The sequence below is a fragment of the Flavobacterium rhamnosi genome, assembly GCF_048286515.1.
Lineage (GTDB): Bacteria > Bacteroidota > Bacteroidia > Flavobacteriales > Flavobacteriaceae > Flavobacterium.
The window spans coordinates 288,357-342,863 of the sequence record NZ_JBLVPS010000002.1; the positions used below are offsets into that span (position 1 = coordinate 288,357).

The following is a 54,507-nucleotide window of genomic DNA, read 5'->3' on the forward strand; positions in this document are numbered from 1 at the left end:
ACAGCTCTTCATAATTTTGAGTATAAGAATGAAAATCAAATTCCTTTGCTCTTTGCTTACACAATTCTTCATTTCTGTCACATACTTTTACCAGCTCTAATTTGGAGCTTTTTAAAGCTGCCGACATGGTACTACGACCCTCTCCGAGACCGAGAATAGCTATTTTTAACATTTCTTCAGGTTTATTTTTAGTTTATCTTTTTCAAAAACACCCAGATTTCACCAGGTTCTGTTCCATCAATTCCAGTTTGATATTTCTTCATTAATGCATTCCAATCGTTTACACGAGGATTATTTTCTACTGTTTTAGGATTCAGTTCAGCTAAACTTGCTCCTTTTGGAATGCTGATAATCAACATTAATTGTCTTCCATTTCTAAAAACCTGCAATTGTTGAAAAGCTGCGTTGCAGAATCCTTGCGCGACTTCCGGCCATTTCTGAAACTGTGTCTGATGATAATCCACATATTCCTGTTGCAGCTTAGGATCTTCTACTAGGTTTGCCGTTAAAACGATATGCTCCCATTCTGCAGCAGGTTTTGAATCTTTACATTTTTCAAAATTGCTAAAATTATAAAGGGGCTTATCGTATGTTTTAATTTGAGCCGCCGGATACACCAGCGTCAATTCCTTTTTTAAACTTTCTATATAATTCAATTTAGCATAGAGGACCAGATGGTTTTCCCATTTATACACTTCAGGGGCTATTACGCCATTGGTTTTCGCAATCGATATAATTTTTTCAACAGAAAAATCAGTGCCGATTAATTCGATAGCTGCAAAATGAGGAACTTCCTGCAAAGGCCACGTTGCATCGATAACAGCCTCTTTAATTAAGTACGAATATGGATTTCTAATACCTGCATTTTTCGCAACGGCGTCCCCTACAAATGCATTGTTATTGGTCCAAACATTACCTGGACCATTGGCATTTTGCAAGAACTTTTCGGCTGGCACCCAATTATTTTTTACCGTAAAAGAAGAAGAGCCTTCATCGGTATATAAATAAAACCAATGATATGGATCATGAGCATAAGGGCTAAAATAAATACGATCAATATAGTTGTCTGCAATTATACTTTTTGGCTGTGCCGAAAGGGTATAAATCGCGGCAACATCATATAAATGTTTTCCATAATGATGCACTTTATTTGCAATTACTTTATTATTGCTCATTGCATTTAAAGATTTTGTCCAACCCCAGCCTAAACCTATTCCGGTATAAGAAACATCAGAAATTTCATTGTGCTCGATAGTGATGTTTTTTACAAATCCAGCACTAATACCCAGCGTACCCCAATCTTCATTGGTAACATCTGTAATTAAATTATCCGCAATTAATTCATCCGAACAAACTTCTCTGCTGTCTTTTGGATTATAGGGCAAATGTGTTTCAAAAGCTTCATCAGAGAAAACGCCCATATTAATTGCGCTTCCACCAATATCCCTAAACAAATTACCCTGTATGGTGTTGTGATTTGTCCCCCGATGAAAATCCAATCCTGTGGAAGATAAATGCTCAAAATTACAGGCTTCAAATTTTGTATTGTGTGCATAATTGACTTCTACAGCCGCTCTTGGCCTGCCAATCCAGGCTTGATTTTCTAAACCTGCCTTGTCTGGTGTTCCGGGGATTTTTAAGGAGTAGGCATCCAGCATATACATCCCTGCCTGTAAAGGGACGTGCCCGGTTTGGGACGGGCGAACCCAATTGCTGTATTCAAAGGAAATTCCTCTAAAGGAGATATGATGCACCGGATAATCAATGGTTCCTTTAATCTCAACAAGGTTCTCTAAAACAGGCACTATCACTTTTACTGAATTTATAGTTTCTCCAGCTTTTGGATAATAGTATATTTTTGCGTTTTTTCTATCCAGATACCACTCACCAGGTTCATTCAGTAATGAAATTGCATTATTCAAAAAGAATGGAGAATTACCAGTTTTGTCAGAAATCCAAGGTGCTGGCCATGGGTGTTCACTTTGTATACGGCTTTCCGGCTGCTCAAAAGAAACCTTGGCGCTATCCTTATGCACTTCTATGTTTTTAATGCGCAGATTGGCTATTGCCCACCATTGCTGAATAAACATTTCCATTCCCGGTTCAAACTTAATGGATTTGTCTTTAAATGGAATCCAGCAGGTTTGCGTTTTTTTATCCCAGGATAAAATCCGATCCATCTTTACAGCAGGGGTGCTTTTTGCTCTTACCGCTTTTTTACCATTTACCCATAACTGTCTAAAATTAATGATTGCACCGGCTTTCTCAGGTGCATCAGCCACCCAGACAGTACCCTTTTTTAACCCGTTTATACTGTTTGATTTCTTCCAATTTACAACTTGCACTCCTCCGCTTACTATTGGTTTTGCGTTTAACTGTGCTTCAATAATAGTTGGACTTTCTGCGGTTCCGGAATCTTCCGGCCGTATAAATACAGGCTCGTTTAAATAAAAAGTTTCGTCCGTTAAAATAATATGTATACCGCCGCTCACTAAAGGATCATGCAATCGGCGCATTTCTCTCGCTTTTCTTAAAGCCATTTGCAGTGTAGCCAATGGACTGGATTTAGTACCCACATTAGCATCATTACCCCGTGGAGAAACCCAAATTTCGGTGGCACTAGCTGAAAATATCATGCTTACTATAAAAAAAAATGAAAATATTCTGCGCAATTGTTTTCGATTCATTTTTGTACTTTAAAACATTAATTGTTTAATTGACAAATATAATTTTTTCTATACACTAAGCATCAATATATTTGTATTTTTTTTGAGTACTAAAAAAATAATACTCAATTGCTGAGAATATCGCACATAAATAACAAAATAATCGCATAAAGTTAAAATTAGCAGTAGTAAAATTATTCCGTTTTTTCAAACTACATTTATTTCAATCCATAGAATAATTCAAAACAAAGCATTGTGACTCGTACGAAAAAGAGGCTGTCCGAAAAATTAATTTTCAGACAACCTCTTTTTAGTCTACTTTTTTCCAGGAATTCTTAGGACTTAATCAGTGGCTCATAGTATCTTTCTAAAAAGTCTTTGACTTGTTTTAACCCTATATTTTGCAAGAAAGCAGCATGGTCCGAATGGTTGTTATAACTCGTCTGCCTTAGTATTTCAAATTTTTCAGTAGCATTATTTTCTAAGCCATAATACATCATATGCGCTTATAAAGTTCTTTTCGTAAATCTCCATTTCGCTTTCCGTCACCAGATTGAATACTTTATTTTCGTTCAGATCGGAAAACAGACTACTTTCGAATAAGGTATCAAATTCAGAGAAATTTACAATAACATAAACGACATCATTGTTACTTGATTTTTTATACACTAACAAATGCGTATTCTCATACTCGATAAATTCCAAATCATTAGTATCCGCAAAAGCAGGCGTTTGTTTGCGAATTTTTATTAAGATTCTTAATTGCCTGTAGACCTGGGCGTGTGCTGCAGGAGAATCTTCCATGTTTTCAATACAATTCCAATTCATTTTAGAACGGTGCAGCCAACGGTCATCATGCTTCTTACTTTCATCATTTAGATAGTCATAATTGTTTGGCATGGCAACCTCATCTCCACTGTAAATCATTGGTAACCCCCCTAAAGACAATATAATGGCATGCTGTAAATTGATCAGTTTAATACTTAGTTTAATCTCCCTTTCATTGTTTCCCTTCAATGCTTTTTCTAATCCTGACAATGCCGCCATAGATCCGCAGAGTCGGGCATTCCCTGTGTCATGCTCAATCATAAAGCGCCGTCCAAGTGCAAAACTGCCATTAAAACCGTCGCAATAGTGTTTCAAAATATACAAGCGGTGCTGCAAGCTGTCCAATCCCAATTCGGTCACTAACCTGTCATCAAATCCAAATCCAATATCATCATGACAACGCGCATAATTTATCCATGTGGTGTTTCTTGGTTTCTTAAGAACAGCGTTCATTGATTTTTTAAGCAAATTGGTGTTGCGCGTCGCCAAAGCTTCCCAACTCAATGCCATAAAATTGGCATTGTACGCCAAATCACATTCGTCTCCCTGAGACAATCCTTCACCAAAATATTTTATAATTTCTTCAGGAGCTACAATCGCTTCTGCAATATAGGCCACACCCGGAGCTACAATTTGTCCACATAATTTAAAGAGCTGCAGCAAAAGATGAACTTCCGGAAGATTTTGATTAAACTTCCCTATCTCCTTCCACATGAAAGCCACTGCATCTAAACGAAAAATATCTATTCCTTTATTGGACCAGAATAACAGGGTGTCTATCATTTCAACTAACACCATTGGATTTTTATAATTCAAATCCCATTGATAGCCATAAAATAAAGTCATCACCCACTGATCGCTCTCGGGCAGGTACGTGAAATTTCCGGGTGATGTATCCGGAAAAATTTCGGCCATTGTCCGTTCATAAGCATTCGGCAAAGTCCTGTCTGGGAAAAAATAGAAATAATCTTTGTATTTAGGATTTCCTTTACGTGCTTCAACTGCCCATTGATGCTGATCAGCACAATGATTGAGGACAAAATCCATAATTAAATTCAGGTCATTTTTTTGAAACTCTTCTACCAAAGCTTCAAAATCCTCCATTGTGCCAAATTTAGGATTCACTTCGCGATAATTGCGGACTGCATACCCGCCATCATTTTCAAATTCCGGCACATCCAAAAAAGGCATCAAATGCACTGTATTAATTCCCAAATCTTTGAAGTAAGGAATTTTTTCCTTCAGCCCATTAAAATCAGTGTTAAAGAGATCAACATACAACATCATCCCAACAATTTTCTCGCTGGAATACCAATTGGGATTAGAAACCCGTGTTAAATCCCGCTTCTTTTGCAAACTGGAACGCTTGTCAAAATTTTTGATCAAAGAATGCAGCAACAATTTAAATGCTTCCTCCTTGTAGAGACTATTGGAATATAATTTTTCAAATAAATCACTGATAATTGGATAATTTGCTCCTAACCTTATATGGAAATTCTTGTCCTTAATTTCTACATCTTCCAAGAAAATATTCAATTTTGATAACTTTTCAGCCTGTTGCATACTTTTATAAATTTTCACCCATTTATAATTACTTATCCTAAAAATAACAGCAAGTGTAACTTTAAGGATAAACGGTTTAAATATAATAAAAAAATGTATGCCAAAAATAAAAATAAGAGCCTGAAATTATTACAAAAATAACATGACCAGCACAAAGTTTTTTAAGCACAAAGGCCACCCTATTTTTTTTAGACTGCCTTTGTGCTTTTGTTTTCCCTTGTGACAAAAATGAATCTGTAATTCCTTTAGCACCTATTCCTTCAAAAAAAAATTACTTTTCGAAAAATTATCGAATTTAAGAATCCCTTATTTTTGAATTACTTTCAAATCTTTAAAATATCCTATCGTTCCTATGTCAACCCAAAGCCCAATACTGCCCTTTTTAGATGTCCCCAGCATTTTAGCAACGATAAATGATGGGGATTTTTGATTATTGATGTATAAAACGGCCTTTCCTCCCTGCAACTCAATACGCACATCAATCCATTCGTTTAGGCCTATATCGGCATAGGTCTCATACAAACCGTCTGCTTCTTTTCTCAATCGGCTAAAGGTATAACCTGGATAGGAGAAATATTGAACGGTATGGTTGCGCCTCAATTGATCATCGGCTCTTCCATTACTTGGGCGAAGATAAATGGCATCGAAATTCCTATTTTCCTGGTCTATCCTATAAGCCACTCCTATGAATCCCCGGGCAGCAGGAAAGGGAGAATCTTCCATGATTCGGCTTAACATTTTAACTTCAATCGTCCCGTTCTCCATAGCAGCATTCGTTAGTTTAACGTATGTAGGGCCGTCTACTGAGGCGTCAATATTTTTCTCGTCGAAAGGGAAAGTATTTAAGTCACGCTCTACTTTTAATACCTGGGCACCGTCCATAGTGACGATTTCTGCTTTGCTGTTTATGGCTTCAAATTCCCTTTCGTCCCAGGTAAATTTCTGTGCAAATACTCCAGTCATATAAAGAACAAGGACGCTGGATAAAATTACTTTTTTCATGTGGAGATGATTTATTTTTGGTTTAAGAACGGAACGATACTTGCCCAAACAGCAGCAAAGTTTTCCATGAAAACGACATGACCAGTATTCGGTATAATACTCAGCTGGCTTTTGGGTATCATGTTGTATGCATTTATGACTGTTGGCAAAGGTGCGTTGCGGTCAACTTCACCGGACATTACAAGAACCGGACATTTAATTGTAAAGAACAATTCTTTACTGGCAGTCATGGTATTATAAAAGTTGGCCATGTTGATCCAAAACTCTTCAAGTCTTTCGGGCTCTGGCATTAGTGCCAGTTTTTGTTTCCAAAATTCACTATTCAAATCTACCGTCTCTTTAGTGAAGGCAACTAGCTTACGTAAACCGGGTATTTGCTCGCCTGCACCAATTGCAATCATTTTTTTAACCCGCTTAGGATACATACTTGCCACCTTATAACCCGCATAGGCCCCATCGCTAAACCCAAGAATGGTAACACTATCTTTCGTGACTGCATTAACCACAGCCATCACATCATTGGCTTTTAATTCATAAGTAATAGGTGCAGTTCCAATTTCTGATTTCCCATGTCCACGAGTAGCAATTGCGATTACCTGATAAGAGGGCTTCAGATTATCAATAAATTCAGTCATTTCATCAATAGAACCCATTAATCCGCCGTGAAGCAGGAATATGGGCTGTCCACTGCCATATACTTCATAATAAATTTTGGCATCCTTTGCTTGTACATAGTGCCCGGCCTGCGGATTATTTCCATAAGGAATGTGATACGCCGGCACATCTTTATTTTGCATAAAATGACGCAACGGCTTTTGACCCCACGCACTACAACAAAAAACTACATTAACTAGAAATGCTACTGCTACTTTTTTCATCGACATTTTTTTAGTTTGCTTTATAAAACAATCCTGCACCATAGGAGGTCCCTAATGTTCCCGGCTTCAATTGTAAATAATAACGGCTAGTTTGATCTTCTTCAATAGCTAAACTTTTATTTTTTTTAATCTTAAAATCCGAATTATACTTCAATTTCTTTCGGTCTGCTGGGATTCCAAAATCTTGTGGACCACCTCCTTTATTAACTAATTCATTGTACCCAACTAACATTGAATTCTGAATTGTGTATGAATACTTGGCCTCTTTTTCCAAAACCCACAATACATTGACACCACTAAGTACATTGTTATAGAATTTAAAATCCTCCGTTGTGGACCAAGTCCATACCGCAGCCCCATAAATATTTAAAAACAAATTATGATGCAATGCACATTCTTCTGCTGGTGAATTCCACATAACAACTGCGTCTTTAACACCATAAAAAACACAATGATCAACCTCTAATTCTTCACCACTAGCTAAAACCCCTAAGTGATTTGGCAGGGCAAATTTGTTGCCTAAAAATAAACATTGTGTTATTCGCATATCACTTAAATTCTTACCTTCCCAAACTATGGGGTAATTCCTAACCAAAACCCCTTTCGAAGGGTTCTCGTGCACTGGTTGCCCTAATATGCGTAAGCCCTGAATTGTTACATGGCTCGTTTCAATCAAAATACCATAGTTAGAACCACCTGTGACTTCCTTTTTATCATTCGTTTCTATGTTAAAAGGCATTGTTGAAATAATGATAGGCATTTCACTCGGATTCCAAACTGTACTGTCAGGTAAAATTTCAGCGCGAATGATTAAACGATCTTTTTTTGAAAATTTCCAATTAGCGGGATTAAAAGCCGCCGTTTCAGACAATCCATAAGTTCCCGCTGAAAGGTAGACTTGAATTGCCCCTTCTCCAACCATTTTATTTACACGCTTAGCTGCTTCTGGTAATGATTTAATAGGACTATCCCTGGTTCCATCAGAGTCATCTTTCCCTAAATTTGGATTCACATATAAATTCGTAATGATCTCCTTTTTCTCAGTAGTATTTGTTTGAGCTACTACATTTACAAAGGCTAGCAAATAAATGGCTATCCAGATACTTTTGTTAATTTTCATATAAATATAGGTATTAAAATAATTTTTCAGCCGGAGGCGTAGCACCCACCAATCTCAAATAAACTGTTGTTTGAGCCCTATGATGGGTTTGATGTTCAAAACACTTGTCTAACACTTGCGCTCTGTTCATATCAAATTTTCCGAACAATTTAATAGGCTCTGAAAGTTTTGCATTGGGATATTTTTTAATGGCATTGATAGCAAAATCATAGGCAGCCATTACTTTGCCGGTAACACTTGCTTTATTCTCATCGCCGGATTTTTCTAAATCCCCAAAACCTACCGCCGGTTTCTCATCGGTAGCAGAACCCACAAAACCATAAATAGCGTCGCTTAAATGCAAAACCTGACCTGAGAAAGAACGCATTTCTTTTGTTGGTTTAAAAGAATAGCCAGTTTCAGGCATTGCATCCAAATACTCTCTAGTATAGGCTTTAGCTCTTTCCCAGTCTTTAACAATAACATCTGATGCTGTTTGCGCGTTCGAATTAGCTGCAGCTAAAATTAATGTCAGTAGTACTAAAATGTTTTTCATGTTTCTTGGCTTTATAATTTTTTACAAATTTACAACCATTAGTGTATATTTGTAACCAACAAATTAAATACCGGTAACCAACAGGTAACTACAAATTGTATGAGATATATTGAAAACCCTTATGATTGTCCTGTAACAAGAGCAATGTCAATTTTTGGCGGAAAATGGAAGCCTATAATATTAAATTGTATTGGTGAAAGTTCTTTGCGGTTTGGGAAACTAAATCAATTAATGCCCGCCATTTCAAACAAGGTACTCTCAAATGAATTAAAAGAATTAGAGACGCTGGGATTAATCGATAGAAAAGAGTTTAAAGAAAGCCCCCAAAGAGTAGAATATACATTATCCGATTTGGGAAAAAGCTTGATGCCTGTTTTACATGAAATTGCAAACTGGGGCAATTCAAATCAGGCAAAAAAGATTGTTACAGAAATGGTTAAGTAGAAAATCCAATCTATATGGGTTAAACAAATTCTTTACAATTTCAATTCCTGAAAAATCAGGAATCCCTAATTTATAGGAATAAAAAAGAGACTTGTCTGAAAAGTAATTTTCGGACAAGCCTCTTTTTTTTATATAATCGTGTCGTATTTTTAAGTAAAAAAGTGATACTGCAGCCCCGTCTTTAAGCACAATTCGGAGCCGACTTAGCACGTCATGCAATGTAAATCACCAACCCTGATGCAAGCCATTTCGTACGACTTCATTATATTTCTCCTGATCAAAACTATATAAATTTGGTGCTTTATGGGCGACATTACTTTTCTTTTCATCCAGTTTTGTCAGTATCCCAATTGCCGTTATTTTGCGGAGAAAATTTCTGCGATCCAGCTTTCTGCCCAATATGGTTTCGTATAGTTTCTGCAATTCAGGAATGGTAAATTTTTCGGGAAGTAAATTATATCCAACAGGCATCAGATTCAATTCCATGCGCAAAGTCTCTAATGCTTTATCTAAAATTTCCTTGTGATCTAAAATCAAATCCGGCACTGCATGATGGTCAATCCATTCCACCGTTTCATTTTTACCTTCGGGTTGTGGCACCGTTTTTAAAAAATCCACCAATGCATAATACCCTACAGTTACGAAGCGATTCGTATACCATTTTCCTTCTTCCAAACCTATCCCGTAAAAATTTAAAACGCGATTACTAAAATGTTTTCCATTTCTGTTGACAGCGCCAAAAGTAGAAAACTGCCTCAGAAAAATTCCTTTTAATCCTGTTCGACCATTTAATATAGTACCCGCGGCCTGATCTATATCTTCATCAACAGGCACAAAACCTCCAGGCAAAGACCATGCATCACTATACTTGGTTTTTATCAGTAATACTTTTAGCTGATTGTCATGAAATCCGAAAATCACACAGTCTATTGACAAACCTGGCTGATAATCTTCCCTGTTATCTAAAATATTTCTTAACATGTGCTCTAATTTCTAGGGTTAATTTTATGCCGTTTTAAGCGCTGCAATTTAGTTATTTTTTTAAAGAAAAAAGAAATGCTCCATTTTCAAAACTCGTCTTCAACCGCCTCTAAATAAAAAGGAAGCGATTTAAGAGAACAAACGTATTCAATAATACGCCACATTCTCACAAAAATTAACTAAAAAAAACCATTTCCAAAAAATATATAAAAATTTAATGCGAAATGCGTTGTGAATCAAAAAAATATGTACATTGCGTCAAAATAACACACATGCTTTTAAAGCAATAAATAATTACCAAAAAACCACCAAATTAAAGATTATGAAAAAATTTTTTTTACTACTTATTGGGCTTACGCTATCCGCTCAATCGTATGCCCAAAGCGTAGATTACAGAGCAAAAGCTAAAAGCTTAGTTGCAAAAATGACACTTGAAGAAAAAGCTTCTTTGTGTTCAGGAGAAACGGCATGGTCAACAAAAGCAATCACAAGACTCGGGATTCCTTCCATTTTTATGACCGACGGGCCACATGGTTTACGTAAAGCGGAAGGTTTTGATTTCACGAACAGTGTTCCTGCAACTTGCTTCCCAACTGCATCTGCTCTTGCCTCTTCCTGGAACCCTGCACTCGCTCAAAAAATGGGTGAAGCATTAGGAATTGAGTCTCAGGCCAATGATGTTCAAATACTGCTGGGACCCGGAGTAAATATGAAACGTTCCCCTCTTGGAGGAAGAAATTTTGAATATTTCTCTGAAGACCCAATTCTTGCCGGAACTATTGCGACCAGCTTTATTAATGGTGTCCAAAGTCAGGGAGTGGGAACTTCAATGAAACACTTTGCTGCGAACAGTCAGGAAGCAGAACGAATGTCCAATAGTTCAAATGTAGACGAACGTACCTTGAATGAAATCTATTTTCCTGCTTTCGAAATGGCGGTAAAAGAGGCTCAACCATGGACCGTGATGTGTTCTTATAATAAAGTAAACGGAGTATATGCTTCTGAAAATCCTTATTTATTAAATGAAATTCTAAAAGATAAATGGGGCTTCAAAGGATTTGTTGTTTCTGATTGGGGCGCGGTAAACGAAAGAGCTTTAGGAGTAGCTGCCGGATTGCATTTAGAAATGCCTGCAAGTGGTGGTTTCAATGATAAAAAAATTGTCGATGCAGTAAAAAAAGGAACTTTATCTGAGGCTAGATTAGATGAAATTGCAACTGATATCGTTGCCGTTACGCTAAAAGCGAAAGACAGTCATAAAAAAGGAATTGTTGTTGACAAAGTAAAACACAATACTCTTGCGAGAGAAGTAAGTGCCGAATGTATTGTTTTATTGAAAAATGACAATGCACTATTACCGCTTAAATCGACTTTGAAAAAAATAGCAATAGTTGGTGATTTTGCAAAAACACCCCGCTATCAGGGTGCAGGAAGTTCACAGGTTCGTCCTACACAAATAGTAAATGCACTTGATGAATTACAAAAAATGGCAAAAGGAACGCAATTTTCGTTTGCAACTGGTTACAATTCAGCTGGTGAAACAGATGAAGCAAAAATTGCTGAAGCGGTACAAAATGCTAAAAATGCAGAATTGGTAATTGTCTTTGCAGGTTTACCAGATTCTTATGAATCTGAAGGATTTGACAGAAAAAACATGGACCTGCCGGATGGCCATAACAAATTAATCGAAGAGGTTGCCAAAGTAACTAAAAATGTAGTGGTCGTATTAATGAATGGAGCTGCTGTTTCAATGCCTTGGAAAAAAGACGTTTCTGCAATTGTAGAAGCGTATCTTGGAGGACAAGCCGGTGGTGGTGCTATTGCTGATGTGTTGACTGGAAAAGTAAATCCTTCCGGAAAATTATCTGAAACTTTTCCAATGCGTTTAGAAGATACTCCAACTGCAATGGATTTTCCTTCAAAAGACGGAAATGCAAATTATGGTGAAGGTATTTTTATTGGATACCGTTATTATGACAAAAAGAAAATTGAACCAAACTTTCCTTTTGGATATGGTTTAAGTTATACCACTTTTGCCTATTCTGATATAAAGACAAACAAGACAGCTGCTAAAGATACCGATGACATCACGATTTCTTTGAAAGTGAAAAACACAGGTAAAGTGGCCGGTAAAGAAGTAGTGGAATTGTATGTACACGAACAGCAAACTGAAGTGTCAAGACCAGAAAACGAATTGAAACATTTTGAAAAAATAGCTTTATTGCCAGGAGAAGAAAAAACAGTTACTTTCCATTTAACTTCACGTGATTTTGCTTATTTCAATTCAAAATCTCATGATTGGGCAATAAAATCAGGGAAATTTGATATCCGTGTGGGAGGCTCTTCTCGTGATTTACCTTTGCAACAAACTATTGACATTGAGTCTACAAAAATGGCTCAAATTGTTCTTACAAGGGAATCATTATTCAAAGAGTTCAAGAATGCACCTAACAGTGCCGTACTATATGCTCAACTTGTTCAAAGTTTTACGGGAGAAAATAAAAAAGCAGAGACTGAAGACGAGAAAAAAGCAGCTTCATTTTTAGAAGCAATGTTAGCAGATATGCCAATAAATAAATTTCTTTTGTTATCCGGAGGTAAATTTACAGACGAAAATCTGGAAGCTATATTGAAAGAAGCAAATAAGAAGTAGAAGATTGTTAGTTGTTAATTGTTAATTAAAAAAGTATTGAAAACAGAATTTAAAAGAGGTTATCTCGTAAGACAAACCTCTTTTTTAAACTCCCTCTTTATCAAATTTATTGTCCTAATATAATACCATAACTACAAGTTTTTTTAGGAGAATTGATTTAGAGTCAATACTTTTTTATTTATATTTATATCAATTTCAACATCCTGCAACATCTAATAAATTAAAAAAATACCGTATCAAATATATTAATTTTCAGCTATAAAGGGCAATCGTTTATTAAAATATAAAAGGTATTTCTATATATTAACACAAATAGCAAATGCTTTAAAACAAAAGATGAAATTTAAATTACCGAATTCCTTAGGAAGGACAACGGTTTTACAAACAAAAGCATCATTTTTTTATTCTTACTTTTTTAAAAGACCTTTCCAAATAAAAGGCGCCTTTTCCTAATAATTATTAGTTGACCAATTCGAAAGTATCTTTCAAACGAATATCGGCAGAAGAGGACCCAATCATTATATCAAAATCTCCCGGCTCAGCAATCCATTGCAAGGCTGCATTATAAAAGGACAATTTTTCTTTGTTAATAGTGAACTGAATCGTTTTGGTTTCCCCCGCATTCAGTTGTATCTTTTGAAAATCTTGTAGTTCAATAATTGGCCGCACTACGGACCCAACCTTGTCTCTTAAATACAATTGAACTACTTCTTCACCTACCACTTTTCCTGAATTGGTTACGGCTAAAGAAACGGAAATACTTTCAGTACTTTTAATTTTATTTTTTGACAGCTTCAAATTTGAATAGGCAAAAGAAGTATAACTCAATCCATATCCAAAAGGAAATTTAGGGCTATTCTTCAAGTCTGTATAGGCCGAAACATAATTGGTTTCTGACTCATTTTTAGCCGGTCGTCCCGTATTAAAATGATTGTAATAAATTGGAATCTGTCCTTCTTCTCTTGGAAAAGACATGGGCAATTTCCCCGAAGGATTGTAATCGCCAAACAAAACATCAGCAATGGCATTTCCTGCTTCGCTTCCCAACCACCATGTATACAGAATTGCAGGTACATTATCGGCGGTCCAATTAAAAATAAGCGGTCGTCCCGCATTAATCAAAACCACAACCGGTTTTCCGGTAGCCTGAATCGCTTTTATCAATTCTTCCTGAACTCCCGGCAAACGCAGCGTACTCCTGCTTTTGGCCTCGCCACTCATATCCCTTCTTTCACCAATGCTTAAAATTACAACATCCGATTGATTGGCAACCGCAATTGCTTCGGCAAAACCATCTTTGTTATCCCCTTCAATTTCACATCCTTTGGCATACAGCAGCGTAGCAGTATTCCCTACCTTATTCTGTAAACCTTCCCACTGTGAAATAACATGTTTATCATAATCCACTTCTGGCAATTCAACTGACCAAAAGCCCATATTCTGCTTGCGCTCTTTAACCAAAGGACCTATAAAAGCAATCGTTTTTGTTTGTTTGGAAATCGGCAAAATAGTTTTCTCATTCTTTAATAAAACGATACTTTTTGCCGCAATTTCTCGTGCCGCTTTTCTGTGTTCAGGATTGTTCAATGCCGTTTGTTCTCTTTCCGCATTGGAGTATTTGTAAGGATCATCAAACAATCCCAATTCAAATTTTTTGCGTAAAATTCTTTTTACTGCATCATCAATCAACGCGACTGAAACCTTTTTCTCTTTTACTAATTGTGCTAAATTATAACGGTATGCATTGCTTTCCATATCCATATCACTGCCGGCAGTTATGGCAGCTAATGCGGCTTCTTTACTGTCTTTTACATATCCATGGTTGATCATTTCACCTATTGAACCCCAATCCGAAACTACGAAACCCTGAAAATTCCATTTCCCTTTCAGGATATCTCTTTGCAAATATTTATTCCCGGTTGCCGGAATTCCGTTAAGGTCATTGAACGAATTCATAAAGGTTGCTGCACCCGCATCCAAAGCGGCTTTAAAAGGAGGCAAATAGGTTTCCCAAAGCATTCTTTCACTCATATCAACCGAATTATAGTCCCGTCCTCCAACAGCAGCTCCATAAGCAGCGAAATGTTTTACGCACGCCATTACGGAATTGATATCCCCCAATTTCCCCTGAAAACCTTTCACCCTGGCGTAAGCAATTTTTGAACCTAAATAAGTATCTTCTCCTGCTCCTTCCATCACCCGCCCCCAGCGTGGGTCACGAGCAATATCTACCATTGGGGCAAAGGTCCAATGAATTCCACTTGCAGACGCTTCTGTTGCAGCAATCCTGGCAGCGAGCTCCATAGCATCTAAATCCCAACTTGCGGCTTCTGCCAGCGGAAGTGGAAAAGTAGTTTTGTATCCATGAATGACATCCTGGCCAAACAGCAAAGGAATTTTCAGTCTGGATTGCATCGCCAATTCCTGGTATTGTCTTGTGTGCTGCGTTCCCAAAACATTCAACATAGAACCAATCAAACCCGCTTTAATCTCGGCTTGCTTATTCGGATTTATAGTAACAGGTCCGGTGGCAGCATTGTCCCCCGTATATTGATTGAGTTGTCCAATTTTCTCTTCGAGTGTCATTTGCTTCAGCAAAGCACTTACTTTTTGGTCAATTGTTTTTTGTTGGGAAAACCCCAGACAGTATGCCAATAAAAGAATTGTAGTTCCTATTTTTTTCATTTCAAATTTCTTGTTGTTTCACCTGCTATTTAGCAGTATGAACCGCGTTTCTATTTTCTGCTTTTTATTTTTTCGCCTTTTTGAACTCCAAAAAGTTCAAATTGAAATTTCCCTTTTCAAAACGTACTCTGACCTTATTAATTCCTTGTTTTAAAACCACATTTTTTAAAGTCACCGTTTTCCATTTATTCATTCCACCTGAAGATTCAATCCGTATTGTTTCCGAAATTTTTCCGTTTTCATCTTCTAAATAGAGTCTCCCGCCAGCAGCTGCACTTGCATAACTAATCGCAACATCAAAAGTAGTTTGGGTTTCTACAGCAACTGTGTATTGCAGCCATTCACCATCTTCAATAAAGGCAACATAAAAACCATTGGTACTTTTGTCAGTAGCCGCCTGAATGTCAACGCCATCATTTCGCAACATTCCGCCTTTGTTCCATTTGGTGAATTTAGTCCCATCATAATTAGCAACGTCTGTATCAAAATAAGCAAATCCGTTTTGTCCCAGATCATAGTCTGTTGCAACTATTTTCCCGGGAAGGGAGTGGTTTTTGTATTTTTTAGTTTCGGTTGTCTGCACTTGTCTGAACATCGCATCAATCACATCGTATCGGATTGTCAGTTTTTCCATTTTGAAGTTTTCAGAAATTTCAAATAACGCTTTTTTTGCAAAGGCTACTGTTGGTTTAGTCCCTCCTTTTTTCCAATAGTGCAATAATTGCTCGTATGCTGCTGTTGTCGTAACCGAGGTAACTCCTGCTAAATTTTCAATTTTCTTCATTGGCCAGAAAGCCCAACCAATATTGTTTGATTCCATTAAAGAGATCGCTTCCTTAAACCATACATTGGAGTTTTCTCCACTTTCGCCCAACCAAATCGGAACATTATACTGGGTCCTGTAATCCAACATTTTTTGGATTGAAGCAACGTCATTCTGATTCCAGTATTTATGAAAACTCAAGGCCATATTTTCATCCCAAAGCGGAAACATTCCATTGTAATTATTCCCCCAGCAATTTCCTTCTATGAAAATTAAGTGATTCTTATCGATTTCACGAATGGTATTGGTAACGCGTACCTGCAACGCTCTTAAAGGCGCATTCGAAGTTTCATCACAACCATTTTGATTGGTTCCTGTAAAATTCCAATTGGGCTCGTTGATGATATCATAGGCTCCAATCCAGGGATTGTCTTTATAACGCAACGCTAACTTTTCCCAAAGCGCAACCATCTTATCCTGATTTTCTGTACTTTCCCAAAGGGATGGTTTGGTGGCATCATAATCGGATATATTGGCATCTTTTCCCTGGCCTCCGGGCGCTGCATGCAGATCTAAAATCAAATAAATTTTATTGGCTGCACACCATTCCAGTAAATCATCAGTCATTTTGAAACCTTCTTCCAGCCAGGTATTCTGACCAGAAACTGCTTCTTGTTCAAGAGGCAATGTATATAAATTGTAATGCATGGGCAACCGAATGGAGTTGAATCCCCAAGCCGCCAATGAATCGATATCTCTTTTTGTTATTCCGTTGGCCTTGTACCCATCGTAAAATTCTTCGGTGTTTTCTACGCCAATTAAATCCGCTATCTTTTGCTTAATGGCATGTTGGGAACCTGCAAATTCACTTGTTTGCAGCATATAACCTTCCTGAACCATCCATCCGCCTAATCCCAAACCACGCAAAACAATATTTTTCCCATTTCCATCGACAATTTCCTGTCCATTCCTATGTAAAAAACCTTGTCCGAAAGCGGAAACCGAAAAAGAAATAAAGACTATTAAAACTATTTTTCTCATACTTATATTTTTAAAACAACCCCTTATAATTTAATAAACTAAAGACTGAATCCCATGAGCCGGAATTACAACAACCGTTTTCTCTGAAGCAATAATTAAATTATAGGTAACTTCTTTGTCCGAATGGTTCATCACCACAGTAACCATTTTCCCATTTGTATTCAGAAACGAAGTGCTTAACAAACTGCTTCTGCTTACTGCTGTACTTACTCTTTTGGCATCAGGACGAATAAATTTCGAGAAATGACCAATATAATAATAGCTTGGTGTATAGATTAATTCTCCTGAATTGGTATCTGCATGAATTGGCGCGAAACAAAAATTTCCTACGTGATTCGGGCCACCGTTTTGGTCCAAGAGAATATTCCAATCGGTCCAACCCACAGTACCATTATTAAAATCATTAATCATAGAAGTTCCATAGCGTTCGCCGTTTGCCCAGAATTGGTATTTTTTAGCATCAAATTTTTCGATACATCCTTCAGTAAACAGTAAGTTTTTAGAGGGATAAGCCTCGTGTACTTTTCGAACATTATCAAACATTTGTGTTCCGCCTGCCCAGGTTTCGTACCAATGGAATCCCATTCCCCAAGCATATTTTGAAGCCTCCGGATCTGAGAAAATAACATTGGCTCTCTGGTTCATCAAATCGCGATTGTGATCCCAAACCACAATTTTTTTATCTCCCAAACCTTCTTTTTTCATTGTTGGCCCAAGGTATTTTTTCAAGAAATCCCGCTCCGCTTCAGCGGTAAAAACGCAAGATTCCCAAGTTTGAGTTGCCATAGGTTCATTTTGAACAGTCAATCCCCAAATTGGCATCCCCTCTTTTTCATAGGCTTTGATAAATTTCGTGTAATAATTCGCCCACGTTTGGTAATATTCCGGAAGTAAAGTTCCTCCTTTTAGCATACTGCCATTACTTTTCATGAAAGCGGGTGGGCTCCATGGCGAAACATAAAGTAATAATTTTCCACCAGCTGTTTTTATAGCTTCTTTGAGCATTGGAATACGGTATTTTCTGTCATGGTCAATGTTGAAAGTCTTCAAATTGGCATCCCCTTCTTCGATATAAGTATAGCTTCCACTGCTAAAATCAGAACTATGAATTGTAGTTCTTAGCAAGGAATAGCCAATTCCTTTTTCTGTATCATAGTACGCATTTAAAAGTTCTGTCTGTCTGGCTTTGTCCAATTTCGCAAAAACCTCAGCGCTGGCATCGGTGATCGCTCCGCCAATTCCCATAAAGGTCTGGAACGTTTTGTCAGGCTGTACAAAAACAGAAATCTCCGTTTCAATCGGTTGTTTTGAAGCACCAAAACCTAATTTATCGGTTTGTGTCAATCTTAATTTACTATTCTCTGCTGTTGTATAAACGGTTACTGTTTTGCCTTTTGTAGAAAAAGCCAGTTGTTTGGTTTTCATTTTCTGCTGCGAAAAAGCAAAAAAAGTCACTGCCAAAAGGGCAATTGTTGTTATTTTTTTCATGATGTAGTTTGTATAAATTTTGTTTACCAGATATAGGTTCCTACCGAACCTGCTTCCAGTGAAGTGGTAACCCAATTCCCATTGTATTGAATATTAAAAATCTCAGCTGTATTCCCATCATTTTCAACAATCAGAACTTTTTTACCGCTGGGTGTTTTAAAAGCCACATTGTTTAAATTGCCACTAGTATTACTTGCAATTCTTACAGAACCTGCAGGAACAAATTTAGAAGCATGCGCAATGATATAATACCCTACATTTCTGGTAAAACTATCACTGCTATTTATGGTTAGTGCTCCTTTGCAGGTAGTACAGCCCCCTGGAGTGTTTGGTCCAAAAGAAGCGTTATTGGCTAAGTTCCATTCCAATGCCGTTTTACTCCAATTCCGCATTGAACCGATGATTACATTTTTTACATGCCATTTCAAATCGCCATCAAAACTTCCTGTAGAAGAGGTGTATTGCTCGGTAAAATAAATATTCTTATTTGGGAAAGCATTGTGAACTGTAGTCAAAGCACTAATATCTCCTTCGTACAAATGAAATGCAGAACCGTCAACAAAAGGATTAGCTCCAGCATCATTTAGAACAGCAATAGGATATTCGGGCTTATTGCAATTATGGTCGTATGCTACAATTTTAGTTGCCAAATTAGCAGCCTTGAAAGCGGGACCTAAATGATTTTTTATAAAATCAGCCTGATGCACTGCAGTCATCAGCATACTAGGATTGTTACCGGGGTGTAAGGGTTCATTTTGAGGTGTAATGGCATCAATAGTAATCCCTTCCGCTTTCATTGTTTGGATGTATTTTACAAAATATTTTGCATACACTCCGTAATACTCCGGTTTCAGACTTCCTCCTATGAAACCATTGTTGTCTTTCATCCAAACCGGTGGTGACCATGGAGTGGCCATGATCTTAATATTGGGATTGATAGCCACAATCTCTTTTAGCATTGGAATCAAATCATTTTTATCGGGAGCTAAACTAAAGTTATCCAGATTCACATCCGTTTGACCGCTTGGCAAATCGTCATAGGTAAATGGTGTTGCGTTCAAATCTGAAGCACCAATACTAATCCTTAAATAACTAATAGCAATTGAAGTATCAGTTGCTCCAAACAATTCTTTTAATAATTCTTGTCTCTTTTGCGCATTTAACTGATTTATAACCTGCGTACTTCCACCGGTTAATGTGTATCCAAAACCATCAATAGTTTGAAAAGTTTTGGAATCATCTACCTCAATATTGGCATAATTATTATAGTTCGCACCAAATGCTAAAATTGTGGTTTGCTTTTGAAGTGCTGCACTCTGATTTCCTTTTGTCAGCCAAAAATCCATTTCGTTTGTAACTACTGGTGGAATTGGAGTTGGAGTGGAACCAGCTGCGTCGCCGGACGGTGAACATTTTGACAGCATAACTGACAAGGTTAACAAGATTAAAACTCTCATACTATATTTTATATAATTCATATTTTTATTTAAAGTTTATTTCGACGTAAACCGGCAAGTGATCTGAGGGATATCTCAAATCTTTTGAATCACTCAAAATGGCATATTTTTTTACTTTCAAAATACTATTCTTCGAAATAAAAATATAATCTATCAATCTGGTTACCGGTTCATTATGTTTAAAATTATTGAAGGTTCCTGAAGGTCCAAATGGCTTCTCTTCTGAAACATCTCTTGTATCATCCATCACTTTTTTAAGTGCAATTATTCTTTCTTCATCAGGTTCTGAATTTAAATCTCCCATGAAAATCACCGGATAGTTTTTAGTGTTTAGTTCCTTTATTTTCGAAAGAATAAGCTGTATGCCTTTGGTTCTGGCCTGCACGCCAACGTGATCCAAATGTGTATTGAAAACCCAAAATAATCGTTTTGTTTTCAAATCTTTGAAAAGCGCATAAGTACAAACTCTGTTATATGCTGCATCCCAACCTTTTGAAATTTCATTAGGGGTATCAGAAAGCCAGAACGTATTGCTTTCTTTCACCACGAATCTTTCTTTTCTATAAAAAATATTCGAAGATTCTCCTTCCCCTATCCCGTCTCTTCCGACACCAACATTATTATACTGCGGTAGTGAACTTGCAATAGCAATAACCTGATTGGGTCTTGCCTCCTGAATCCCAAAAATATCAGGTGCATAAAATTGAACCTGAGAATTAAAATACTCTTTTCGATGTGTCCAATCGTTTTCACCGTCACTTGCAATATCCAATCGAATATTGTAAGTCATCACTTTTAATGTTTGCGCAGTATTGGAAAACATCCCTATTAGAATCAAAATTATGGCACTAATTATTTTTTTTGACTGCTTCATTTTTCAATTTTAAAATTAATTTTCATCATTGGAGCTTCTACCCAACTAAAAATAGAAGCCCCTAATGAGACCTAACTAAACAAAAACGCATTAATTATACACTCTAACATAATCTATCTCAAAAGTTGTAGCAGTAAAACCAGGATCAATCACGCCTCCAAAATTACCGCCCATCGCACAATTTATAATCAGGAAAAAATTCTGATTAAAAGGAAAACTAGCTGCATTTGAAAAAGTATAAAACAACTGATTATCAACATAGAACTTAATCGCTGCAGCGGTCCAATCTATAGAATAAACATGAAATTCCGTCGAAGCATTAGCAACTGTAACCGTACTGGTATCCGGCGTATTTCCGGAACGTCCCGGAGAATGCAAGGAACCATGAACTTTATTGAGGTTGTTGCCAACATGCTCCATAATATCAATTTCACCACAAGCAGGCCAACCGGCAGAACTTATAGCATTACCCAGCATCCATAAAGCAGGCCATGTGCCGCCACCGGAAGCCAGTTTTGCCCTAATTTCCACCCTTCCGTATTTGAACGAAAATTTATCTTTCGTTAAAATTCTGGCTGAAGTATAATTGCTTCCGCTATAACTTTCTTTTAGGGTGTGTATTTTTAACATTCCATTTTGAACAATTACATTCTCAGGCCTGTTGGTATAATATTGGAATTCGTTATTTCCCCAACCTCCGGCACCCAAATCATAACCCCATTTGGCACTGTCAGGGGCTCCGTCAATGTTGAATTCATCTGACCAAACTAAAGAAGAACCTACGAAAACTGTTACTGAAAGAGTCGAAGAAACAAAACCTGCTGAATTGTATGCAGACACATATATAACATAGGTTTCTGTGCCTGATGTTGCATAGGTGTAAGTAAAATTTCCATTTGTCAGTTCTTTGGTCTCTCCATTTCCAAGTAAAATTTTATAGGAAGTCGCATTAGTTGCATTGATGCTGAAATTTACTGTTCCGCTCCCATTACCATTTGGATTAGCTGTGCTTGTCCCTTCTACCACTGCTGAAATAGCAAGATTTGAAGGTTTTAGTATCGCTTCTTCTCCATTTGTCGTACTGTCACCACAGGAAAACAACAAAAAAATACTAGCCAGAACAATGAAAAACAGACCGTTATTATTTTTTAAAGATTTAAGCACTTCACTATTTCTCATCTTTTTAATTTTTTTAGTACTACTAAAACAAAGCTCAGAACTAGCAACAGTGCTGAGCTTTATTTAGTAGAATTTATTAAAGTGCCGGTTTCAATTTTAAATACCAGGCATTTCCAGTTTCAGTACCCTGTACTCGAAGATACAGGTACGTGTCTGTTATAACCAAGATTTCGTACTCTTTTTGTACCGCACCATATCCGATAAAAGTATCAACACCAGACAACAAAATACTTGTTTGGGTTGAAGGGGAATTATCTCCGTTCGATGGTACTGCCGGTGCCCCGGTTGAAGAAGGAACAAAAGAAAAAGCGGAAGAGCCTCCTCCATAATTATAACATCCTTCATCTCCTGAACCCGCGATACCAGGAAGTGTAGTTAACGAACCCGTTTTGGTAAAAGCGCCATCCGGAGTAGCAACCTGCAACGAATACGTTCCGTTTGCTGCAACTTTAGCAAAAGTAAAAGTAGCAGTGTAAAAACAGTTTGCCGAAGCTACTTTTTCATTAACGCCACCAGCCCACCATTCTGGCCTGATAGAATCAACGTTCCATGGACCAACGCCAAGATGACCTGCAACACTATTATCAACAACCCAAGTTTTTGATGCATTGTTGGTCAACGCCGTAACGATTGCCGGAGCTACCGTAAAATCACTTCGTATCGTTACCTCCTTAGTAACATTAGTGGAAGATCCTCCTTTACCATAAGCAACAACAGTTATTCTATACGTGTTTACCCCAACCGAAGTATACTTCTTGGTTGTTTTACCCGTTGGCAAATAAACCAAATCCAATGCTGTATTTGCATCGTAATCTACTTTATAAGAAAGTACATTATCACCCGTTATGGCAATTTTCACATCGCCGGAACCATCCCCATTTGGATGTGTTGCATCCTGACCAACAACTTCAGTATTTACTATAATATTTGAAGGTGCCGATAAATCGCCCAGACTATATTCTTCTTCGTTGCAACTAATAAATGTTAGTGCCACTATGAAAAGCCCTACTATGTATTTTATATTTGTTTTCATATTTGTAGTATTAATTAGTTACTCTAATGTTATCGATATAGATAACTTCACCCAAGCCTTTATTTGGCCTGTTGTAATTGATATTAAATTGCTTGTATTTAGCGCCTGCCGGAATACTAAGATTGGTTGTAGTATCAAAAATAAGTTCTTCCCATTGGTTAGCGACAGTTGTGGCTGCAAAAACAACCGTATTTGGAGCGCCATTTGTAGAGGCTTGCAATTCAATCCCTACATTTTTACCCACTTCTGTAGCATATACATACATTCTGATTTTAGTTCCTGTAGCAAAATCCATCGGAACATCAAGAGGTTTCCATGTACCTGCCCATTCTTCAGCTCCATCTGGTTTTTCGAACTTAACCACTTTTGAAGAAGTGTTTATCCCAGTAGAAAATGGATTGTCCACAATAGAATAATTCACCCCACCGAAAGTTCCTCCAGCTAAATAATTTTGAGAAGCAAGCTCACAAGTGTAAGGAAATGCAAGAGGATCATAAACTGTTGCACTTGAAGTGTTTTCCGTTTTAGCAATACCGCCACTTAGCGCGACAACTTTAATAGTATAGGCACCACCGACCGCATAAGTATGCGCTGGTGTAGTTTCTCCAACAGCTAACGGGGTTCCAACTTCACCAACAACATCCCCAAAATAGACTAGAAAAGAATTCGCATAATCCGCTTTTGCAGCTACTTTTACTGTATAACCCTCCACCGTTGGTGTAATAACCAGCTTTTCTGGGGCTCTATAGACAATATCCAACGGAAATGTTTGTTCTGTTTTAGCTCCTGAAACAGAGTTCGCCGTAATCTTTACTGTATATTTCCCCTCCGGATAAACATGGGTTACACTTGACCCGGGAGAAACCGTTGCCGGAAATCCCGTTCCGTGACCAAATTCTACTTTAAAGTACGAAGCGCCATCCCCCGTAGGGGTTATTTTTACATTTCCGGAATTATCGGTACTAATATCAAATATGTTATTGAGATTTGCTGAAGATTCGGTGCCCAAAAGAGCCGTATCGTTGCTGATTCCCTCAACCGTACAACTTACAGTTACCGCTAAAACTGCTATAAAGCTGAAAATAAATTTTATCTTTTTCATAATTTTATCTTTTATTAATTGTAGCCAGGGTTTTGTTTCAATTTAGTTCCTTGAAGCTCACTGGTTGGTATCGGAAAAACTTCATCTTTACCAGCAACAAAACCTCTGCTTCCTAATTTGCCGGCTGCATCTCCCCATCGTACCAAGTCAAAGAATCTATGCCCCTCACCCGCAAATTCCATTCTTCTTTCATTTTTAATAGCTGCAAGTGTAACCGGAACAGAAGGCAAACCAACTCTGGATCGAACCGCATTAAGCAAAGCTTGTGCTCTGGGTCCTGAACCCAATGCTTCCGCTTCCATTAAATAAGTATCCGCTAATCTGAGAACATAGCTGTTTTGCTTATAGTTTAACTCCGCAGCTCCACCACCTGTTCGAACGTCTACTTTACGAGGAAGAAATTTGTTTAAGAAATATCCTGTATCCTGATATCCTCCGATATAATCTGCCTGACCTGCTGCTTTTAATGCTTTAAGGTCAAATACTGTTGCTCCAAATCTTGGATCTAATTTAATGGCATCGTATAAGTCTTGCGTGATTACGTTAAAACTCCATCCTGATGGTAAATCTGCTGCTGTAGAACCTGATGGTCTTGAGTAACTTCTAGGACCTACCATAACATTTACTGAATTTCCCTCATCTCTGCCTGAACCCCAAAATCCCCAATCAGAATTACCAGCACTTGTATGCGATACTTCAATAATTGACTCTGCATTAAACTTATTGGAAAACACCCACAGATCATTGAAATTAGTCAACAATTTATTACCGTATTGATTTGTTCCCCCTGGTGTACCATTTACCTGGGCAAGAACAGCAGCTGCATCGGTATTCTTTCCTTCGTATAAATATACTTTCCCAAGCATTGCCTGAGCAGCACCTTTTGTAAGACGTCCAGATTCTGTATCAGCAGGAACGGTTGCCGGCAAAACAGCTATAGCTTCTGCTAAATCTTTTTCTATTTGGGCATAAACTGCTTCAGGAGCTGCCTGTTCAGCCTCATACATATTCGTCGCTGTCAAAGGATCCAATAATAAAGGAACATTCTTAAACAATCGTACCAAATTGAAATAGTAAATCGCACGTAAGGCTTTGCACTCTGCAGCAAATCTTGCTTTTAGATTATCCGCCATAGCAGCGGCCGGTAATTTTAACAACAACGTATTTGCTCTGAAAATTCCCTGGTAATGATCGTTCCAAAAACTTCCCGGTACAATTGTGGAAGTAAGCGTGTGTGTAGAAAAACCTTGAATTCCTGCTCCATCAGTGGAGCCACCACCACCTGCGTAGAAATCGTCCGAACCTGCGTTCATCATGGTAATCATATTTTCAAAACCGCCTGAATTTTTTCTGATCGGATCATACACTCCAACCAGAGCAGCTGTTGCTTGTCCTTCGTTAGCATAATAATTATCGGAAAGAAAGGAACCCTTTGGCGTTAAATCCACAAACTCTTCGGAACAGGATCCAAAAGAACACATTGCTACTGCAATAAGTAAGTATTTAAATTGTATCGTTTTCATAATTCTTAAATTTTATTAAAATTGTAAATTGGCTCCAAACATGAATGTTCTTGCTTGTGGATAAATCCCTTTGTCTATCCCAAAAACACCTCCACCAATTTCAGGGTCAAATCCCGTATATTTAGTTAACGTCACTAAATTCTCAGCAGTTACATAAAAACGTACTTTGCTGGCGCCAAATCTATTAATCGCTTCACTCGGCAATGAATAGCCAAATTGAACTAGCTTTAACCTAAGGTAATCCCCTTTTTCAAGATAGAAATCTGACATTTTACCAAAGTTGCCATTGGTGTCATTATTGGTAAGTCTAGGGTAATCATCTGAGGTTCCTTCACCAGTCCAGCGGCTTAAAGCTATAGTCTGATAGTTGGCATTTCCAACATCTAACCTGCGTAATCCCTGAAAAATTTTATTTCCTGCAGCACCTTGCGTAAATGCCATAAAATCGAAGTTTTTATACTCTAAATTCAAGGTTAAACCAAAAGTGTATTTTGGAATATTACTTCCCAAGAACTGTTTGTCATCATCTCCAATTGAACCATTGCCGTCGGTATCAACCCAGCGGAAATCTCCCGGACGTGCATCTGGCTGAATTAAACCACCTGAAGTATTTGTATACGCCGCAATTTCAGCCTCATTTTGAAAAATACCCGCAGTTTTAAATCCGTAGAATGAATTATAGGATTGTCCGACCTGTGTTCTTGTTACTTGCCCCATAGACTGAAAAGAAGCATCTCCACCGATATAATCAGAATCAGCAGCGATATAAGTAACTTCGTTTTCCAGATAAGCTACGTTTCCGTTAACAGAAAAATTAACGTCTCCAAATTTCTTTTTATAACCCAATTCAACCTCAATACCTCTATTATCCATATCAGCAACGTTTCCTGCTGGATTTGTAGTTACACCAACATATCCCGGAATGTTTATAGGACGCAAAATACCGGTGGTTGATTTCTTATATAAATCTACCGTAAGATTAAAATCACTGAAAAATCTGGATTCAAAACCAATATTTGCCTGAGAAGTTTCCTCCCATCTCAAATCAGGATTATCAAGTGTCAGGTTCGCATAACCAGTTGTTATTGCTCCTGCGTTTCCAAAAGAATAATTATAACCTCCTTCTACTAAAGATAAATATTTGAAATTCGGATTGCTGCCAGAATAGGCATCATTACCAACAACTCCATATCCTCCTCTAATTTTCAAAGTATTAAGGACATTGTTTTCTTTCCAGAAATCTTCTTTGGTCACGACCCATCCTAAATTGAAAGACGGAAATACACCAAATTTATTGTTAGCTCCAAAACGACTTGAACCATCACGACGAATAATTCCTGTAAACAAATACTTTTCTTTAAAATCGTAATTCACACGTGAAAATAAAGAAGTCAGTCTGTGCTCTGTCATATCATAGGTATAACTGCTTCTGTCTGATTGTGGTATATCAAAGTTAAAAGAGGCATCACGATAATTAGTAACAGGTAAGCCAAACATTGTAGCTCCGGATCCCCCTCCGATATTATCCACATAGGATCCCTGACCTACTAAGACCGTTAAGTTATGGTTTCCAAATTGATTCGAATACGTTGCAATGTTTTCAATATTCCATGCAAAACTTTTATTTTCATTTTTGCTATAGCTGTTTTTAAGCACATTTGAAGTAGCACTTAAGTAAAAAACAGGTGTAAAACCTTGACCTCCCCAGGTTGATAATTTTGCACCAAGGGTTGATCTCACTTTGATATGCTTGGTTATTGCCGCTTCCAAATAGGCATTCCCAACTAAATCATCAGAAGTATCATAATTCCCCAGTCTTGTTTTGGCATACGCCAACGGATTACTCATCTCCTGACCAACTAAACTTGAAATTCCATAAGGATTTCCATTTCCGTCACGGATTACAGGATTGGAGCTATAAGGTGCACCATTCGCTTTTACCGGATCTGTTTCTATCAAAGGAGTCGTTGGATCCAGGTTTATTGCAGAACTTAACGGCCCACCAAATTCACTGTTTGTATTTCCGATACCAACTGTTTTTTGTCTTGAAAATCCAAAAGTCTGTCCGAAAGTAAATACTTTAGATAATTTATGTGTAGAGTTTAAACGAAAATTCTTTTTCGTATAGTTTGAAATTTCTGTGGAAACAATTCCTTCCTGATCCTGAATTCCAAAAGAAGCATAAAAATTAGAAACATCGCTTCCTCCACTAATGCTCAATTCATGAGAATAACGGAATGCATTGGAATTGAAAATCGCTTTTTGCCAATCCGTACCAACACCTAAAGCGGACAGATTAGGAAATATGGCAGGCCCGCCGGCAGCAACCGATTTCTCATTTAGTAAAGCACCATACTGAGTTGCGTTCAGTAAATTCAAAGTCTTCTCTGGAGATGAAATACCGGAGAATCCATTATAGTTTACCGTAATTTTTCCGGATTTTCCTTTTTTGGTTGTAACAAGGATAACACCTGTAGCAGCACGTGTTCCATAGATAGCAGCAGAAGCAGCGTCTTTCAGCACTTCAATAGATTCAATATCCGATTGATTCAAAAATCCAATTCCTCCTGCATCTACAACAACACCATCAACAACCCAAAGCGGGTTGTTACCACCGTCCCCAAAGGTGGTTACCCCTCTAACACGTATTGTTGATCCGGCACCAGGCTGGCCAGAACTGGCAGCAATGGTAACGCCTGAAACCCTGCCTTGTAAGGCTTGCTCAATACGCCCATTAGGTACTTTTTCAAGATCTTTTGCTTTTACACTGGATATTGCACCGGTAACAACGCTTTTCTTTTGCGTACCGTATCCTACAACAACAACTTCCTGCAAGGCTTCTGTTGTCGAACTAAGCCTGATATTAATTTTAGTTCTTCCGTTTATAGGTTCCTGAATTGTGGTGTAACCTACATAACTAAACTCAAGAATGCCTTTTGATGTGGCCTTTATTTGATAATTTCCATCAAAATCTGTAGCCGTAGCATTGGACGTTCCTTTAATTAAAATGGATACTCCTGGAACAGGTAATCCGTTTTCGTCATAAACTTTTCCGCTCACAGTAAGATCTTGCGCTTGCCCGTAAACTGAGAATAGAATAGATAAAAAACAAAAAATAAACAATTTTGTAAATTTCATTTTTCTAAAAATTTTGGTTAATTAATTAGTGATTTCTAGCAATATTATGACAATTTTTTCTGTATACGCATTTATTTTTCCTTACAAAAACACATCAAACCCTTTTTTTATACTAAACAAAAACACATCAAAAAATATATAATTTACTGAAAATCAATATTTTGATAATTAATTTTAACTGTTATCAAAAAGTTAAAATAAAAAACTAACACTACATTTATTAAAAAACGGCTACTTTAGCTATTAAATTGAATTTAGCCGAAAATGACAGTCCGTTAAACGCTTGTTTTTTAGAATAAAAGGCACTTTCAAAGAACAACCGAACTATTCTATTTAGGATTTAATTATGAGAGCTACAAAATTCCATTTTCTATACCTTTTATTTTTGTTATCAACAATACTGTCTGGACAGGTAAAAAATATTGGAGTCCCTGATATTCGGAATTATAAAAGAGCGGATTATAAAGGAGCAACTCAAAACTGGAGTATTGATCAGGATCAAAATGGGAACCTATACTTTGCCAACAATAACGGCCTCTATCAATTTGACGGCTCCTCATGGACTAAACATCCCTTGCCAAATTTAACATCAGTCCGCAGCGTAAAGGTTGCTGAATCCGGCACTATATATATTGGAGGCTATAAAGAATTCGGCTATTTTAAAGTTGACGCAAAAGGCAGGCTGAAATACACTTCGCTAACTACATTAATCAAATCGGAAAACGACAAGGAACTGGATTTTGTCTGGAAGGTTCACATCCTAAAAGACGAAGTAATTTTTCAATCGTTCGCCAGAGCCTATATTTTTAAGAACAATAAACTTAAAATACTCCAGGCCCCAAGAAGATTTCAATTTTCATTTCAAATAGACAACACGCTCTATTTTCAGGATACAGCGGCTGGATTACTAGAATTCAAAAATGGGCAACTGTACCCTTTAAAAGGTACAACAGCACTAAACAACACTGAGGTTTGGGCAATGTTTAAAATGCCCGACAACAAACTCCTTATAGCCACTTTGGAAAAAGGCCTTTTTCTATACGATTCTGAAAAAATAACGCCTTGGGATACCGAAGCGAATACTTTCATTAAGAAAAACAGCTCTCTTGGAGGTGTTGTTATTAAAGGCAAATTTATCGCCCTCAACTCTGTATTAAATGGGATCATTATTTCTGACCTTAACGGTAAAATAATCCAACACATCAACCGAAAAAAAGGACTGCAAAACAACACTGTCCTTACTTCTTTTGTAGACAATAATAACAATCTTTGGCTTGGCCTTGACAACGGAATTACATTTATTAACGAAAGCTCTCCTTTTACGTATTTCGGATCCAGTTATGACATCAGTACCGTGTATGCCTCAGTAATACATAAAGGCACATTATATGTTGCCACAAACCAAGGTTTGTTTTATCATCCCTGGAATCAGACATTCAAAGAAAACGCCTTTGCTCTTGTCGAAGGCACAACAGCACAAGCCTGGAACATACAGGTAATCAACAACGAACTGATTTGTGCAAATAACATAGGAGCGTTAATAATCCAAGAAGGAAAAGCCACAAAAGTATTGGATAAAAAGGGCTATTTTGGATTTAAAACAATCCCCAGCCGCCCCAATTTTGTCATAGGATCAAACTACAACGGGTTTGCACTATTTGAAAAGACAGCCAATGGCTTAGTATATAGAAATCAAATTGCGGGATTTGATAAATCTTCGATATTCATACAACTGGACAACGACTATGTATGGCTAAAAAAAGACGAATTATTATATCAAATGAGACTATCGGATGATTTAAAAAAATTCAGCTCCATAAAGATTATAAAGGACATATCCCCTACCGAAAAAGGATTTGGCAGCATTCAAAAAATAAACAACATCATTTACTTTCAGACAAACAATCATTTTTACAAATATTCAAAAGAGCAGGACCTATTTTATGAAGATAAAAAAATGAGTTCCGTTTTTAAAAACATTCCCAAAATCTATACCTCAACCGAAGATGCCAATGGAAACATCTGGTATGTTTTCAATGAATCAGTAGGGCAATTGAGAAAAAACAGCAATGGCAGTTACACAAACATTGTTGCGCCATTTTCAAATCTAACGGGCAATTTAGTCACTAATTACCTTTCTATCAACACGATTAATTCGCAAAACATATTTATAGGACTAACAGACGGGCTGGCACATTACGACTCCCATTTGCTAAACAACAACGCAACGAAACCAAAAGTTTTTATTCGAAGCTTTTCCTTTACCGGGGACACATTAATATTTGGAAATGAGAAAAAAAACGTCGAGAAATATTTGATCCCATACGCTTCAAATCATGTGAAATTCACATTTTCGTCCCCAACCTATGAAAATCTTGAAAATGTCAAATTTTCATATAAACTGGAAGGTTTTGATGACCGATGGAGCAACTGGTCTACCATTTCAATTAAAGAATATACCTATTTAAGAGAAGGCAACTATAACATGAAATTAAAAGTGAGAAACAGCTATGGAATTCAGTCCGACGAAGCGATTGTTTCCTTTACAGTTTCTCCGCCATGGTACAGGCATTTTTTAGCATATCTATTTTACATCCTACTGGTGGTTTCCTCCATCTTTTATATCCGAAACAGGGTAAAATTGAAAATAAGAAAAAACAAATACTACGAAACTATAGAACAAAGAAGATTGTATCTGGAAAAAGAATCCAAAATCAGACAAGAGCAATATGAACTGGAAAAAGAGATTGAAAAGCTAAAAAATGACAAACTCCAAATTAAGATTCTGGCAAAAGACAAGGAACTTGTTAATAATTCCCTGCAGGTAGTAAAGAAAAACAAAATTCTCAATGGCATTATATACAAGCTAAAAGACATCAATGTGGAATCCTTTGATGAATCTACCAAATTTCAGTTTACAAAGCTTAACAGAAGCATCACAAAGGAGGTAAGCACTGATAAAAGCTGGAAAGATCTAGAGAAGCACATCAAGAATGTTCATTTTGATTTTCTAAAAAGACTTAAAGAAAAGTACCCAACCATTTCTCCCAGAGAGCTGGACTTATCGACCTATCTCCTGATGAATATGTCAACGAAAGAGATTGCAGAAATTATGAATATTTCCGGTGGCGGTGTAGAATTGGCACGCTACCGATTAAGAAAAAAGTTAGGCCTTCATAAAAAGGAAAATCTAATCGGATTTTTAATGAGTATTTAATAGAACCAAAAAAGCCATCCTAAACTAAAATGATGGCTTTTAATTCAATAAACGATCTACTATATAAAATCCAGTGTTCGCTCTAAGGCCATACCTCTGGAGCCTTTTATCAATAGCGTACTATTCTCAATTTTAATTTCTTTTAAATGGCTTGAGAATGCATCAAATGTCTCATAAAAATGAAAATGCCCCGCCTCAATTCGATTGGAATAAAATAAAGATCCGACAAAATAAGACTGTACATTTTGCTCCTTTAAAAGCGTTGTCACAATTGCCTGATGCTCTTGCTGGCTTTCCTGACCCAGTTCAAACATATCCCCCAATATCATAATCTTACTAGGGCTTTCCAATTGTATAAAATTTTCTATCGCAACAGCCATACTACTGGGATTAGCATTATAGGCATCCAGAATAATTTGATTGGTTCCTTTTGATAAAAGCTGGGACCTGTTATTCTCCGGAACATAGCCCTCTAATGCATCTTTAGCGGCAGTATCATCCACGCCAAAGTATTTTCCGATAGCAAGCGCAGCATTAATATTATTGGCATTATAAAGCCCTATTAAATGCGATTGTATCGTAAGACCGGAATACTGTATCACAACAAATGGATTTGCCTTTACACCCGTTATATTCACATTTGCATTTTCTTTATTAATACCGAAAGAATACGATTTCAATGTCTTTGCTTTTTCAACCTGAATCGGATCTTCCAGGTTTATAAAAGCCAGCTTATCATTTTCAGAAAGATACTGATACATTTCGCTTTTTGCGGAAATAACACCTTCTACCCCTCCAAAACCTTCCAAATGCGCTTTGCCAAAATTGGTAATATACCCGTAATCCGGCTGGGCTAATGCACATAGAAATTCGATTTCTTTTTTATGATTTGCCCCCATTTCCACAATACCAATTTCAGTTTCCGAAGTGAAAGAAAGTAAGGTTAATGGCACGCCAATATGGTTGTTTAAGTTCCCAACTGTCGCTTTAGTTTTATATTTTTTTGAAAGCACGACATTAATAAGCTCTTTTGTAGTTGTCTTTCCATTACTTCCCGTAAGGGCAATTATAGGTAACTTCAGATATTCTCTATGGTACTTCGCTAATGCCTGCAGCGCCACTAAACTGTCTTCAACTAAAATGGTTCTTTGATCAATAAAATACGCCTTATTATCTATGATAACATAGGAAGCGCCTTTTTCCAATGCTTCCTTAGCAAATGTATTAGCATCAAAACGTTCTCCTCTTATGGCAACAAATAATGAGTTGGATTCAATTTTACGAGTATCTATTGAAACCGATTTACATTTTAAAAATAAACTATGAATGTAATTAATATCCATTTAAAACTGATTTAAAAAAATAAAAGCCCTAATCAAAGGGCTTTTATTGCTATTTTATATTATAATTAATTTCTTGCTGATTTCTTCTTATCTGCTTTTGGACCAACTCTTGACATAGCACATCTGAAGCCAATGTAATCAGTAGCCATATCTTGTGGAAAATACCTTCTTTGTGCAGGATCTAACCAATACGCTCTGTCTCTCCAGGATCCTCCTTTATAAACTCTTACTTCGTCGTTGATCAAAGTAGTTCTTTTACTTGACTTATCGTACTTTCTTACCATTTTCCCTAAACTGTCTGTAGTAACATTGTGCTTAGGTGAATTGTACATGATTTTTTCTTCTTTGTCTTTGTCACTTTCTGATTCCGATCCAAAGTTATAATATCTGGTAGATTGTTTATCACCATCTCTATAATTGATATTGTCACTTTTATCAAAATTTTGTCTCAAATAAGTCTCTTGTTCGTCAACCGGAACCTGAGCAATCTGACCCGGAAAGTTTCTGGCAACTATTTTACCATTACTCAAAGTGTCATATTTCATGTTCTCTTTTGTAACGATTTCAACTTTACCGTCTGATCCAATCTTATTTTTGGTATATAAATTCCCTCTGAAATAATTAAAATCATTCGCTTCATTATCAATAATTGGTCTGTAAACATCTTGTACCCACTCGGCTACATTTCCAGCCATATCGTATAGTCCAAAATCATTTGCCGGATATTTTTTAACTTCGTTAGTGATATCTGCACCATCATCAGACCAACCTGCTATTCCACCATAATCTCCATTTCCCTGTTTGAAATTGGCCAATTGATCTCCTTTGCTTTGTCTTTTCCCGGAACGGGTATAACTACCTGACCAAGGATACTTTTTCTGTCCTTTATAGATGTTATACTCTCTTTGACCAACATCAGCTGCAGCTGCATACTCCCATTCCGCTTCGGTAGGAAGTCTGTATTCTGGAAGTATAATTCCAGAAGAACGTTGTGCATACACATTTTTTTGTTCCGTAACCTTGCCGTCTTTTCCAGTTTTTGGTGCTTTTTTACCACCTTTTCCTCCTTTTAAAACAATTTCTTCATTACCGCCATACGTTAATGTTGGACTGTTCAAATAGGTTTCAGTACTAAAAGAACTTTCGGCTGTTACTTCTTCCGTTTTAGCATTTTTCTTAAGGTAACCATTTTTTTCTAAAAGAGCTTCATTCACACGATCCGTTCTCCATTTGCTAAACTCTACCGCCTGAATCCAATTTACCCCAACAACAGGATAATTTGCATAAGAGGGATGTCTTAAATAGTTATTGGTCATTGTTTCATTATAACCCAATCTGTTTCTCCAAACCAAAGTATCTGGTGATGCCCCTTCGTATATGTTTTTGTAAATTTCTTCCGTTGGAGGAAATACCATTTTCAAATAATCTAAATATTCTAAGTACATAAAGTTCGTAACTTCAGTTTCGTCCATATAAAAAGACTGAACATGCTGCTGCGTTGGAGTATTGTTCCAGTCATGCATAACATCATCTTCAACTTTACCCATCGTAAATGTCCCGCCTTCAACAAAAACCAAACCTGGTCCAGCTACTTGCTTTTGGCTTCCTGAAGCTTTTTTACCATCCACATTCCAGCCAGTAGCTCGTGATGCGTTTTTTGAGCTAGACTTTTTGCTGCAACTCGCTAGACCTACAATCAACATCATAGATATCATCAATCGTAAAGTCATAATTTTGTTTACTTTCATACTCTTTAATAGGTAATAATTTAAGTGCCGCAATATAATAATTAACCTTTAACCTGCAACGTCCTTTTTTAATAAATTTAATCCGCTGTATTTTATCAGAAAATATACAATACAAAACGCAAATTTATAATATTTATTATTTACTATCACACTAAATGATTTATTTTTACTCATTAATAATAATTCACTATCTATCCCTTTTAAAAAAATAATGAGAAAAATACTTCTGGTTTGTTTATCCCTGATTCCTTTTGTTTCTTTTACTCAAATTAAAGGAGATGTGTCCCTGGACTGGTTAGAAAAAAAAGAAATTTCTTTTGGTAATTACAAAATTAATGCCCCTCAATTTACCGGGAACAGCTATTTTTTTGATGTTTCAAAAAAAGCAATATTTTACACGCTAAAAATAGCAGATTCTGGTGATTTTAATGAAAATGACTTGCGAATTTTAAATGTTGTATACGAAGCAATCCTAAGTTCTCAACTTGGCGAACTGGCTTTGGAAAACATACCAAAAACTCCAAATGCGTCCCTAAAAATCAGCAACTCCAGAACTATCAGACAGGCTTTTCTTTCCCTATCACCAATTGTAAAAGGCGACTTTGGATACAAACGAATCAAATCATTCTCTTACAGCATAAAAAGCAGCACATCAAAAATGTCACAATACAGTAAGAGTGCAGCTGTAATTACTAATTCTGTCTTAGCCTCCGGGGATTGGTATCAATTCTATATTGAAAAATCAGGCGTCTATAAAATTTCCAAAAGCTTCCTGCAGCAATTAGGAATGGACTTGAGTGGTACAAATCCTAAAAAAATAAAAATTTATGGCAATGGTGGCAAAATGCTGCCCTTATCAAACAGCATTTTCTATCCTCAAGATTTAACCGAAAACCCCATTCAAATCAGCGGAGAAAGTGATGGCGTTTTTGACAATGACGATTTTATTTTATTCTATGGCGAAGGTCTTGATACCTGGAATAACGAAAGCCAAACCTTTCTTAATTTATACGACTCCAAGTCCTATTATTATGTAACGGTTCAAGGTGACGATGGAAAGAGAATTCCGGAAATGACTGAACCTACGGGGAACAGCTCGGTAACACTAAACACATTTGATGATCACCAATATCATGAATTAGACCTTGTAAACATCTCACATCTTGGACGCCAATGGTTTGGTGAAGCCTTTGATATCAATCAGGAGCAGGAATTTGAGTTTAACTTTCCTAACTACGACCCAACGACACCTATAAAACTCCTGGCAACAACAGCATCGGCCGCGTTTACCTCTACTTCCTTCAAAATAGCTGCAAATGGCCAGGAAGCAGGAACCATCTCTTTCCCCTCAATGAATCCGAATTCCGACATCGAATTCAACCTGGGTTTTTTACCCAACAACACCTCGTTCAGCAGTGCTGAAAATGTAAAAATAAAATTAACCTACAACAACAATGGCGTTCCTGGCTCTAAGGGCTATTTAGATAACATTCGGCTTATTGCCAAAAGAAAGCTTCAAGGTTACGGAAAGCAATTCCATTTTCAATATGATCTGTCAAATTCCAGTCTTGGTATTGCAAGCTACACCCTTTCAAATTCCTCAGCCATTTCACAAGTTTGGGATGTTACTGATTTGCATAATGTGACCAAAATTGAAAATTCAAATCAAAGCACTTTGACATTTAAAGCAAACCTGGGCGAACTCAGAAAATACATTGCAATTGATCCTGCTGACTATTTTACACCTTTAAAAGACAGCAAAACAAAAATTGCCAATCAAAACTTAAAAGGCACACTTTTTAAAAATGCTCAAGGTCAGTTTCAAGACATTGATTATGTAATTATAGCCCCGAGGTCCTTAACTGTACAAGCCGAAAAATTAGCTAATTTTCATCGTGCAAATTCTAATCTGAATGTAAAAGTAATTCCTCTTGAATCTATTTATCAAGAATTTTCATCGGGGAAACAGGATATCTCTGCGATACGAAATTGCGTGAAATACATCTATGAAAATGCAGCAACACCGGAGAAAAAAATAAAATACGTCAATCTTTTCGGGGATGCCTCTTATGATTTTAAAAACCGAATAGCCAACAACAGCAATATTGTCCCTATCTATCATTCCTTAAGGAGCAATACGTCCGGTGAAGCCTCCTTTGCTTCTGATGATTTTTATGGCTTAATGGATCCTAATGAAGGGAATATTATTTCTTTTTTTGGAGGAATCGACATTGCAGTGGGAAGAATGCTGGTAAATGACATCAAGCAAGCCGATGAAATGGTCCAGAAAGTTATAGAATACCACGATTTAAAATCCTATGGAAGCTGGAGAAATAATTTTGTCCTGGTTTCTGATGATTCGGATCAATCTTCAGACGCAAGTTTACAAAACAGACAAAATAATTTAGCCGATTTGATTGCTTCGGAGAAACCCTTTTTGAATGTCAATAAAATCATATTAGACTCCTACGTACAAGAAGCTTCAGCAGGAGGCTTTAGATATCCTAAGGCGAGAACAGATTTTTTTAATGCTTTCGAAAAAGGAGCTTTAGTATTTAATTATTTGGGACACGGCGGAGAAGATGGTTTGTCCAGCGAACGAATTTGGGAAAAATCAGATGGTCAAAACTTAAGCAATCAGTACAAATACCCATTATTCATAACAATCACTTGTGAGTTCTCTCGTTTTGACAATCCTTCCCGGCCAACTGCGGGTGAATACACCTATTGGAATCCAAAGGGAGGAGCTATTGCCATGATTACAACGGTGCGATCAATAGGGCAATATAGCGCCGAAAACTTTAACGACGTACTTTCTAAAAACTTATTATCCTTTGGATCCAACCAATATACCTCAATTGCGGAAGCACTGAGAATCTCCAAAAACAGCAACCCAAATTCCGCTACTAACGTCGTTTTTTATATTGGCGACCCGGCACTAATGCTGGCCATACCCAAACCAAAAATAAGTCTAACTAAAGTAAATGACGTTCTCATTTCACAACCTATCGATGATTTCAAATCATTAGCAAAAATCAAATTGACCGGAGAAATTACTGACGAAAACAACAATTTACTAACGAACTATAATGGCGAGATTTCCACCACTATTTTTGACAAGATTATTTCAAGAACCACATTCAATAACGATGGAAACAGCACACCAATAAATTTTAATGTTTTAGGCGAAACTATTTTTAGAGGCAATGCCTCGGTCACCGATGGGAAATTTGAATTCAGCTTTGTAGTTCCAAGAGATATTAGAATTCCGTTAGCCAATGGCAGAATAAGTTTTTATGCTAAAAAGAATCAGGTATTAGAAGGCGAAACGGGCTATAACACCACTATAAAAGTCGGAGGAATTAACGAAAATGCAGCTGCGGACAATATTAGTCCAAGAGTGAAGTTATATATGAATGACGAAACTTTTGTTTCGGGAGGCACAACTAATGAATCGCCTTTCCTGCTTGCTTTTCTTGAAGATGAAAATGGTATAAATACAGCCAGTGGAATTGGTCATGACATTGTTGCAATATTAGATGGCGATGTGAATAATCCTTACATTTTAAATGATTATTACCAAACAAAATTAGACGACTATACAAATGGAACGGTTCGGTTTCCGCTACGTGATTTAGCAGTAGGATTCCACACTATTACGTTTAAAGCCTGGGATGTATACAACAACCCCATACTAACCGAAATTCAGTTTGTAGTAGTTGGTGACGAAACATTAACATTAACACATGTATTAAACTACCCTAACCCATTTGTCAATTATACGGAGTTTTGGTTCACGCACAACAGACCCTATGAGCCATTAGAGGTACAGGTTCAAGTTATGACAATAACGGGAAAAGTGATTTGGACAAAAAACCAAATCATTTCAACCGAAGGGTTTTTATCAAAAGAAATCACTTGGGATGGCAAAGATGATTTCGGCAGTAAAATAGGAAAAGGTGTTTATGTTTATAAACTTACGGTAAAATCAAACTTGACAAATAAAAAAACTGAAAAGTTTGAAAAACTTGTAATACTTTAATAATATACTATATTTGTTTAATCAATATTCTTACAATAATGAAAAAAATTACATCGGTTTTTATCTGTTTATTTATTGTCTCACTTGCAACAGCGCAGGATAGAGTAATAACTACAGGAGTTCCGTTTTTATTAGTTTCGGCAGACGCGAGAGCTGCTGGTATGGCTGACATTGGTGTAGCATCTTCTACCGATGCTTTTTCGCAACAATGGAATCCGGCAAAATATGCTTTTGCAATTGACAAACAAGGTTTTTCCATTAGCTACACTCCATATCTGACTGATTTAGTAAATGACATTTCATTAGGACAACTGACCTATTATAATAAGCTTAATGAACGGAGTGCATTTGCCGGAAGTCTTAGGTATTTTGGTTTAGGCGAAATTGAATTACGCGAAACCGGTAATCCTGATGAAGTACCAAGATTAGTTTCTCCAAATGAATTTGCTCTGGACGGCTCTTATTCATTAAAATTAAGCGAAAGATTTTCTATGGCAGTTGCCGGACGCTACATTCATTCCAGTCTAAAAGTGGCAACCGACAATGGTGATGCTTCACCAGCCAGTTCCTTTGCAGTTGACATCGCGGGTTTCTATCAATCAGAAGAAATAGCGTATACCCAGTTTAACGGACGATGGAGAGCGGGATTCAATATTCAAAATCTAGGCCCGAAAATAAGCTACGATAACGATGAATTTAGCAATAATTTTCTACCAGCCAATATGAAAATAGGAACTGGATTTGATTTTATACTTGATGATTTCAGCACAGTAGCTGTAAATCTGGAATTCAATAAATTATTGGTACCAACCCCTCAAAATCCGGATTTAAATGGAGACGGAGACGTAACGGCAGAGGAAAGAGCAGAAAACAATGAAAATTACCGCTCTGTAGGATGGGCTTCAGGTGTATTTAAATCATTTGGAGATGCTCCTGATGGTTTCAGCGAAGAATTAAAAGAATTCACTTATGCACTAGGCGCTGAATACCTATACCAAGATTCATTTGCTATGCGTTTGGGATATTTTCATGAAAGCCCGGAAAAAGGAGCCAGAGAGTTTTTCTCTCTTGGAGCAGGATTTAAATACAACATTGTAAAAGTGGACGTATCCTATCTATTCTCAGCCTCAAAAGTAAAGAACCCTTTAGAGAACACGCTTCGATTTTCACTCACGTTTAATTTTGGCGACAAGTATGACGAATATTAGTTAAAATAAATTTTAATTTAACCTAAAAATCCAAATTTCATACCGTTGAAATTTGGATTTTTTTTCCTGTAAAAAGAATGAAAAAAATTACCATTACAACAGAATTCTCTGTTTTTGATTCTCTTGAAGATTTGCCAAATGACATCCTCAGCTTAATGGAGCAAGCCGTAGCTATTAGAAAGAAGGCTTATGCTCCGTACTCAAAATTTCGAGTAGGTGCCGCCATTCTGTTAGACAATGGAAAGATTGTATTGGGCTCAAACCAGGAAAATGCCGCATACCCTTCTGGTCTTTGTGCGGAACGTGTCGCTATTTTCCAAGCCGGAGCCATTTTTCCTGAAGCAAAAATCATACAAATGGCTATAACGGCAGCCTCGGATACGAACAAAACAACACTACCAATTCCTCCATGCGGTTCTTGCAGGCAATCAATAGCAGAATATGAAATAAAACAAGACACCCCTATAGAAATCTATTTTATGGGAGAAACAGGTGCAATTTATAAATCTGCATCCCTAAAAAACCTGCTCCCTTTCCTGTTTGATAAAAAGTTCTTGTAAAAAAAAGCCAAAAACTAGCTTATAAATTTTACTTCTTAGTTGGAATGTCTTATTTTTGCGATTCGCAAATTTGTGGGGAGGAAACTATTTTTGCGTTATGGTACCAATTGATAATACAATAACACTTTAGCAAAAGAATTAATTCAGATGAAAGAAGTTACAAAAGAAGTTTATTTAAAGTGGTATGAAGACATGCTCCTTTGGAGAAAGTTTGAGGACAAACTTGCAGCATTATACATACAACAAAAAGTTAGGGGATTTTTACATTTATACAATGGTCAAGAAGCCGTTCTGGCAGGTGCACTACACGCCATGGACTTGACAAAAGATAAAATGATTACAGCTTACAGAAACCACGTTCAACCAATAGGAATGGGTGTTGATCCAAGACGTGTAATGGCTGAACTTTTAGGAAAAGTTACAGGAACTTCCAAAGGAATGGGTGGTTCTATGCATATTTTCTCAAAAGAGCACCGTTTTTATGGCGGGCACGGAATTGTAGGTGGGCAAATTCCTGTTGGAGCCGGATTGGCTTTTGCAGACAAATATTTTGAAACAGGCGGAGTAACGATGACCTATTTTGGTGATGGTGCTGCTCGTCAGGGTTCTTTACATGAATCTTTCAACATGGCCATGTTATGGAAACTTCCAGTGGTTTTTATCGTTGAAAACAATGGTTATGCTATGGGAACATCAGTAGAAAGAACAGCAAATCACACTGACATTTGGAAACTAGGTTTAGGATACGAAATGCCTTGTGGACCTGTTGACGGAATGAATCCTGTAAAAGTTGCTGAAGCAATGACAGAAGCAATTGATAGAGCACGTCGTGGTGACGGACCAACTTTCCTTGAAATGAAAACCTATCGTTACAGAGGACACTCTATGTCTGATGCACAACTATACCGTTCGAAAGAAGAAGTAGAGGAGTACAGAAAAATAGATCCGATTACACAAGTTTTAGATGTAATTAAAGATCAAAAATATGCTACAGAAGAAGAGATTGAAGAAATCGATCAAAGAGTAAAAAGTTTAGTGGAAGAATGTGTGAAATTCGCTGAAGAATCTCCTTATCCTGAAATTCAACAATTATACGATGTAGTATACGCACAAGAAAACTATCCATTTTTACCTCATAAACTATAAATCAATTATGGCAACAATAATAACAATGCCTCGTTTGAGCGATACGATGACGGAAGGAACAGTAGCGACTTGGCTAAAAAAAGTAGGTGACAAAATCAGTGAAGGTGATATCCTTGCAGAAATTGAAACTGACAAAGCAACAATGGAATTTGAGTCTTTCAATGAAGGTACTCTTTTATATATAGGCATTCCGGAAGGAGAAACTGCACCAGTAGATTCTTTGTTAGCAATTATAGGAAATGAAGGCGAAGATGTTTCGGCTTTAATAGCTGGAAAAACAGCTCCTGCAGCCGAAGAAGCCAAACCGGCAACCGAAGCAACAGCAAGCACTCCAGAAGTTAAAAAAGAAGAAACAGCTGCTCCTGCAGCTACCTCTTTACCAAAAGGAGTAATTGTAGTTACTATGCCTCGTTTGAGCGACACAATGACTGAAGGTACAGTTGCTACCTGGTTGAAAAAAGTAGGCGATAAAGTTTCTGAAGGGGACATTCTTGCTGAAATCGAAACAGATAAAGCAACAATGGAATTTGAATCTTTCAACGAAGGGACTTTATTGTACATCGGAATTCAAGAAGGAAATACGGCACCTGTTGATAGTCTTTTAGCTATCATAGGACCTGAAGGAACTGATATTAGCGGTATCGCTGAAAATTATAAAACTGGAGGAGCTCCACAAGCTCCCGCTGCAATCGAAGAAGCGAAATCAGCACCAGCTGAAAAAACAGCAGAACCTTTTGTACAGGAAGCATCAACTGACGGACAACGAATTTTAGCATCTCCACTGGCAAAGAAAATTGCTAGCGATAAAGGAATTCAATTGACACAAGTATCAGGTTCAGGTGAAAACGGACGTATTGTGAAAAGCGATATTGAAAACTTTACACCGAAAGCTGCACCAGCTCCAACTGCTGCACCAGCAAAAACGGAAACTGTTGCAACAGCAAAACCATTTGTTCCGGCAGGAGAAGTTTTTACAGAAGAAATCAAGAATTCGCAAATGCGAAAAATCATTGCTAAACGATTAGCTGAATCTTTATTTACGGCTCCACATTACAACTTAGTAATTGAAGTAACAATGGATGACGCAATGAAATCAAGAGCTATTATTAACAGCGTTCCTGATACGAAAGTATCGTTTAACGATATGGTTATAAAAGCCTGCGCATTAGCTTTGAAAAAACACCCGAAAATAAATTCGCAATGGAGAGAAGATGCTATCATCATCAACCACCACGTGAATATTGGAGTTGCCGTAGCTGTTGAAGACGGACTAGTGGTTCCTGTATTGCGTTTTACCGATGCGATGAGCTTGTCTCAAATTGGAGGAAACGTAAGAGATCTTGCAGGAAGAGCTAAAAACAAAAAATTATTACCTACAGAAATGGAAGGAAGTACTTTTACTGTCTCTAATCTTGGAATGTTTGGTATCACTGAATTCAATTCTATCATCAATCAGCCTAATTCAGCTATCCTTTCAGTAGGAGCGATTGTTGAAAAACCGGTTGTGAAAAATGGTCAAATTGTGGTAGGAAATACAATGATGTTATCTTTAGCTTGCGATCACAGAACAATTGATGGCGCTACAGGAGCTCAATTTTTACAAACATTGAAACAATTTATAGAGAACCCGGTTACAATGCTGGCATAATCTATTGCTTTATATAGTATAAATCCCGTTATGGCACTTCATAACGGGATTTATTATTTAATGCATTATTTATTCTTTTCCTCAATCCAACGCGACATATATTTTGTACTTCTTAACGTATGATGTTGCAGCATGGCTCCCATAAAATTAGTCAAACGATGTTTTTGTAAATCGGATTGCAGCATTTTAACTTTTCTTGAAAAATCAGCTTCGAATAATTTTTTCAAATAACGCTGATTGATAATTTCTATTCCATTCTGCTGCGCTTTTAGCCAATTTATTTTATCTTGATATAAGCGGACTGCCGCACTGGCAAAATCACCTGCATCTTCCGCAATAAAACCATTCCAGGGTAAATCACCATGCATAGCTTCCGAACCAATAAAAGTCGTAACACTTGGTGTTCCGCACTGCATTGCTACCAACAACTTCCCTTTTATACCTGCACCAAAACGCAAAGGTGCTAAAACAACACGAGCACTTTTAACTACCTCAGAAGCTTCATCCGCACGACCCATAATCAAAAACCCTTCTTTAGACTGGTGCAATTGCAGTACTTTTTGAGAAGGATATGCACCATAAACATGCAGGCTAGCTTCCGGCAGTTGCTTTCTAATTAAAGGCCAAAGCGTTTCTTTTAAGTACTGAACAGCATTCCAATTGGGCTCATGAAGAAAATTTCCGATAAAAACAAAGTCTTTACGTTGTTCAAAAGAGGGCAATCGCTCGATTTCTGCACTGTCGATTGGTTCCAATAAAAAGGGTAAATAATGCAATAAAACAGTATCTATTTTAAAAACAGATCCCAAAAGTTCCATTTCAAACTCAGAAATCATCAGAGACAGGTCACAACGCAAGATACTGGCAATTTCACGCTTTGCCACCTCTTCAACAAATAAATCGGCTGTATTAAACCTGCGCTTCTCCCTGAATGCTTTCTGACGTGCCAGGCGCAAACAATGCAAGTCCTCCGTATCTAATATTCGCAATGCATCCGCACAATTTTCAGCAACACGCCAACCAAATTGCTCTTCCATCATAAAGCGATCAAACAAAACAACAGTTGGATCCAGTTCTTTTATAAAAATATCAAAACTGGAATTATTTAGCGCAATTGATTTTTTGTCGACTCCGAATTCCCGTAAATCAACCATGAAATCACTGTCCTGAGCAGGACTTGCAAAGGTAATATCAAAACCTTGCTCTTTGAAGAGCGAGATTAACTGCATCATCCTTCCTCCTGCTGCTGATGAATTAGGCTCAGGCCAAACAAAACCAATAATTAAAAGCTTCTGAACTTGATTCATCTTATATAAATTTCAGTTGCAAAATAATGCTATTTTGACGGTAATCGCATCATTTCAACAGAAAATAGATCAGAAAACACTAATTTTGCAGCATAACAAACTTTACTACCATGCTAGGATTAAAATTAGCCACAGACCCACGTTGGGTAAATATAGTCGAATCGAATATAGAAGAAATTTTGACGGACCATGCCTGGTGTGAACAAAAGGCAGCATCAAATGCAATAAGTTTAGTTACGTATAACTCAGAACTAGAAGACCTCGTAACCGAAATGCTGATTATAGCAAAAGAAGAATTAGATCATTTGCAATTGGTTCATAATTTAATAAAAAGCAAAGGCCTGACATTAGGCAGAGAAAGAAAGGACCATTACGTAAATGAACTTTTTAAATTCATGAAAAAAGACGGTAGCCGAAAAGATGCACTTTGTGATCGATTATTATTTTCAGCTATGATTGAAGCCAGAAGTTGTGAGCGATTTAAAGTTCTATCAGAAAATATAAAAGATATAGAACTCGCTACTTTCTATAGAGATCTTATGATTTCCGAAGCAGGACATTATACTACTTTCTTGGGTTTCGCCCGAAAGTACGCCGACAATATAGATGTAGATAAGCGTTGGCAGGAATGGATTGAATTTGAAACTTCCATTATCACTAAGTATGGTAAACAAGAAACCATTCACGGTTAACATACTAAAATCGCGCTAAAAAAGATAAAAAAAACAGGATACATAACCGCATCCTGTTTTTTGTTATTTACAATCTAAGGCAATTATTTGACAATAATAAACTCAGATCGTCTGTTTAAGGCATGCTCGTCATCCGTACACTTATCTTGACAGTCCACTTTAAATTCTGATTCCCCAAAACCTTTTCCTGTTATATTATCTGCATTAATTCCTTTTGAAACTATATATGCTACAGTAGCATTTGCTCTTCTCTCCGAAAGATCCATGTTAAATTCATCTGTTCCTCTGGAATCAGTATGCGACTTAACATATATCCTCAATTTATCATTTTGAGACATTACATAAGCCAATTTATCAAGTTCTGCTGCTCCTTTCTTAGTTATATTGCTTTTGTTGTATTCGAAATAAATAGGCTTCAAAACAATCTCTGTTTCGGTAACAACCAATTCAATTGGATCTATAGTAGCATCAATGGTAATTTTCCCTTCTTCAATTTTAGCAACAGGGAATGATTTCGAAACATAACCATCTTTAAAGACCTCTATAGTATATGGCGTGTGACATTCCACTGTATAGAGCACTTCTCCATTGTCATTAGACATTTGAGTATCTATAGCAGTATTCGTTGCATCCAAAATAACAACTTTAGAATTAGCCAGTAGCTTACCCGTTTTTGCATTTTTTACGACACTAAGAATTTGTCCTTTACACACAGGACTAGAACTATAAATATGGTCAACTCCGCTGCGATTACTGGATAAATAGCCAATGTTTTTATCTTTATTAAATGTAAAGGCAAAATCATCTTTCTCCGTATTTACAGGTTTCCCGATATTATAGGGCTCCTCATCTTTATTTAAATCAACAGAAAAAACGTCCAAACTTCCAAAACCTGTTAAGCCATTAGAAGAAAAATATAAAATAGAATCCTCCGTCACAAAAGGAAAATTCTCATCACCAGCGGTATTAATTTTATCTCCTAAATTTTCTGGAGCTCCAAATGTCCCGTCACTGTTTACATTTACTTTCCAAATATCAGTTCCTCCTACAGAGCCTGGCATATCAGACGCAAAATAAAGCACTTTCCCATCATTATCTATAGATGGATTACCCATAGAATAGCTTTTACTGTTGAAAGGCAGTGGAGTACTAGGACCCCATTTTCCATTTTCTTTAACAGATTTGTAAAGACTCACCTGACCAAACTTCAGTTTATGCGTTTTGTCTTTCACAAATAATTTATCTTTGAAACTTTCACTTGAAAAATAAACAACACTGCCGTCTTTGGTCATTGTAACCGGACCTTCATGAAACCTGCTATTTAATTCGGTTACAGGAACTGGCTCTGAATAGTTTCCACCACCACTATAAGTAGCTTGATAAATATCTAGAAAAGGCTCATTATTCCAACCGTATGTTTTATTGCTTTCATTTCTTGCACTCGCAAAATAAAGTACATCCCCATACAAAACAGCACCAAAGTCTGATCTTTCTGAATTAACGGAGATTTTATCAACAACAAAAAGCTTTTCTCTTTTCAATAACTTAGAAAGATAATCTGGATTTTTATTAAATTGCTTAGCTCTCTGATCGTCCGGCACTAAAGCTGCAAATGTTTTCATTTGTGCATCGGCTTCAGTGTATTTGCCATTAGATTTTAACATTTGGGCATATCTGTAATACGTTTCCGGATCTTGCTTGGTTTGTACCGCTTTGGCATACCATTTTTCGGCCTCTATGGTACTGTGCATGTAATAATAACTATCACCAAGTTGCTTACTTACATAAGCATCCGAATTTCCTTTTTCAACTAATGACAGATATTCTTTAGCGGCTTCGACATAATCGTAGCTTTCAAACAATTTATCTGCATTCTTAGTATCTTTATTTTGTGCAGAAAGTGAAATACCAACCAGCACAAAAAACAATAATAGAGTATTTTTTTTCATTAACTATTAAATTTAATATTAGAAAAATCTTGGAGAACGTGAAACTTTTTTCGACTCAAATAAATCATATAAAATGATGAATTCATGAGAGGAGGGTGACGTTATTTTCAGATCAGAAATTATATGATCGTAAGCATAGCCAATGCGCAATTCAGGCGTAATCGCAAAATTCACCATTGCTCCAAAACTGTCTTCCAATCGATAAGTGGCTCCTAATTCGAATTTTTCCTGATATAAAAAATTAGCTGAAACATCTACGGAAGGCGAAACATTAAATGCAGATTTCAACATAAAGGACGGTTTGAATTTTAATTCATAGTTAATATCAAATACATATCCGGCAGTTAAAAAATAGTGGGACACATCAGACCCATATTCTCTTCCATTATAATCCAAATGGGCTGATTTTATCATGTTGGGAACTGAAAAAGAAACGTAATATTTATCAGTGTAATAAAACACCCCCGTTCCTAAATTCAAAGAAGTATCATTAATGTCGGTCCCAAAAACACCTTCTGAAGGATCTGGCAAACTCGATTGAATATCCCTTAGTCCAACTTTGTGAAAAGACGCTCCTGCTTTCAAACCAAATGCCAGTCTTTGTGTGTCTCCTAATTTCAATGTATAAGAGAAATCTCCAAATACATTTTGTTCCGTAACCGGACCAATTTTATCCGAGATTAATGACAATCCGATACCTACATTCTTTCCCACCGGAGTATGTCCGGAAAAAGAAAGAGAGGTTGGAGCATCTTCAATATTTACCCACTGCTTTCTAAATAAAAGACCAAAAGAAATACTTTCCTTGGATCCCGCATAGGCTGGATTTATAACATTCATATTATACATGTATTGTGTATAATGAGGATCTTGTTGCGCCTTCACATCTATATAGGCAATAAGAACTAAAAGAGAAGTCAAAAATATTTTATTCATATCTATTTGTTTTATTATTCTGCAGGCCTATCGAAGGCCTGCATAAATACATTAATCTATTATTTTTCTCTGATTAGATAGATCCAACCTGTTTTTGTTTGTCCATTATTGAATTCTATAACATAATAATAGGTTGCGCTCGGAAGTTCATCTCCTTTATTTGATTGGCCATTCCATTGATCTGTATAATTGGATTGATTATAGACTTTAATACCATATCTATTAAATATCTCCAGGTTTTTAACATCCATTAATCTTAAATCAAAAGTGTCATTTGATCCGTTTCCGTCTGGTGAAATCCCTTTTTGTATATCACAATAAATGGATTCAACAGTCGAAGTAGCCGTTGTTGCGCAACCCGTACTTGCAGAAGTCACAGTTAGCGTATATGCTACAGGAAATACTACCTGCGCACCCGGAGTTGACGCTATCACATCGGTTACATTTAGAATATTTGAATTTGTTCCCACAGGATTTCCATCTTTATCTTCCCATTGATACGATACATTGTTTGGGTCGTAAGATCCTGACAGTGGATTTGCAGTTAAAGTATACACTTTATTGCTACAATCCCCAATGGTTTCAAATTGAATTGTTGGAGGAACTGGATTAATTGTTCTGGCAGCTCCGCTAATCTCACATGCTGTATTATTTTTAAAACGTACAATTACGGTATAGTTACCTGATGGCAAAGTAAAAATCGGACTATCCTGAAATCCATTCCCAACACTATACTCAACACCAGACTGAGATGCAATTGTTATTTCTCCAGTTGTATTAGCACAAGTAGGCTGCCTAGTAACTATTGCCGTCGGTATTGCCGGAGTCGCTGTTATTGTCAATATTACTCTAGTCCTAGAAACACTTAAACAGCTTCCGATTGATGATTCAGCATAATAAGTAGCTGTTCCCACACCAACTTGAGTAGGATTAGCCACTACAGCTCCTGCCACTAAATCTGTATACCAAGTTATTGTATTACCAAGTGCTGTTGCGGTTATAGTTTGACTAGCTATTCCGTTTGAACAAACAGTCTGGTCAGTTGCTACTGGATTTGGCACCACTCCAACAATTGTTAAAGTAACAGAAGTACGTGTAAGACTCGGACAAATTCCGTTTGATGACTCAGCATAATAAGTGATTGTACCAACTCCAACTTGTGTTGGATTAGTCACTATGCTACCTCCAACTGCCGCTGTATACCATGTTACAGAATCACCTGTTGCCGTCGCTGTTAATGTTTGTGTCAACGTTCCATCAGTACATTCTGTTTGATCTCCACCACTTACAGGAACGACTGGTCTTGGATTTAAAGTCAAAGTAACTGCCACACGCGATGTGCTTACACAAGACGTTGTGCTTACCGCTTCAGCATAATAAGTAATAGTTCCTACTAAACCTAAAGAAGGATCCGGTACTATAGTTCCTCCAGTCGGTGCATCATACCAAACTACTGATTCGCCTGGCTGAACTGTTGCAGTGGCTGTCAGTGGTTGGATCGGCGATGCAGCACATACCGTTTGATCTCCTCCGCTTAAAGGAACAAGTGGTCTTGGATTAATAGTTAAGGTTACCGCAGTACGGGAGTCACTTACACATAGCGTTGCATTTTTCACCGATTCCGCATAATACGTAATGCTTCCTAATGCACTTAATGAAGGGTCTGCCACGACGTTTCCTCCGGTTAATGCATCATACCATACTACTGACTCTCCTGATTCAGCTGTAGCTGTAGCAGTCAATGTCTGAATTGGCGACGCAGCACATACCGTTTGATTCCCTCCGCTTATTGCAGCGATTGGTTTTGGATTTAAAGTTAAAGTAACTGCCACACGTGATGTGCTTACACAAGACGTTGCGCTTACCGCTTCAGCATAATAAGTAATCGTTCCCAATGCACCTAAAGAAGGATCCGGCACCACATTTCCTCCGGTTGCTGCATCATACCAAACTACTGATTCGCCTGGCTGAACTGTAGCAGTGGCTGTCAATGGCGTGATTGGCGATGAAGCACATACCGTTTGATCTCCTCCGCTTAAAGGAACAAGTGGTTTTGGATTAATCGTTAAGGTTACCGCAGTACGGGAGTTGCTGACACATGGTGTTGCATTTTTTACCGATTCTGCATAATAGGTAATGCTTCCTAATGCACTTAATGAAGGGTCTGCCACTACATTTCCACCGGTTAATGCATCATACCATACTACTGACTCTCCTGATTCAGCTGTAGCTGTAGCAGTTAACGTCTGAATTGGTGACGCCGCACATACCGTTTGATTCCCTCCGCTTATTGCAGCGATTGGTTTTGGATTTAAAGTTAAAGTAACTGCCACACGCGATGTGCTTACACATGACGTTGTGCTTACAGCTTCAGCATAATAAGTAATCGTTCCCAATGCACCTAAAGAAGGATCCGGCACCACATTTCCTCCGGTTGCTGCATCATACCAAACTACTGATTCGCCTGGCTGAACTGTAGCAGTGGCTGTCAATGGCGTGATTGGCGATGAAGCACATACCGTTTGATCTCCTCCGCTTAAAGGAACAAGTGGTTTTGGATTAATAGTTAAGGTTACCGCAGTACGGGAGTTGCTGACACATGGTGTTGCATTTTTTACCGATTCTGCATAATACGTAATGCTTCCTAATGCACTTAATGAAGGGTCTGCCACGACGTTTCCACCGGTTAATGCATCATACCATACTACTGACTCTCCTGATTCAGCTGTAGCTGTAGCAGTTAATGTCTGAATTGGTGACGCCGCACATACCGTTTGATTCCCTCCGCTTATTGCAGCGATTGGTTTTGGATTTAAAGTTAAAGTAACTGCCACACGTGATGTGCTTGCACAAGACGTTAAGCTATTTACCGCTTCGGCATAATAAGTAATCGTTCCTAATGTACCTAAAGAAGGATCCGGCACCACATTTCCTCCGGTTGCTGCATCATACCAAACTACTGATTCGCCTGGCTGAACTGTAGCAGTGGCTGTCAATGGCGTGATTGGCGATGCAGCACATACCGTTTGATCTCCTCCGCTTAAAGGAACAAGTGGTTTTGGATTAATAGTTAAGGTGACCGCAGTACGGGAGTTGCTGACACATGGTGTTGCATTTTTTACCGATTCTGCATAATAGGTAATGCTTCCTAATGCACTTAATGAAGGGTCTGCCACTACATTTCCACCGGTTAATGCATCATACCATACTACTGACTCTCCTGATTCAGCTGTAGCTGTAGCAGTCAAAGTCTGAATTGGTGAAGCAGCACATACTGTTTGATTCCCTCCGCTTATGGGAGCGATTGGTTTTGGATTTAAAGTTAAAGCAACTGCCACACGTGATGTGCTTACACAAGACGTTGTGCTATTTACCGCTTCGGCATAATAAGTAATCGTTCCCAATGCACCTAAAGAAGGATCTGGCACCACATTTCCTCCGGTTGCTGCATCATACCAAACTACTGATTCGCCTGGCTGAACTGTAGCAGTGGCTGTCAATGGCGTGATTGGCGATGCAGCACATACCGTTTGATCTCCTCCGCTTAACGGAACAAGTGGTTTTGGATTAATAGTTAAGGTTACCGCAGTACGGGAGTTGCTGACACATGGTGTCGCATTTTTTACCGATTCTGCATAATACGTAATGCTTCCTACCGCACTTAATGAGGGGTCTGCCACTACATTTCCACCGGTTAATGCATCATACCAAACTACTGACTCTCCCGATGCAGCTGTAGCTGTAGCAGTCAAAGTCTGAATTGGAGAAGCAGCACATACCGTTTGACTCGTTCCTGTTGGAGTTAGTGGAGCCACATGAAATTCTACTGTTATATCTGCAGCTGAACTAGGACATATTCCATTTGAAATAGTCCACGTAAAAACATATATACCTTCTACATTTACTGTAGCTGTAGATGTCCCGCTATTTACAGCACTGAAATTTACTAAACCCGGACCTGATTTTAATGACCAGACACCAGAACCCACAATAGGAGTGTTACCTCCAAGTGAAGTACTTGTTAATGTACAATTCAATTGATTTGAACCTACGGTTGCAGCTGTTGGCTTTTCATCTAAATTAACTAAAATACTATCTTCTTTGTAACAAGGGATTAAAGCATCCGCTGAGACAACAACTGGATTTGGGTCTTTTATGTTAAAATCAATTGGACCGATCCCGTAGTCTAGCGAACTAGTTAACTCTGGGCTTAAAAAGGAATTTGTAACATTATAATTAAGTTCACTATCATCTTGCATCGTGAAAGCAAAAAACTTAATATCTCCAATGGCATAGCCTATCAATGATTTCAATACTTCAACTTCAAAACCAAGATTATAATCTGCAATTCCTGAATTACCAGTATTAACCCCCATCACAGAAGAAGGGAATCCCGTTATCGCATTCCCTATCCTAACCTTCGTAGAAGTACCCGTTTTTAATTCGATAATATCCGCAAAATAATTTGTTCCACCGTCATCCGTCGAAATTGCAAGACAATAATCTGCCTGAAAATAAGAATCAAAAGTGCTAGGGTTATTATTAAAATAATTAAATCCCTTTACAGATGGAATAACATTTGCTTCATCTCCATAATTTGCCAAATTAAAACCTCCAGGCTTTGTATCCAGAAACAACAGCATGCTTCTATTATTATCTAATTTTCCTGGGATACCAAAAACTATCTTATCTTCTGTAGGACTAATTTTTATAGCATTAATATAGCCGGTTGATGCATTTGACGATAATGCAGCTGAAAGCATATTATCTTCCATCGCACCTTTTCCCCAAGCAGCTTCACTCATCGCTCCGTCCAAAGTAACGGCATAACGTGTTCTAACACTGACTACTTGACCTTTCTTTAATGCAGTTGTTGAGAAATCCCGATCTGGTGACATAGCCTGAACTACCGTTCCGTCAATTGAAAATTCAAATAAATCAGCACCACCGTTCGCAGTAAACACAAGCGGAACACCTTCACATATTATTTGATCTGTAGGTGAAACCGTCAAATTAACCGCCGGTGGAGCAGAATAAACTGATGCAACTACAGGTACCCTAACACTAAAATCAGCTCCGGCATGGGTGCGAACATAAAAGGTTGTAGTTTGACTTATACTAGGACTATATATAGATCCTGTATGTAAAATTGTCGTCGAAGTCTGGCTCGCAAACCATTCGATAACATCTCCACTACCTCCGGAGGCAGCCATAAATACTCTTACAGTCAAATCACTCTCCTCTTTACACGCGCTTCCCGCAGTAGTCAACGGTGACGGTATAATAGCTGTAGATTTTGCAGTTTTAGAAGTTCTATTAGATTTTTTAATAGTATCGGTTAAAATAACCGTTAAGGGCAACTGCAAATTTATTTTAGAATTATTTAAAGTTTGTTCGAAATTTTTGGCATTAATTTTATTTGCTAAAAACGAAAAAAACAATAAAAATAAAAGTAATTTATTTTTCATAGAATAAATTTTGTTGTTAATACAAGGGACGATATATATTTAATTAAATAAAAGTATTGTTTTATTTTGGTAAAGCAAATAAAATTTTAATATATAATTAACAATATTATAAACAAATTAACAAACAAGCAGTTTACGGATTATTTTCTAATTCAGTACATATTAGCGCATACAAAAAAATCCTCATCAAATGAATGATGAGGATTCTTTAAAGAAAGGCGACGACATACTCTCCCACATAACTGCAGTACCATCTGCGCAGGCGGGCTTAACTACTCTGTTCGGGATGG

33 protein-coding genes and 1 rRNA gene (1 of these 34 cut by a window edge) are annotated in these 54,507 nt (G+C 37.3%); 9 read left to right on the forward strand and 25 right to left on the reverse strand.

What is annotated here, in order from left to right; genetic code table 11:
- The 7 genes from ACNQGN_RS02735 to ACNQGN_RS02765 all read right to left on the reverse strand — a co-directional run.
- Nucleotides 1-172 carry the 5' end (the start) of a Gfo/Idh/MocA family protein gene (locus tag ACNQGN_RS02735; protein WP_417986321.1) on the reverse strand. 893 nt of this gene lie to the left of the window's left edge, so the window shows 172 of its 1,065 coding nt (coding positions 1-172); the start codon lies at nucleotides 170-172; the stop codon falls past the left edge of the window.
- 16 nt (nucleotides 173-188) lie between these two features.
- Nucleotides 189-2,687: an L-rhamnose mutarotase gene (locus ACNQGN_RS02740; protein WP_417986322.1), complete on the reverse strand. Its 2,499-nt coding sequence runs from the start codon at nucleotides 2,685-2,687 to the stop codon at nucleotides 189-191.
- Between the two features lie 453 nt (nucleotides 2,688-3,140).
- On the reverse strand, nucleotides 3,141-5,057 hold the full coding sequence (locus tag ACNQGN_RS02745) for an amylosucrase (protein ID WP_417986323.1): 1,917 nt from the start codon (nucleotides 5,055-5,057) through the stop codon (nucleotides 3,141-3,143).
- Between the two features lie 306 nt (nucleotides 5,058-5,363).
- Complete coding sequence (locus tag ACNQGN_RS02750; RefSeq protein WP_417986324.1) at nucleotides 5,364-6,059, reverse strand: hypothetical protein; 696 nt, start codon at nucleotides 6,057-6,059, stop codon at nucleotides 5,364-5,366.
- Nucleotides 6,060-6,070: 11 nt separating this feature from the next.
- Nucleotides 6,071-6,979 (reverse strand): alpha/beta fold hydrolase, encoded by a 909-nt coding sequence (locus ACNQGN_RS02755; RefSeq protein ID WP_417986325.1) that lies wholly within the window; start codon nucleotides 6,977-6,979, stop codon nucleotides 6,071-6,073.
- Complete coding sequence (locus ACNQGN_RS02760) at nucleotides 6,948-8,057, reverse strand: hypothetical protein (RefSeq protein WP_417986326.1); 1,110 nt, start codon at nucleotides 8,055-8,057, stop codon at nucleotides 6,948-6,950. Before ACNQGN_RS02760 ends, ACNQGN_RS02755 begins: the two co-directional genes overlap by 32 nt.
- Before the next feature lie 13 nt (nucleotides 8,058-8,070).
- The gene (locus tag ACNQGN_RS02765; RefSeq protein WP_417986327.1) at nucleotides 8,071-8,592 is read right to left on the reverse strand and encodes a DinB family protein; all 522 of its coding nucleotides are present in this window, start codon (nucleotides 8,590-8,592) and stop codon (nucleotides 8,071-8,073) included.
- Nucleotides 8,593-8,691: 99 nt separating this feature from the next.
- On the opposite strand from ACNQGN_RS02765, the gene ACNQGN_RS02770 reads away from it, so the two are divergent.
- Nucleotides 8,692-9,036 carry a winged helix-turn-helix transcriptional regulator gene (locus ACNQGN_RS02770; RefSeq protein ID WP_417986328.1) on the forward strand — a complete coding sequence of 115 codons (345 nt, stop codon included), beginning with the start codon at nucleotides 8,692-8,694 and terminating at the stop codon, nucleotides 9,034-9,036.
- 225 nt (nucleotides 9,037-9,261) lie between these two features.
- Here ACNQGN_RS02770 and ACNQGN_RS02775 read toward each other — a convergent pair whose 3' ends face one another.
- On the reverse strand, nucleotides 9,262-10,017 hold the full coding sequence (locus tag ACNQGN_RS02775) for an NUDIX hydrolase (protein WP_417986329.1): 756 nt from the start codon (nucleotides 10,015-10,017) through the stop codon (nucleotides 9,262-9,264).
- Between the two features lie 322 nt (nucleotides 10,018-10,339).
- On the opposite strand from ACNQGN_RS02775, the gene ACNQGN_RS02780 reads away from it, so the two are divergent.
- Entirely contained in the window at nucleotides 10,340-12,670 is a 2,331-nt protein-coding gene (locus tag ACNQGN_RS02780; RefSeq protein ID WP_417986330.1) for a glycoside hydrolase family 3 C-terminal domain-containing protein, read from the forward strand.
- 459 nt (nucleotides 12,671-13,129) lie between these two features.
- Here ACNQGN_RS02780 and ACNQGN_RS02785 read toward each other — a convergent pair whose 3' ends face one another.
- The 10 genes from ACNQGN_RS02785 to ACNQGN_RS02830 form a co-directional block, all read right to left on the reverse strand.
- A complete protein-coding gene (locus ACNQGN_RS02785; RefSeq protein WP_417986331.1) occupies nucleotides 13,130-15,355 on the reverse strand; it encodes a glycoside hydrolase family 3 N-terminal domain-containing protein in 2,226 nt (741 codons plus the stop codon).
- A 64-nt stretch (nucleotides 15,356-15,419) separates the two neighbouring features.
- The gene (locus tag ACNQGN_RS02790; protein ID WP_417986332.1) at nucleotides 15,420-17,159 is read right to left on the reverse strand and encodes a cellulase family glycosylhydrolase; all 1,740 of its coding nucleotides are present in this window, start codon (nucleotides 17,157-17,159) and stop codon (nucleotides 15,420-15,422) included.
- A 30-nt stretch (nucleotides 17,160-17,189) separates the two neighbouring features.
- Nucleotides 17,190-18,647, reverse strand: a complete 1,458-nt coding sequence (locus ACNQGN_RS02795) for a glycoside hydrolase family 30 protein (protein WP_417986333.1) — start codon at nucleotides 18,645-18,647, stop codon at nucleotides 17,190-17,192.
- A 23-nt stretch (nucleotides 18,648-18,670) separates the two neighbouring features.
- The gene (locus tag ACNQGN_RS02800) at nucleotides 18,671-20,104 is read right to left on the reverse strand and encodes a glycoside hydrolase family 30 protein (RefSeq protein ID WP_417986334.1); all 1,434 of its coding nucleotides are present in this window, start codon (nucleotides 20,102-20,104) and stop codon (nucleotides 18,671-18,673) included.
- 25 nt (nucleotides 20,105-20,129) lie between these two features.
- Nucleotides 20,130-20,978, reverse strand: a complete 849-nt coding sequence (locus ACNQGN_RS02805; RefSeq protein WP_417986335.1) for an endonuclease/exonuclease/phosphatase family protein — start codon at nucleotides 20,976-20,978, stop codon at nucleotides 20,130-20,132.
- Nucleotides 20,979-21,068: 90 nt separating this feature from the next.
- Complete coding sequence (locus ACNQGN_RS02810) at nucleotides 21,069-22,157, reverse strand: family 16 glycosylhydrolase (RefSeq protein WP_417986336.1); 1,089 nt, start codon at nucleotides 22,155-22,157, stop codon at nucleotides 21,069-21,071.
- A 76-nt stretch (nucleotides 22,158-22,233) separates the two neighbouring features.
- Nucleotides 22,234-23,190, reverse strand: coding sequence for a hypothetical protein (locus ACNQGN_RS02815; protein ID WP_417986337.1), 957 nt, complete (start codon nucleotides 23,188-23,190; stop codon nucleotides 22,234-22,236).
- Nucleotides 23,191-23,200: 10 nt separating this feature from the next.
- Nucleotides 23,201-24,292 (reverse strand): hypothetical protein, encoded by a 1,092-nt coding sequence (locus tag ACNQGN_RS02820; protein WP_417986338.1) that lies wholly within the window; start codon nucleotides 24,290-24,292, stop codon nucleotides 23,201-23,203.
- Between the two features lie 14 nt (nucleotides 24,293-24,306).
- Nucleotides 24,307-25,815: a RagB/SusD family nutrient uptake outer membrane protein gene (locus ACNQGN_RS02825; RefSeq protein WP_417986339.1), complete on the reverse strand. Its 1,509-nt coding sequence runs from the start codon at nucleotides 25,813-25,815 to the stop codon at nucleotides 24,307-24,309.
- A gap of 15 nt (nucleotides 25,816-25,830) precedes the next feature.
- Nucleotides 25,831-28,953: a SusC/RagA family TonB-linked outer membrane protein gene (locus ACNQGN_RS02830; protein ID WP_417986340.1), complete on the reverse strand. Its 3,123-nt coding sequence runs from the start codon at nucleotides 28,951-28,953 to the stop codon at nucleotides 25,831-25,833.
- Between the two features lie 346 nt (nucleotides 28,954-29,299).
- Between ACNQGN_RS02830 and ACNQGN_RS02835 the strand changes: the two genes are divergently transcribed.
- Nucleotides 29,300-32,170 carry a triple tyrosine motif-containing protein gene (locus ACNQGN_RS02835; protein ID WP_417986341.1) on the forward strand — a complete coding sequence of 957 codons (2,871 nt, stop codon included), beginning with the start codon at nucleotides 29,300-29,302 and terminating at the stop codon, nucleotides 32,168-32,170.
- A gap of 59 nt (nucleotides 32,171-32,229) precedes the next feature.
- Here ACNQGN_RS02835 and ACNQGN_RS02840 read toward each other — a convergent pair whose 3' ends face one another.
- Both ACNQGN_RS02840 and gldJ read right to left on the reverse strand, forming a co-directional pair.
- Nucleotides 32,230-33,513 (reverse strand): UDP-N-acetylmuramoyl-tripeptide--D-alanyl-D-alanine ligase, encoded by a 1,284-nt coding sequence (locus ACNQGN_RS02840; RefSeq protein ID WP_417986342.1) that lies wholly within the window; start codon nucleotides 33,511-33,513, stop codon nucleotides 32,230-32,232.
- A 65-nt stretch (nucleotides 33,514-33,578) separates the two neighbouring features.
- Complete coding sequence (gldJ, locus tag ACNQGN_RS02845) at nucleotides 33,579-35,261, reverse strand: gliding motility lipoprotein GldJ (RefSeq protein ID WP_417986343.1); 1,683 nt, start codon at nucleotides 35,259-35,261, stop codon at nucleotides 33,579-33,581.
- A gap of 211 nt (nucleotides 35,262-35,472) precedes the next feature.
- Between gldJ and porU the strand changes: the two genes are divergently transcribed.
- The 5 genes from porU to ACNQGN_RS02870 all read left to right on the forward strand — a co-directional run bounded on the left by porU (nucleotide 35,473) and on the right by ACNQGN_RS02870 (nucleotide 43,865).
- Nucleotides 35,473-39,303 carry a type IX secretion system sortase PorU gene (gene porU, locus ACNQGN_RS02850; RefSeq protein ID WP_417986344.1) on the forward strand — a complete coding sequence of 1,277 codons (3,831 nt, stop codon included), beginning with the start codon at nucleotides 35,473-35,475 and terminating at the stop codon, nucleotides 39,301-39,303.
- A 38-nt stretch (nucleotides 39,304-39,341) separates the two neighbouring features.
- The gene (gene porV, locus ACNQGN_RS02855; RefSeq protein ID WP_417986345.1) at nucleotides 39,342-40,511 is read left to right on the forward strand and encodes a type IX secretion system outer membrane channel protein PorV; all 1,170 of its coding nucleotides are present in this window, start codon (nucleotides 39,342-39,344) and stop codon (nucleotides 40,509-40,511) included.
- Between the two features lie 77 nt (nucleotides 40,512-40,588).
- Entirely contained in the window at nucleotides 40,589-41,071 is a 483-nt protein-coding gene (gene cdd / locus ACNQGN_RS02860; RefSeq protein ID WP_417986346.1) for a cytidine deaminase, read from the forward strand.
- 147 nt (nucleotides 41,072-41,218) lie between these two features.
- The gene (gene pdhA, locus ACNQGN_RS02865; protein WP_417986347.1) at nucleotides 41,219-42,217 is read left to right on the forward strand and encodes a pyruvate dehydrogenase (acetyl-transferring) E1 component subunit alpha; all 999 of its coding nucleotides are present in this window, start codon (nucleotides 41,219-41,221) and stop codon (nucleotides 42,215-42,217) included.
- A gap of 7 nt (nucleotides 42,218-42,224) precedes the next feature.
- Nucleotides 42,225-43,865 (forward strand): pyruvate dehydrogenase complex dihydrolipoamide acetyltransferase, encoded by a 1,641-nt coding sequence (locus ACNQGN_RS02870; RefSeq protein ID WP_417986348.1) that lies wholly within the window; start codon nucleotides 42,225-42,227, stop codon nucleotides 43,863-43,865.
- Nucleotides 43,866-43,930: 65 nt separating this feature from the next.
- On the opposite strand, the gene ACNQGN_RS02875 is transcribed toward ACNQGN_RS02870, so the two are convergent.
- Nucleotides 43,931-45,172, reverse strand: coding sequence for a glycosyltransferase (locus ACNQGN_RS02875; protein WP_417986349.1), 1,242 nt, complete (start codon nucleotides 45,170-45,172; stop codon nucleotides 43,931-43,933).
- Between the two features lie 110 nt (nucleotides 45,173-45,282).
- Between ACNQGN_RS02875 and ACNQGN_RS02880 the strand changes: the two genes are divergently transcribed.
- Entirely contained in the window at nucleotides 45,283-45,864 is a 582-nt protein-coding gene (locus tag ACNQGN_RS02880) for a MiaE family protein (protein ID WP_417986350.1), read from the forward strand.
- A gap of 83 nt (nucleotides 45,865-45,947) precedes the next feature.
- Here ACNQGN_RS02880 and ACNQGN_RS02885 read toward each other — a convergent pair whose 3' ends face one another.
- From ACNQGN_RS02885 to rrf, 4 genes are all read right to left on the reverse strand, one after another.
- Nucleotides 45,948-47,813 (reverse strand): OmpA family protein, encoded by a 1,866-nt coding sequence (locus ACNQGN_RS02885; RefSeq protein ID WP_417986351.1) that lies wholly within the window; start codon nucleotides 47,811-47,813, stop codon nucleotides 45,948-45,950.
- 18 nt (nucleotides 47,814-47,831) lie between these two features.
- Complete coding sequence (locus tag ACNQGN_RS02890; protein ID WP_417986352.1) at nucleotides 47,832-48,749, reverse strand: PorP/SprF family type IX secretion system membrane protein; 918 nt, start codon at nucleotides 48,747-48,749, stop codon at nucleotides 47,832-47,834.
- 59 nt (nucleotides 48,750-48,808) lie between these two features.
- Nucleotides 48,809-54,217 (reverse strand): gliding motility-associated C-terminal domain-containing protein, encoded by a 5,409-nt coding sequence (locus tag ACNQGN_RS02895; RefSeq protein WP_417986353.1) that lies wholly within the window; start codon nucleotides 54,215-54,217, stop codon nucleotides 48,809-48,811.
- A 213-nt stretch (nucleotides 54,218-54,430) separates the two neighbouring features.
- Nucleotides 54,431-54,507: ribosomal RNA gene (gene rrf / locus ACNQGN_RS18920) — 5S ribosomal RNA — on the reverse strand; the annotation flags it as partial.

Coding starts and splice junctions, on each gene's coding strand:
- ACNQGN_RS02740 (WP_417986322.1), bottom strand. CDS start 2,687: ATGAATCGAAAACAATTGCGCAGAATATTTTCATTTTTTTTTATAGTA.
- ACNQGN_RS02745 (WP_417986323.1), bottom strand. CDS start 5,057: ATGCAACAGGCTGAAAAGTTATCAAAATTGAATATTTTCTTGGAAGAT.
- ACNQGN_RS02750 (WP_417986324.1), bottom strand. CDS start 6,059: ATGAAAAAAGTAATTTTATCCAGCGTCCTTGTTCTTTATATGACTGGA.
- ACNQGN_RS02755 (WP_417986325.1), bottom strand. CDS start 6,979: ATGGTGCAGGATTGTTTTATAAAGCAAACTAAAAAAATGTCGATGAAA.
- ACNQGN_RS02760 (WP_417986326.1), bottom strand. CDS start 8,057: ATGAAAATTAACAAAAGTATCTGGATAGCCATTTATTTGCTAGCCTTT.
- ACNQGN_RS02765 (WP_417986327.1), bottom strand. CDS start 8,592: ATGAAAAACATTTTAGTACTACTGACATTAATTTTAGCTGCAGCTAAT.
- ACNQGN_RS02770 (WP_417986328.1), top strand. CDS start 8,692: ATGAGATATATTGAAAACCCTTATGATTGTCCTGTAACAAGAGCAATG.
- ACNQGN_RS02775 (WP_417986329.1), bottom strand. CDS start 10,017: ATGTTAAGAAATATTTTAGATAACAGGGAAGATTATCAGCCAGGTTTG.
- ACNQGN_RS02780 (WP_417986330.1), top strand. CDS start 10,340: ATGAAAAAATTTTTTTTACTACTTATTGGGCTTACGCTATCCGCTCAA.
- ACNQGN_RS02785 (WP_417986331.1), bottom strand. CDS start 15,355: ATGAAAAAAATAGGAACTACAATTCTTTTATTGGCATACTGTCTGGGG.
- ACNQGN_RS02790 (WP_417986332.1), bottom strand. CDS start 17,159: ATGAGAAAAATAGTTTTAATAGTCTTTATTTCTTTTTCGGTTTCCGCT.
- ACNQGN_RS02795 (WP_417986333.1), bottom strand. CDS start 18,647: ATGAAAAAAATAACAACAATTGCCCTTTTGGCAGTGACTTTTTTTGCT.
- ACNQGN_RS02800 (WP_417986334.1), bottom strand. CDS start 20,104: ATGAGAGTTTTAATCTTGTTAACCTTGTCAGTTATGCTGTCAAAATGT.
- ACNQGN_RS02805 (WP_417986335.1), bottom strand. CDS start 20,978: ATGAAGCAGTCAAAAAAAATAATTAGTGCCATAATTTTGATTCTAATA.
- ACNQGN_RS02810 (WP_417986336.1), bottom strand. CDS start 22,157: ATGAGAAATAGTGAAGTGCTTAAATCTTTAAAAAATAATAACGGTCTG.
- ACNQGN_RS02815 (WP_417986337.1), bottom strand. CDS start 23,190: ATGAAAACAAATATAAAATACATAGTAGGGCTTTTCATAGTGGCACTA.
- ACNQGN_RS02820 (WP_417986338.1), bottom strand. CDS start 24,292: ATGAAAAAGATAAAATTTATTTTCAGCTTTATAGCAGTTTTAGCGGTA.
- ACNQGN_RS02825 (WP_417986339.1), bottom strand. CDS start 25,815: ATGAAAACGATACAATTTAAATACTTACTTATTGCAGTAGCAATGTGT.
- ACNQGN_RS02830 (WP_417986340.1), bottom strand. CDS start 28,953: ATGAAATTTACAAAATTGTTTATTTTTTGTTTTTTATCTATTCTATTC.
- ACNQGN_RS02835 (WP_417986341.1), top strand. CDS start 29,300: ATGAGAGCTACAAAATTCCATTTTCTATACCTTTTATTTTTGTTATCA.
- ACNQGN_RS02840 (WP_417986342.1), bottom strand. CDS start 33,513: ATGGATATTAATTACATTCATAGTTTATTTTTAAAATGTAAATCGGTT.
- gldJ (WP_417986343.1), bottom strand. CDS start 35,261: ATGAAAGTAAACAAAATTATGACTTTACGATTGATGATATCTATGATG.
- porU (WP_417986344.1), top strand. CDS start 35,473: ATGAGAAAAATACTTCTGGTTTGTTTATCCCTGATTCCTTTTGTTTCT.
- porV (WP_417986345.1), top strand. CDS start 39,342: ATGAAAAAAATTACATCGGTTTTTATCTGTTTATTTATTGTCTCACTT.
- cdd (WP_417986346.1), top strand. CDS start 40,589: ATGAAAAAAATTACCATTACAACAGAATTCTCTGTTTTTGATTCTCTT.
- pdhA (WP_417986347.1), top strand. CDS start 41,219: ATGAAAGAAGTTACAAAAGAAGTTTATTTAAAGTGGTATGAAGACATG.
- ACNQGN_RS02870 (WP_417986348.1), top strand. CDS start 42,225: ATGGCAACAATAATAACAATGCCTCGTTTGAGCGATACGATGACGGAA.
- ACNQGN_RS02875 (WP_417986349.1), bottom strand. CDS start 45,172: ATGAATCAAGTTCAGAAGCTTTTAATTATTGGTTTTGTTTGGCCTGAG.
- ACNQGN_RS02880 (WP_417986350.1), top strand. CDS start 45,283: ATGCTAGGATTAAAATTAGCCACAGACCCACGTTGGGTAAATATAGTC.
- ACNQGN_RS02885 (WP_417986351.1), bottom strand. CDS start 47,813: ATGAAAAAAAATACTCTATTATTGTTTTTTGTGCTGGTTGGTATTTCA.
- ACNQGN_RS02890 (WP_417986352.1), bottom strand. CDS start 48,749: ATGAATAAAATATTTTTGACTTCTCTTTTAGTTCTTATTGCCTATATA.
- ACNQGN_RS02895 (WP_417986353.1), bottom strand. CDS start 54,217: ATGAAAAATAAATTACTTTTATTTTTATTGTTTTTTTCGTTTTTAGCA.